The organism is Streptomyces sp. SID10853 (assembly GCF_010548145.1).
GTDB lineage: Bacteria > Actinomycetota > Actinomycetes > Streptomycetales > Streptomycetaceae > Streptomyces.
On sequence record NZ_JAAGLN010000007.1, the window covers coordinates 1 to 57,671 of the forward strand.

52 protein-coding genes and 3 pseudogenes (1 of these 55 running past the window's edge) are annotated in these 57,671 nt (G+C 67.5%); 32 read left to right on the forward strand and 23 right to left on the reverse strand.

All coding sequences use genetic code 11. From position 1 onward, the window contains the following. Positions 1-224, reverse strand: a 224-nt coding sequence (locus G3I19_RS03275; RefSeq protein ID WP_164259271.1) for a PLD nuclease N-terminal domain-containing protein, incomplete at its 3' end; no start/stop codon positions are given. Positions 225-378: 154 nt separating this feature from the next. Here G3I19_RS03275 and G3I19_RS03280 point away from each other — a divergent pair. From G3I19_RS03280 to G3I19_RS03290, 3 genes are all read left to right on the forward strand, one after another. Then, positions 379-1,836 carry a menaquinone biosynthesis decarboxylase gene (locus tag G3I19_RS03280; RefSeq protein WP_164259273.1) on the forward strand — a complete coding sequence of 486 codons (1,458 nt, stop codon included), beginning with the start codon at positions 379-381 and terminating at the stop codon, positions 1,834-1,836. After that, positions 1,833-2,735 carry a menaquinone biosynthesis prenyltransferase MqnP gene (mqnP, locus tag G3I19_RS03285; protein ID WP_164259275.1) on the forward strand — a complete coding sequence of 301 codons (903 nt, stop codon included), beginning with the start codon at positions 1,833-1,835 and terminating at the stop codon, positions 2,733-2,735. Before G3I19_RS03280 ends, mqnP begins: the two co-directional genes overlap by 4 nt. A 79-nt stretch (positions 2,736-2,814) precedes the next feature. Next, a complete protein-coding gene (locus G3I19_RS03290; RefSeq protein WP_343234966.1) occupies positions 2,815-3,603 on the forward strand; it encodes a UbiX family flavin prenyltransferase in 789 nt (262 codons plus the stop codon). Positions 3,604-3,635: 32 nt separating this feature from the next. Here the strand turns inward: G3I19_RS03290 and G3I19_RS03295 are convergent, their stop codons facing one another. Then, positions 3,636-3,773: a hypothetical protein gene (locus G3I19_RS03295; protein ID WP_164259267.1), complete on the reverse strand. Its 138-nt coding sequence runs from the start codon at positions 3,771-3,773 to the stop codon at positions 3,636-3,638. Positions 3,774-3,870: 97 nt separating this feature from the next. Between G3I19_RS03295 and G3I19_RS03300 the strand changes: the two genes are divergently transcribed. The 6 genes from G3I19_RS03300 to G3I19_RS03325 all read left to right on the forward strand — a co-directional run bounded on the left by G3I19_RS03300 (position 3,871) and on the right by G3I19_RS03325 (position 9,289). Further along, positions 3,871-4,326 (forward strand): Lrp/AsnC family transcriptional regulator, encoded by a 456-nt coding sequence (locus G3I19_RS03300; RefSeq protein WP_164259277.1) that lies wholly within the window; start codon positions 3,871-3,873, stop codon positions 4,324-4,326. Positions 4,327-4,448: 122 nt separating this feature from the next. After that, positions 4,449-5,627, forward strand: a complete 1,179-nt coding sequence (mqnE, locus tag G3I19_RS03305) for an aminofutalosine synthase MqnE (RefSeq protein ID WP_343234967.1) — start codon at positions 4,449-4,451, stop codon at positions 5,625-5,627. Between the two features lie 69 nt (positions 5,628-5,696). Continuing rightward, on the forward strand, positions 5,697-6,221 hold the full coding sequence (locus tag G3I19_RS03310; RefSeq protein WP_164259279.1) for a GNAT family N-acetyltransferase: 525 nt from the start codon (positions 5,697-5,699) through the stop codon (positions 6,219-6,221). Between the two features lie 154 nt (positions 6,222-6,375). After that, positions 6,376-6,672, forward strand: coding sequence for a DUF4229 domain-containing protein (locus G3I19_RS03315; protein ID WP_164259281.1), 297 nt, complete (start codon positions 6,376-6,378; stop codon positions 6,670-6,672). Positions 6,673-7,096: 424 nt separating this feature from the next. Further along, the gene (locus G3I19_RS03320; RefSeq protein WP_164259283.1) at positions 7,097-8,491 is read left to right on the forward strand and encodes a dicarboxylate/amino acid:cation symporter; all 1,395 of its coding nucleotides are present in this window, start codon (positions 7,097-7,099) and stop codon (positions 8,489-8,491) included. Positions 8,492-8,665: 174 nt separating this feature from the next. Continuing rightward, positions 8,666-9,289 carry a TetR/AcrR family transcriptional regulator gene (locus G3I19_RS03325; protein ID WP_164259374.1) on the forward strand — a complete coding sequence of 208 codons (624 nt, stop codon included), beginning with the start codon at positions 8,666-8,668 and terminating at the stop codon, positions 9,287-9,289. On the opposite strand, the gene G3I19_RS03330 is transcribed toward G3I19_RS03325, so the two are convergent. Beyond that, on the reverse strand, positions 9,249-10,208 hold the full coding sequence (locus tag G3I19_RS03330) for a MaoC/PaaZ C-terminal domain-containing protein (protein ID WP_164259285.1): 960 nt from the start codon (positions 10,206-10,208) through the stop codon (positions 9,249-9,251). The two genes, G3I19_RS03325 and G3I19_RS03330, sit on opposite strands and share 41 nt — an antisense overlap. A gap of 164 nt (positions 10,209-10,372) precedes the next feature. On the opposite strand from G3I19_RS03330, the gene G3I19_RS03335 reads away from it, so the two are divergent. After that, a complete protein-coding gene (locus G3I19_RS03335; RefSeq protein ID WP_164259287.1) occupies positions 10,373-11,137 on the forward strand; it encodes a hypothetical protein in 765 nt (254 codons plus the stop codon). Between the two features lie 19 nt (positions 11,138-11,156). Here the strand turns inward: G3I19_RS03335 and G3I19_RS03340 are convergent, their stop codons facing one another. Beyond that, entirely contained in the window at positions 11,157-12,488 is a 1,332-nt protein-coding gene (locus G3I19_RS03340; protein ID WP_164259289.1) for a 3-oxoacyl-ACP reductase, read from the reverse strand. A 127-nt stretch (positions 12,489-12,615) separates the two neighbouring features. Here G3I19_RS03340 and G3I19_RS03345 point away from each other — a divergent pair, with 127 nt between their 5' ends. Beyond that, positions 12,616-13,866, forward strand: a complete 1,251-nt coding sequence (locus tag G3I19_RS03345; RefSeq protein WP_164259291.1) for an acetyl-CoA C-acetyltransferase — start codon at positions 12,616-12,618, stop codon at positions 13,864-13,866. Between the two features lie 125 nt (positions 13,867-13,991). Then, a complete protein-coding gene (locus tag G3I19_RS03350; protein WP_164259293.1) occupies positions 13,992-15,911 on the forward strand; it encodes an AMP-dependent synthetase/ligase in 1,920 nt (639 codons plus the stop codon). Positions 15,912-16,072: 161 nt separating this feature from the next. On the opposite strand, the gene G3I19_RS03355 is transcribed toward G3I19_RS03350, so the two are convergent. Continuing rightward, the gene (locus G3I19_RS03355; protein WP_008738468.1) at positions 16,073-16,276 is read right to left on the reverse strand and encodes a cold-shock protein; all 204 of its coding nucleotides are present in this window, start codon (positions 16,274-16,276) and stop codon (positions 16,073-16,075) included. A gap of 376 nt (positions 16,277-16,652) precedes the next feature. Between G3I19_RS03355 and G3I19_RS03360 the strand changes: the two genes are divergently transcribed. The 3 genes from G3I19_RS03360 to G3I19_RS03370 all read left to right on the forward strand — a co-directional run bounded on the left by G3I19_RS03360 (position 16,653) and on the right by G3I19_RS03370 (position 21,173). Beyond that, a complete protein-coding gene (locus G3I19_RS03360) occupies positions 16,653-17,465 on the forward strand; it encodes a menaquinone biosynthesis protein (RefSeq protein ID WP_164259376.1) in 813 nt (270 codons plus the stop codon). Positions 17,466-17,818: 353 nt separating this feature from the next. After that, a complete protein-coding gene (locus G3I19_RS03365; RefSeq protein WP_164259295.1) occupies positions 17,819-18,562 on the forward strand; it encodes a DUF4232 domain-containing protein in 744 nt (247 codons plus the stop codon). A gap of 361 nt (positions 18,563-18,923) precedes the next feature. Continuing rightward, the gene (locus tag G3I19_RS03370) at positions 18,924-21,173 is read left to right on the forward strand and encodes a serine/threonine-protein kinase (protein WP_164259296.1); all 2,250 of its coding nucleotides are present in this window, start codon (positions 18,924-18,926) and stop codon (positions 21,171-21,173) included. Between the two features lie 88 nt (positions 21,174-21,261). Here G3I19_RS03370 and G3I19_RS03375 read toward each other — a convergent pair whose 3' ends face one another. After that, complete coding sequence (locus tag G3I19_RS03375; protein WP_164259298.1) at positions 21,262-25,809, reverse strand: FtsK/SpoIIIE domain-containing protein; 4,548 nt, start codon at positions 25,807-25,809, stop codon at positions 21,262-21,264. Between the two features lie 243 nt (positions 25,810-26,052). Here G3I19_RS03375 and G3I19_RS03380 point away from each other — a divergent pair, with 243 nt between their 5' ends. Then, positions 26,053-26,352: a WXG100 family type VII secretion target gene (locus tag G3I19_RS03380; RefSeq protein ID WP_164259300.1), complete on the forward strand. Its 300-nt coding sequence runs from the start codon at positions 26,053-26,055 to the stop codon at positions 26,350-26,352. Positions 26,353-26,590: 238 nt separating this feature from the next. On the opposite strand, the gene G3I19_RS03385 is transcribed toward G3I19_RS03380, so the two are convergent. From G3I19_RS03385 to G3I19_RS03415, 7 genes are all read right to left on the reverse strand, one after another. Then, positions 26,591-27,481 (reverse strand): hypothetical protein, encoded by an 891-nt coding sequence (locus G3I19_RS03385; protein WP_164259302.1) that lies wholly within the window; start codon positions 27,479-27,481, stop codon positions 26,591-26,593. A gap of 7 nt (positions 27,482-27,488) precedes the next feature. Then, the gene (locus G3I19_RS03390) at positions 27,489-28,178 is read right to left on the reverse strand and encodes a hypothetical protein (protein WP_164259304.1); all 690 of its coding nucleotides are present in this window, start codon (positions 28,176-28,178) and stop codon (positions 27,489-27,491) included. A 19-nt stretch (positions 28,179-28,197) separates the two neighbouring features. Then, positions 28,198-29,106: a hypothetical protein gene (locus G3I19_RS03395; RefSeq protein ID WP_164259306.1), complete on the reverse strand. Its 909-nt coding sequence runs from the start codon at positions 29,104-29,106 to the stop codon at positions 28,198-28,200. 11 nt (positions 29,107-29,117) lie between these two features. Next, positions 29,118-30,386 carry a putative T7SS-secreted protein gene (locus G3I19_RS03400; protein WP_164259308.1) on the reverse strand — a complete coding sequence of 423 codons (1,269 nt, stop codon included), beginning with the start codon at positions 30,384-30,386 and terminating at the stop codon, positions 29,118-29,120. 1 nt (position 30,387) lies between these two features. After that, positions 30,388-30,618: a hypothetical protein gene (locus G3I19_RS03405; RefSeq protein WP_343234974.1), complete on the reverse strand. Its 231-nt coding sequence runs from the start codon at positions 30,616-30,618 to the stop codon at positions 30,388-30,390. Between the two features lie 636 nt (positions 30,619-31,254). Further along, positions 31,255-32,232: a hypothetical protein gene (locus G3I19_RS03410; protein ID WP_343234968.1), complete on the reverse strand. Its 978-nt coding sequence runs from the start codon at positions 32,230-32,232 to the stop codon at positions 31,255-31,257. 50 nt (positions 32,233-32,282) lie between these two features. Next, entirely contained in the window at positions 32,283-32,945 is a 663-nt protein-coding gene (locus tag G3I19_RS03415; protein ID WP_343234969.1) for a hypothetical protein, read from the reverse strand. An 829-nt stretch (positions 32,946-33,774) separates the two neighbouring features. On the opposite strand from G3I19_RS03415, the gene G3I19_RS03420 reads away from it, so the two are divergent. From G3I19_RS03420 to G3I19_RS03475, 12 genes and pseudogenes are all read left to right on the forward strand, one after another. Beyond that, the gene (locus tag G3I19_RS03420) at positions 33,775-34,521 is read left to right on the forward strand and encodes a hypothetical protein (RefSeq protein WP_164259312.1); all 747 of its coding nucleotides are present in this window, start codon (positions 33,775-33,777) and stop codon (positions 34,519-34,521) included. Positions 34,522-34,560: 39 nt separating this feature from the next. Beyond that, a complete protein-coding gene (locus G3I19_RS03425; protein WP_164259314.1) occupies positions 34,561-35,391 on the forward strand; it encodes a hypothetical protein in 831 nt (276 codons plus the stop codon). Further along, entirely contained in the window at positions 35,388-36,698 is a 1,311-nt protein-coding gene (locus G3I19_RS03430) for an ATPase, T2SS/T4P/T4SS family (RefSeq protein ID WP_164259316.1), read from the forward strand. Before G3I19_RS03425 ends, G3I19_RS03430 begins: the two co-directional genes overlap by 4 nt. Positions 36,699-36,708: 10 nt before the next feature. Next, positions 36,709-37,617 (forward strand): annotated as a pseudogene (locus tag G3I19_RS03435) (type II secretion system F family protein); the annotation flags it as partial. A gap of 260 nt (positions 37,618-37,877) precedes the next feature. Further along, entirely contained in the window at positions 37,878-38,807 is a 930-nt protein-coding gene (locus G3I19_RS03440) for a type II secretion system F family protein (protein ID WP_164259319.1), read from the forward strand. 35 nt (positions 38,808-38,842) lie between these two features. Then, on the forward strand, positions 38,843-39,088 hold the full coding sequence (locus G3I19_RS03445; RefSeq protein WP_164259321.1) for a hypothetical protein: 246 nt from the start codon (positions 38,843-38,845) through the stop codon (positions 39,086-39,088). A gap of 105 nt (positions 39,089-39,193) precedes the next feature. Continuing rightward, positions 39,194-39,634 carry a TadE family protein gene (locus G3I19_RS03450; RefSeq protein ID WP_164259381.1) on the forward strand — a complete coding sequence of 147 codons (441 nt, stop codon included), beginning with the start codon at positions 39,194-39,196 and terminating at the stop codon, positions 39,632-39,634. 98 nt (positions 39,635-39,732) lie between these two features. Further along, on the forward strand, positions 39,733-40,137 hold the full coding sequence (locus G3I19_RS03455) for a TadE/TadG family type IV pilus assembly protein (protein ID WP_239073940.1): 405 nt from the start codon (positions 39,733-39,735) through the stop codon (positions 40,135-40,137). Next, positions 40,134-40,592, forward strand: coding sequence for a pilus assembly protein TadG-related protein (locus G3I19_RS03460; protein ID WP_164259325.1), 459 nt, complete (start codon positions 40,134-40,136; stop codon positions 40,590-40,592). Before G3I19_RS03455 ends, G3I19_RS03460 begins: the two co-directional genes overlap by 4 nt. Positions 40,593-40,685: 93 nt before the next feature. After that, positions 40,686-41,363 carry a hypothetical protein gene (locus G3I19_RS03465; RefSeq protein WP_164259327.1) on the forward strand — a complete coding sequence of 226 codons (678 nt, stop codon included), beginning with the start codon at positions 40,686-40,688 and terminating at the stop codon, positions 41,361-41,363. A 53-nt stretch (positions 41,364-41,416) separates the two neighbouring features. Further along, positions 41,417-42,391, forward strand: coding sequence for a hypothetical protein (locus G3I19_RS03470; protein WP_239073935.1), 975 nt, complete (start codon positions 41,417-41,419; stop codon positions 42,389-42,391). A gap of 32 nt (positions 42,392-42,423) precedes the next feature. Then, positions 42,424-43,140, forward strand: coding sequence for a hypothetical protein (locus G3I19_RS03475; protein ID WP_164259329.1), 717 nt, complete (start codon positions 42,424-42,426; stop codon positions 43,138-43,140). A gap of 91 nt (positions 43,141-43,231) precedes the next feature. Here G3I19_RS03475 and G3I19_RS03480 read toward each other — a convergent pair whose 3' ends face one another. Both G3I19_RS03480 and G3I19_RS37970 read right to left on the reverse strand, forming a co-directional pair. Continuing rightward, positions 43,232-43,768 carry an SMI1/KNR4 family protein gene (locus G3I19_RS03480; protein ID WP_164259331.1) on the reverse strand — a complete coding sequence of 179 codons (537 nt, stop codon included), beginning with the start codon at positions 43,766-43,768 and terminating at the stop codon, positions 43,232-43,234. 328 nt (positions 43,769-44,096) lie between these two features. Continuing rightward, positions 44,097-44,822 carry an RHS repeat-associated core domain-containing protein gene (locus tag G3I19_RS37970; RefSeq protein ID WP_343234970.1) on the reverse strand — a complete coding sequence of 242 codons (726 nt, stop codon included), beginning with the start codon at positions 44,820-44,822 and terminating at the stop codon, positions 44,097-44,099. A 39-nt stretch (positions 44,823-44,861) separates the two neighbouring features. Between G3I19_RS37970 and G3I19_RS03490 the strand changes: the two genes are divergently transcribed. Further along, entirely contained in the window at positions 44,862-45,623 is a 762-nt protein-coding gene (locus G3I19_RS03490) for a class I SAM-dependent methyltransferase (RefSeq protein ID WP_164259333.1), read from the forward strand. A gap of 32 nt (positions 45,624-45,655) precedes the next feature. On the opposite strand, the pseudogene G3I19_RS37225 reads toward G3I19_RS03490, so the two are convergent. From G3I19_RS37225 to G3I19_RS03525, 8 genes and pseudogenes are all read right to left on the reverse strand, one after another. Further along, positions 45,656-45,924 (reverse strand): annotated as a pseudogene (locus tag G3I19_RS37225) (IS630 family transposase); the annotation flags it as partial. 34 nt (positions 45,925-45,958) lie between these two features. Continuing rightward, complete coding sequence (locus G3I19_RS03495) at positions 45,959-46,702, reverse strand: IS3 family transposase (RefSeq protein WP_343234971.1); 744 nt, start codon at positions 46,700-46,702, stop codon at positions 45,959-45,961. A 124-nt stretch (positions 46,703-46,826) separates the two neighbouring features. After that, a pseudogene (locus G3I19_RS03500) lies at positions 46,827-47,018 on the reverse strand (IS3 family transposase); the annotation flags it as partial. A 194-nt stretch (positions 47,019-47,212) separates the two neighbouring features. Continuing rightward, positions 47,213-47,695, reverse strand: a complete 483-nt coding sequence (locus G3I19_RS03505; RefSeq protein WP_164259337.1) for a hypothetical protein — start codon at positions 47,693-47,695, stop codon at positions 47,213-47,215. Next, positions 47,692-52,032, reverse strand: a complete 4,341-nt coding sequence (locus G3I19_RS03510; protein ID WP_164259339.1) for a DUF6531 domain-containing protein — start codon at positions 52,030-52,032, stop codon at positions 47,692-47,694. The genes G3I19_RS03505 and G3I19_RS03510 overlap by 4 nt, the downstream gene beginning before the upstream one ends. A gap of 5 nt (positions 52,033-52,037) precedes the next feature. Further along, entirely contained in the window at positions 52,038-52,319 is a 282-nt protein-coding gene (locus G3I19_RS03515; protein ID WP_203599100.1) for a hypothetical protein, read from the reverse strand. A gap of 158 nt (positions 52,320-52,477) precedes the next feature. Then, entirely contained in the window at positions 52,478-53,539 is a 1,062-nt protein-coding gene (locus G3I19_RS03520; protein WP_164259386.1) for a hypothetical protein, read from the reverse strand. Between the two features lie 17 nt (positions 53,540-53,556). Further along, positions 53,557-54,210: a hypothetical protein gene (locus G3I19_RS03525; protein ID WP_164259343.1), complete on the reverse strand. Its 654-nt coding sequence runs from the start codon at positions 54,208-54,210 to the stop codon at positions 53,557-53,559. A 326-nt stretch (positions 54,211-54,536) separates the two neighbouring features. Between G3I19_RS03525 and galE the strand changes: the two genes are divergently transcribed. From galE to G3I19_RS03540, 3 genes are all read left to right on the forward strand, one after another. Then, on the forward strand, positions 54,537-55,541 hold the full coding sequence (galE, locus tag G3I19_RS03530; protein ID WP_164259345.1) for a UDP-glucose 4-epimerase GalE: 1,005 nt from the start codon (positions 54,537-54,539) through the stop codon (positions 55,539-55,541). A 97-nt stretch (positions 55,542-55,638) separates the two neighbouring features. Beyond that, a complete protein-coding gene (locus G3I19_RS03535) occupies positions 55,639-56,676 on the forward strand; it encodes an aldo/keto reductase (RefSeq protein WP_343234972.1) in 1,038 nt (345 codons plus the stop codon). A 447-nt stretch (positions 56,677-57,123) separates the two neighbouring features. Beyond that, positions 57,124-57,671, forward strand: partial view of a BTAD domain-containing putative transcriptional regulator gene (locus G3I19_RS03540; protein ID WP_164259347.1) — the start only. 2,398 nt of this gene lie beyond the right edge of the window; the window shows 548 of its 2,946 coding nt (coding positions 1-548); the start codon lies at positions 57,124-57,126; its stop codon lies off the right edge, out of view.

A 57,671-nucleotide genomic window follows, 5' to 3' on the forward strand; every position in this document is an offset into this window, starting at 1 on the left:
CGCGGGCCGGCGGGGGCGGTCCCGGCGCCGCCCGGCCCGCGGCGGTTCCGGCCCGCCACGATCCAGGCGACCGGGCCGACGAGCACCTCGCCGAAGAGCAGGATGATGAGGACCCACACGACCTTGGGCAGGCCGCGTACCTCCTCCTCAGGGGTGTTCAGGCAGTCGATGAACGCGTAGATCCACACTGCGAGGACCAGCAGAAGGGGCAGATACCTGAGCATGGCCGAACGTTCCCCCCGGGAATGGCTGAGAGACGTCCGCAACGTCCCGATGACGGCCACAGGGTAGCGGCCGGGCACCGTCCCGCGCTGAGCCGAGACCGTCCGGCACATGGCGGACACCGGGTTCACCGCCGGGGATGACAGACTGGACCGCATGGCTTACGACGATCTTCGCTCGCTGCTCAGGGCGCTGGAGCGCGACGGCGACCTCAAGCGCATCAAGGTCGAGGTCGACCCCCATCTGGAGGTCGGGGAGATCGTCGACCGCGTCAACAAGGCGGGCGGCCCGGCCCTGCTCTTCGAGAACGTCAAGGGTGCGTCGATGCCCCTGGCGATGAACGTCTTCGGCACCGACCGGCGGCTGCTCAAGGCCCTCGGCCTCAGCTCGTACGACGAGATCAGCGACCGGATCGGCGGGCTGCTCAGGCCCGAGCTGCCGCAGGGCTTCGTCGGCGTACGGGAAGCCTTCGGCAAGCTGGGCACGATGGTCCACGTACCGCCGAAGAAGGTGAAGCCGGAGGCCGCGCCCGTCCAGGAAGTGGTGCTCACCGGGGACGATGTGGACCTCGACCGGCTCCCTGCGCTGTTCACCTGGCCCGAGGACGGCGGCTCCTTCTTCAACCTGGGGCTCACCCACACCAAGCACCCCGAGACCGGCATCCGCAACCTCGGGCTCTACCGCCTCCAGCGCCACGACAAGCGCACCATCGGGATGCACTGGCAGATCCACAAGGACAGCCGCAACCACTACGCGGTGGCGGCCAGGCGGGGCGAGCGGCTGCCCGTCGCCATCGCCTTCGGTGCGCCGCCCGCGGTGACGTACGCCTCCACGGCCCCGCTCCCCGAGGACATCGACGAGTACCTCTTCGCCGGCTTCGTGCAGGGCAAGCGGATCGAGATGGTCGACTGCAGGACGGTCCCGCTCCAGGTCCCCGCCCAGGCCGAAGTCGTCCTGGAGGGCTGGCTGGAGCCCGGTGAGACGCTGCCCGAGGGCCCCTTCGGCGACCACACCGGCTTCTACACCCCGCAGGAACCGTTCCCCGCACTGACGATCGACTGCGTCACGATGCGCCGCCGTCCGCTGCTCCAGTCGATCGTCGTCGGCCGCCCGCCGACCGAGGACGGCCCGCTGGGCCGCGCGACGGAACGCTTCTTCCTGCCGCTGCTCAAGATCATCATCCCGGACATCGTGGACTACCACCTGCCCGAGTCGGGCGGCTTCCACAACTGCGCGATCGTCTCGATCGACAAGAAGTACCCGAAGCACGCCCAGAAGGTGATGCACGCCGTCTGGGGCGCACACATGATGTCGCTCACCAAACTCATCGTCGTGGTCGACGCCGACTGCGATGTGCACGATCTGCACGAGGTGTCCTGGCGGGCCCTCGGCAACACGGACTACGCACGTGACCTGACCGTCGCCGAAGGCCCGGTCGACCATCTCGACCACGCCTCCTACCAGCAGTTCTGGGGTGGCAAGGCGGGCATCGACGCCACCCGGAAGTGGCCCGAGGAGGGCTACACACGGGACGGCGGCTGGCCCGAGATGGTGCGGTCCGACCCTGCTGTCGCCGACCGGGTGACCAAGCGCTGGAAGGAGTACGGACTGTGAGCGCATCCGCCGCCGCGCTGCCGCAACCGGGCAGGACCAAGGCGTTCCTGCGCCTGGTGATGATCGAGCACTCGGTCTTCGCGCTGCCCTTCGCGTACATCGCCGCGCTGACCGCGATGTACCGGCTTGACGGCAACATCCACTGGGGGCGGCTGCTCCTGGTGACCGTCGCGATGGTCGGTCTGCGTACCTTCGCGATGGCCTGCAACCGCATCATCGACCGGGAGATCGACGCCAGGAACCCGCGCACCGCGTCCCGTGAACTGGTCACCGGCGCGGTCTCGGTGCGGTCGGCCTGGACGGGCGCGCTGGTCGCGGTCGTCGTCTTCCTGGGCGCCGCCGCCGCGCTGAACCCGCTCTGTCTGGCGCTCGCGCCCATCGCGGTCATCCCGATGGTGGTCTATCCGTACGGGAAGCGCTTCACCAACTTCCCGCACGCCATCCTCGGTCTGGCCCAGGCCATCGGCCCGGTCGGCGCCTGGCTGGCGGTCACCGGGCACTGGTCGTGGGACGCGGTCATCCTGGGCCTCGCGGTCGGTATCTGGATCGGAGGCTTCGACCTGATCTTCGGCTGCCAGGACGTCCAGGCGGACCGCGCCCACGGCGTGAAGTCGGTGCCCGCACGCTTCGGGATCCCGGCCGCGCTGTACGGCGCCCGCGCCTGCCACGCGGTGACGACGGCCCTGCTGGTCTGGTACGCGGTGGCGACCGGCGCCGGAGCGTTCTTCTGGGCCGGTCTGGTGATCGTCGCGGTGGCCTTCGTCTACGAGCACAACGTGGTGAAGCCGCACGACCTGTCCCGGCTGAACCGGGCCTTCTTCTCGGTCAACGGCTTCATCGGGATCGCCCTGTTCGTGTGCGCCCTGATAGATCTGCTGGTGCGGGGCCTGACCGTCTGACCGCGGTCCGGGCCGCCGCCCGTCCCCGACCCGCCTCCCCTTTCCGGCGGGCCGGACGGGCCCGGATAGGCTCGGATACGTGGAGCACGTGAATGTACACAGTCAGCAGCCGCGGCGGCCGTGGATCGTCGGAGTCTCCGGGGCGTCGGGTACGCCCTACGCGGCGGCCGTGCTCCGCGGGCTGCTCGACGCGGGCGAGGCCGTGGATCTGGTGGTCAGCCGCTCGTCGCGGCTGACGCTGCTCGACGAGACCGGGATCGCCTTCCGCGACGCGCACTGGCAGGAGGACCTGCGGACCTGGCTGGCCAGGGGCGCGGACGGGAAGCCGGACACGTTCGCGGTGGACCCGGGCCTCTTTGCGGGCGGGACCGGAACCGCGGGCGGGACCGGAACCGCGGACGGGACCGGTGCCGCCGGGGCTGGAGTTGCTCACGCGGCCGGTGCCGCCGGGACCGGAGCCGTACGGCACTGGGCCGCCGGGGATCTGGCCGCCGGGCCGTCCTCCGGCTCGTACCCCGTCAAGGGAATGATCGTCGTCCCGGCGTCCACCGCCTCCGTGGCCGGGATCGCGCTCGGGCTTTCGAAGGATCTGCTCCAGCGGGCGGCGAGCGTGACGCTCAAGGAGCGGCGCCCGCTGGTGGTCGCCGTACGCGAGACCCCGCTGAGCGGTCAGACGCTGCGCCACCTGGTGACCCTGGACGAGGCGGGCGCCGTGGTGCTGCCCGCCTCTCCGGCGTTCTACGCGGGGGCGACGCACATCCAGGATCTGGTCGACTTCGTCGCGGGGCGCGTGCTCGACGCGGCAGGGGTGCCGCACCGGCTCTACCGCCGCTGGGAGGGAGAGCTCGGTGGCTCCCGCAAGGACTAGCTACGTCGCGCCGGGCCGGGCCCGGCGCGCGGTCAGCGCTTCTTGGTGTGCCGCTTCGTACGGCGGGCCGGGGCCGCGGCCGCGATCCGGTGGTCACGCGAACGGTTGGCCTGGTCCTGCAGCTCGCGCATGCGGGCGTAGGCCATCTCGATCGTGTACACGGTGAACATCACTCCTGATGGAAGATTCGCAGGGCGTTTTCCCTGCATGCCTTAGATTCTATACGTAAACTCGCGATATTGCTGAACAATGGAAGGCTTCAACAGTATGGACGCGGTGGACAGGCAGCTCATTCAGGCGCTGCGGGAGAATGGCAGGGCCTCCTACGCCGAGCTCGGGCGGCTCGTCGGGCTCTCCGGGCCCAGCGTCACCGACCGCATCAACCGTCTTGAAGCGGCCGGCGTGATCACCGGTTACCGCGCCACCGTCGACGCCAAGTCCCTCGGGCTCGGGGTGACCGCCCTCATCGGCATCTCGCTCTCGGACGCCGCCGACCACGAGGACGTCGCCCACCGGCTCAAGGACCTGGCCGAGATCGAGGACGCCTGGTTCATCGCGGGCGACGACTCGTACATGCTCAAGGTCAGGGTCGACGACGTGGACGGCCTGGAGCGCACGATCCGCCGGCTCAGCGGCACCCGCGGCGTCTCCCGCACCCGCACCACGATCGTGCTCTCCACCAAGTGGGAGAACCGCGTCGGAGAGCTGCCCGAGCCGAGCTGACCCGCCCCGGAGCCCGGGCGGGCCGGGCCTTGGCCGCGAGTGCCAGCCGGGTCCCGGCGCCGTGCGGGCGGGGGAGTACGGTTGGCTGGTTGTTTACGTACGCATATGGGAGGCGGCCGCACGTGACTGCGTCGATCAATGATGTTGGCCTCAAGCGCGAGATCGAGGCGAAGGTCCGGGCGGGAGAACGGCTGACCCGTGAGGACGGCGTCGCGCTCTACGAGACGGACGACCTGGCCTGGCTCGGCGGCCTCGCCCACGAGGTGCGTACCCGCAAGAACGGCGACGTTGTCCACTTCAACGTCAACCGGCACCTCAACATGACCAATGTCTGCACCGCCTCGTGCGCCTACTGCTCGTTCCAGCGCAAGCCGGGCGAGAAGGACGCGTACACGATGCGTATCGAGGAGGCCGTCCGCCTCGCCAAGGCAATGGAGGGCGAGAACCTCACCGAGCTGCACATCGTCAACGGCCTGCACCCGACGCTGCCCTGGCGGTACTACCCGCGCTCGCTCAGCGCGCTCAAGGAAGCCCTTCCGCAGGTCGCGCTCAAGGCGTTCACCGCCACCGAGATCCACCACTTCGAGACGATCTCCGGGCTCTCCGCGTCGGAGATCCTGGACGAGCTGATCGAGGCCGGCCTCGAATCGCTGACCGGTGGCGGCGCCGAGATCTTCGACTGGGAGGTCCGGCAGCACATCGTCGACCACGCCACCCACTGGGAGGACTGGTCGCGCATCCACCGGCTCGCCCACGAGAAGGGTCTGAAGACCCCGGCGACGATGCTGTACGGCCACATCGAGGAGCCGCGCCACCGTGTGGACCATGTCCTGCGGCTGCGTGAACTCCAGGACGAGACCGGCGGTTTCCAGGTCTTCATCCCGCTGCGCTACCAGCACGACTTCGTGGACATGAAGGACGGCAAGGTCCGCAACAAGCTCCAGGTGCGGACCACGATGGCGACCGGCGCCGAGGCGCTCAAGACCTTCGCGGTCTCCCGGCTGCTCTTCGACAACGTCCCGCACGTGAAGGTCTTCTGGCCCATGCACGGCGTCCAGACCTCGCAGCTCGCGCTGCAGCACGGCGCCGACGACATGGACGGCTCGGTGGTCGAGTACAAGATCACCCACGACGCCGACAACTACGGCACGCCGAACAAGCTCGGCCGTGAGGACCTGCTCGAACTGATCAGGGACGCGGGCTTCCGCCCGGTCGAGCGCAACACGCACTACGAGATCGTCCGCGAGTTCGACGGCCCGGACCCGGCCCGCCGGGACGCCCCGCAGCCGATGCGCTTCTGAACCGGGCGCGCTGTTCGCACACGGAACCCCGGCCGCGGCCGGGGTTCCGTGCTTTCCTACGCTGGACGTATGAGCCTCACGTTTGAACTGGACCCGCGGATGGACGCCAGGCTGCGGGACGAAGTGGTCGCGCTCTGGACGGATGTGTCGAACGCCGGCGGTGCCGTCGGTTTCGTCCCCCCGGTCACCTCCGACGACGTCCGCCCGCAGCTGATCAAGCACCTGACCGCGATGGCCGATGGCCGCGTCCGGCTGCTGGTCGGCCGCGAGGAGAGCGGGCGGGTCGCCGCCACCGCGTTCCTCACGCTCAACACGCACCGTCTGATGCGCCACTGGATCTGGCTCTACACCGTGATGCTCCACCCCTCGCTCCAGGGCAAGGGGTACGGACGCGACCTGATGGCCGCGGCCGCCGACGCCGCCCGCGGCATCGGCGGCATCGAGGGGATCCGGCTCACCTGCCGGGGCGGCACCGGAGTCGACCGGTTCTACGAGTCCTGCGGCTACAAGGAAGTGGGCCGGGCACCGGGCGCGATCCGGGTCGCACCGGGCGACGACCGCGACGACATCATGATGTACCTGCCGCTGCTCTGACCCGGCGCGTCACCGCGGCTCCGCCCCGGCACGCCGGACCCGTACCCCGGCCGGGGTGATCGCAAGTGGGACGTGCTTCACTTGTCGGGCAGGATCGGCAGGACCAGCTGCCACCGGAACGCATTGCAACGGTACGAAGAGAGAGGCCCCAGCCGTGTCTGTAGCCAACCCGGGCGCCACGATCCGCTACACCGCGATGCGGATCGTCATCTTCATGGCATCCCTGGTCTTCTGCGCGATCCTCGTCCACTTCGGCATCGTTCCCAAGGGGCTCGGCGGCTCCAACTTCATCTGGACGATCCTGCTGGCCCTGGTCATCTCCGCGCCGCTCAGCTTCGTCCTGCTGCGCAGGCAGCGCGACAAGATGTCCGAGCAGCTGATCAACAGGGTCGAGCGGACCAAGGCCAAGCTGGAGGCCAACCGCGCGCAGGAGGACGGCCTCACCCAGTAGGCACCGTCCGCCGGCAGCCGCCGTCCGCCGAGTGCGCGGGGGCAGGCCGCACAGCTGTCCCAAGGCGCGGGCAAGCGCCGTAAGTTACGTCACACACGCCGGGAACCCCGGGCCGGAGCGAGCTGCTCCGCCCCGGGGTTCCCGGCGTTTTCGCGTACTACCGCACCCCTGCCCCAAAGAACGGCTTTGAGGCACTCAAAGTTCAAGTGTTAACGTGTTCGACATGAAGACAGCCGTGCGCCCGCATCCCAAGAGCACTGCGCTCGTGGAGCGCCTGCATGTCGATCTCTGCCGCTGCATGTCCGCGGCCTGTCGCCGCGTCTGACCGGCCTCATGCGGCGGCGCCCCTAGTGATGGGCGCCGTGTCCCCGTCCCTCCGTGCTCCGTACCGAGCACACAGCTGCGTCCTCACCGGAGTGTCCTCATGTCCGCAGGTCCCGCGAGCTCAGCGAATTCCGCGAGTTCCCCCGCGAATGCCACCGGCAGTGCCGGCACCGGCCCCGCGAAGAAGTCCCGAATATCCGACAAGTTCCCGTTCTGGGCGCAGATCATCGCCGGTCTGCTCCTGGGTGTCCTGCTCGGCTGGCTGGCCCGCAGCCAGGACATCAGCTGGCTCAAGTCCACGCTGGAGCACGTCGGCGGGATCTTCATCCAGCTGCTGAAGCTGGCGGTCGCCCCGCTCGTCTTCTTCGCGATCCTGGTGTCGATCACCAACCTGCGCAAGGTCAACAACGCCGCCAGGCTGGCCACCCGCACCGTGATGTGGTTCATGATCACCTCGCTGATCGCGGTCGTCATCGGCCTCGCGATCGGCCTGATCACCAACCCCGGCGCGGGCACCGGCCTCACGCCCAAGGACGGCAAGGCGCCCGACGGCTCCGGCTCCTGGATCGACTTCCTGACCGGCATCGTGCCGACGGACGTCGTCACCCCCTTCACCCAGCTGAACGTTCTCCAGATCGTCTTCATGGCCGCCGTCGCCGGTATCGCCGCGCTCCAGCTCGGTGAGAAGGCGGAGCCGATCCTCAAGATCAGCGAGTCCGTCCTCGAACTGCTCCAGAAGGCCCTGTGGTGGGTCATCCGCCTCGCGCCGCTGGGCACCATCGGCCTGATCGGATTCGCCATCGCCGACTACGGCTGGGACCTGATCGGCAAGTACGCGACCTTCACCGCCGACATCTACGTCGGCTGCGCCCTGGTGCTGTTCGTCGTCTACCCGGTGCTGCTCGCGACGGTCGCCAAGGTCAACCCGCTGCAGTTCTTCAAGGGTGCCTGGCCCGCCATCCAGCTGGGCTTCGTCTCCCGCTCGTCGGTCGGCACCATGCCGGTCACCCAGCGGGTCACCGAGCGCCTCGGTGTGCCGAAGGAGTACGCCTCGTTCGCGGTGCCGTTCGGCTCGACCACCAAGATGGACGGCTGCGCCTCGATCTACCCGGCGATCGCCGCGATCTTCATCGCGCAGATCTTCGACGTGCACCTCGGCGTCCAGGACTACCTGCTGATCGCCTTCGTCTCGGTCATCGGCTCGGCGGCCACCGCCGGACTGACCGGTGCGACCGTGATGCTGACGCTGACCCTCTCCACGCTGGGGCTCCCGCTGGAGGGTGTGGGTCTGCTGATGGCGATCGACCCGATCCTGGACATGATGCGCACCGCGACGAACGTCGCCGGCCAGGCGCTGATCCCGGTCATCGTCTCGGCCCGGGAGAAGATCCTGGACCTCGACGCGTTCAACTCCGCTTCGTCGTCCCCGGTCGACGAGCCCGAGGTGCACGCTGCCGACGCCGAGCAGAAGCCGTCGGTTCCGGTCGCTGCCTGACCGTTTTCCGACCGGATTGCGCCTGCTCGGTCGTTGCTTGATCGTTTACTTCACGCCACCCGGCCCCTCCTCCGTACGACGGGGAGGGGCCGGAGCCGTACCCTTGCCAGGTGCGGACCAACTGGCTGGAGGGGCTCTGAGGTGAGTGCGGTCAAGGCGGCCAAGGCCAAGCGGATGCCGAGGGCGGTGCGCGAGCAGCAGATGATGGACGCTGCCGTGCGGACGTTCGGGCAGCGCGGGTACCGGGCCGCCTCGATGGACGAGATCGCAGAGCTGGCCGGGGTCTCCAAGCCGCTGGTCTATCTCTATCTGAACTCCAAGGAAGAGCTCTTCACCGCGTGCATCCGCCGGGAGGCCCAGGCTCTGGTCGCCGCGGTACGGGCCGGGGTGGACCCGGCCGACCCCGCGGACCGGCAGCTCTGGCACGGCGTCGGTGCCTTCTTCGAGCACACTGCCTGCCACCCGGACGGCTGGAACGTCCTGCACCACCAGGCCCGTACGCACGGGGAGCCGTTCGCCGCCGAGGTCACCGCGATGCGCGACGAGATCACCAGCTTCGTGACGGGCCTGATCGGTGCGGCGGCGCGTGAGGCGCACCGCGACCCGGCGCTGCCCGACCGCGATGTGGCGGGCCTCGCCCAGGCGTTGGTGGGCGCGGCGGAATCCCTGGCCGGCTGGGCGAACGCGACGCCCGGAGTCTCCGCCAAGGAGGCGGCGTCGACGCTGATGAACTTCGCGTGGGCGGGCCTGGAGAACCTTATGAACGGGGAACGCTGGGCGCCGTCACCACGCCGGTGAGGTGCACCCGTTCCCCCGCGTCCGGGCCCCGGCCCCGGCTCCGTACCGCGAAGTGACCGTCCCCGGCCGCGAACGTGACGGTTCCCGGCAGCAGCACCGGCGCCCTGAACTCGATCCGCACGTGGACGGCGTCCGGGGTCCCGGCCTCCGCCAGACAGCGGGCGGCCGTCCACATGCCGTGGGCGATGGCGCGCGGAAAGCCGAAGAGCTTCGCGGTCAGCGGGGACAGGTGGATCGGGTTGCGGTCCCCGGAAGCGGCGCCGTAACGACGCCCGAGCCCGGCGGGAAGCTCCCAGGTGGCGGTGGTGGCGGTGATGGCCGTGTCGGTGTCGGCGGCCGCGTCGGTGCCGTTCACGGTGGTCGCGGTGCCGGCGGCCGTGTCGGTGGCGGCGGCCGTGGCGGTGCGGTCGTGACCGTCCGTACGGGCCACGGTTCCGTCCGGCGTCGCCGAATGCCGGGCCAGATACGTACTGCGCGACTCCCAGACCAGCTCACCGGCGAGCCGCGCCTCGGTCACCATGACGACCTCGGTCCCGCGCCGGTGCGGCCGGAGCTCCTGCGCGTACACGGTCAGTTCGGGACGGGAGTCCAGGGGCAGGGCGCGCCACTGGATGATCTCGATGCCGGTGTGGACGAGCCCGAGGACCGGCAGCGGGAAGTTTCGTGCGGTCATCAGCCGCATGGCCAGCGGAAAGCCGAGCACGTGCGGATAGGTGAGGGGAAGCGAGCCGGCCTGCCCGAACCCGCAGACCCGGGCGTACGAGCGCAGCCGCCCGGGCTCGACCCGGGCCCCGGGCCGCACCAGCCGGTCCGCGGGCAGCGGCGCCTCGGCGGACACGGCCCGCTTGAAGGGCGAGGCCAGCGCACCGCGCACCATGGAGGGCAGCAGGCCGGGGGAGTGCGGGGGGCGGTCACTCATGGTCCAGGCTCCCTGATACGTCTGATCCGTACGGTATTTACTCCTGAGTAAGGTTACCTGTGGGTCAGGTTCTGGTCGAGGCGGCGGGCCCGGCGCCCGGTACGGATTACGAGCATGAGTCCTGTACAAGGGTGTTGCTCGTAGGCAACCGATAAGGGGAAGGCATGAAGGCAGTCCGAACCGCCGCGGCCTGCGGCTGTGTGCTGCTCGCCGTGGGCTGCGGCTCCTCCGGGAAACACGATGTCTCCTCGCCGTCCCCCAGTGCGTCGGCGGCGAGCCCGGCGCCGCCGGCCGACAAGGGCCCGGTGTGCGACGGGGATCCGGCGGCGAAGGGGTTCCATGTGCTGCGCGGTGGGTCCGTCGAGCTGCCCGGCGGGGCCGGGGCCGTCTCGTACCAGGAGGCGCGGGCGGACGGCTCGCGCCGTACGGCGGTGCTGGGCACCGGGGCGGGTGCCGGCACCGGTACGGCGGGAGCCGGTTCCCGGGGCTGGACCGTGAAGCCGGGGCAGGCCGTCACCGTGGGCGGTGCCTCGTACACGGTCGCGCAGATCTGCACCTACCGAGTCGTCCTCACACCGAAGGGCCAGAAGAACGTGACCGAGTCACCGCAGCCCAGCTCCGCGGCCACCTGGCCGTCCCTGACCGACGGGCGTTTCCGCCTCAGGTGGCATGTGCCGAACAACGAGTACAGCGGGCAGTACAGCGCCGTCGTGACGGAGATCAACCCCGGCCCGCGCGCCGATATCGGCATCACCGGCCGGGACGGCGGGAGCGCCGCCTACCGGGACGCCCGGGTGGGCGACACCCTGGAGTTCGCCGGCCGGCTGTGGAAGGTGGCGGCCATCGGGACCGGTGACGGCAGCCCCGCCGAGAGCAACCCGCACTCCGGGTATGTGGACCTGGAGCTGGTCGGGCCGGCGGGCGGCTGACGCTCTCCTCCCGGTCCCGTCAGGCTCCCAGCAGGCTCTGGCCGCAGACCCGTACGACCTGGCCGGTCACCCCGTCCGACGCGGGGTGGGCGAACCACGCCGTCGTCTCGGCCACGTCGACCGGGAGGCCGCCCTGGCCCAGGGAGTTCATCCGGCGGCCCGCCTCGCGGATGAAGAGCGGGACCGCCGCGGTCATCTTCGTCTCGATGAAGCCGGGAGCCACCGCGTTCAGCGTGATGCCCTGTTCGGCGAGGCGGGGAGCCAGCGTCCGGACCAGGCCGATGATGCCGGCCTTGCTCGCCGCGTAGTTGGTCTGGCCGGTGTTGCCCGCGATCCCGGCGATCGACGCCGTCGCCACGATCCGGCCGCCCGCCCGCAGCGTGCCCGACTTCAGCAGGGCGTCCGTCGTGCGCAGCACGCTGTCCAGGTTCACGTCGAGCACGCTCGCCCAGCGGTCGGCCGCCATGTTGGCGAGCCGGCGGTCGCGGGTGATGCCCGCGTTGTGGACCAGGATGTCCAGGCCGTCGGGGAGTGCGGCCGCGATCCGGTCGGCCGCGTCGGGGGCGGTGATGTCCAGGGGCAGGGCGGTGCCGCCCAGCGAGTTCGCCGTACGGTCCAAGTCGGCCTGTGACTGCGGGACATCGAGGCAGACGACCTTCGCCCCGTCGCGGGCGAGGGTCGCGGCGACCGAAGCGCCGATGCCGCGCGCGGAGCCGGTGACCAGCGCCGTGCGCCCGGCGAGCGGCAGGTCCCAGCTCTCGGGGGCGGTGCTGCCGGTGTCAGGACCGGAGGCACCGCCGATCTCGATGACCTGCCCGCTCACATACGCGGACTTCGGCGACAGCAGGAACCGCAGCGTCGACTCGGCCGCGGGTGCGGACACCGTCCTGACCAGCTGGACCGTGCGGCCCCTGCCGATCTCCTTGCCCAGCGACCGTACGAAACCCTCCAGCGCCTGCTGCGCCGCCGCCTGGTGGTGGTCGTCGGCGGACAGCGGGGCGCCGGCCACCACGACCCGGCCGCCCGCGGCGAGCGACCGTACGACGGGGTGCAGTGCGCCGTGCACCTCCGCGAGACCCGCCACCGTGGTGACGCCGGTCGCGTCCAGCACCACGCCCGCGAGCCTGCCGCCGTCCGCCGGGGCGCCGACGACCGTGAGGCCGGTGCGCGCGAGGACTCCGGCCAGGCCGGGCAGGGGCGCCCCGCCGGCCGTCAGATGCAGCAAGGAGCCTTCGAGGCCCGGGTGTTCGGCCGACCAGCGGCGCAGCTGCGCCGGCTGCGGCAGCCCGAGCCTGCCTGTCAGGAATCGGCCGGGTGCTGTGCCGGTGAAGTGCAGATAGCGATCGGCCATTGTCCGGACTCCTTGTGGCGTCGTAGATTTACTCTTGAGTAAGGTTACTCAAGAGTCAGGAGTTGGTCGAGATGGTGTGGGTCGGAACAGGGGCCTTCGGTACAGGCCCCGTCGGAACGGGGCCCCGATGACGCCCCTCAAGGTCGCCGTACTCGGCGGCAGCCGCATCCCGTTCGCCCGCTCGGACGGCCCGTACGCCACCGTGTCCAACCAGACCATGCTGACGGCGGCCCTGGACGGACTGGTCGAGCGGTTCGGCCTGGAGGGCGAGCGGATCGGCGAGTTCGTCGGGGGCGCGGTCCTCAAGCACAGCCGCGACTTCAACCTCGCGCGCGAGACCGTGCTCGGCTCGCGCCTCGACCCGCGCACACCCGCGTACGACATCCAGCAGGCGTGCGGTACGGGCCTCCAGGCCGTCATCGCCACCGCCAACAAGATCGCGCTCGGTGCGGTCGACTCGGCCGTCGCGGGCGGCTCCGACACCGCGAGCGACGCCCCGCTCGGCGTCAACGATCAGCTGCGGAAGATCCTCCTCGAAGCGCGCCGGGCCACATCGGTGAGCGGTCGGCTCAGGGCGCTCGCCCGCGTACGCCCCGGCCACCTCGTCCCCGACATCCCGCGCAACGCCGAGCCCCGAACCGGGCTTTCGATGGGGGAGCACGCGGCGCGCACCGCCCGCGAGTGGGACATCGGCCGCGCCGAGCAGGACGCGCTGGCCGCCACCAGCCACCAGCGGCTGGCCGCCGCCTACGAACGCGGCTTCTTCCAGGACCTGGTGACGCCCTTCCACGGGCTGGCCCGGGACCAGAACCTGCGGCCCGGGTCCACCGTGGAGAAACTCGCCACGCTGAAACCGGTGTTCGGCGCCGGAGAGCCCGGCGCGACCATGACGGCGGGCAACTCGACCCCGCTCACCGACGGCGCCGCGACCGTCCTCCTGGCGAGCGAGGAGTGGGCGCGCGAGCGTGGACTCGAACCGCTGGCGTATCTGACGCTGTACGAGACGGCGGCCGTCGACTACGTCAACGGCCCCGACGGGCTGCTGATGGCGCCCGCGTACGCCGTCCCGCGCATGCTGGAGCGCGCCGGCCTCACCCTGGACGACTTCGACCTCTTCGAGGTGCACGAGGCGTTCGCGTCCCAGGTGCTGGCCACGCTCGCCGCCTGGGAGAAGCAGGGCCTCGCCCCGGTCGACCGGGCGAAGCTCAACGTAGCGGGCTCCTCGCTCGCCACGGGACACCCCTTCGCCGCGACCGGCGCCCGCATTGTCGCCACCCTGGCCAAGCTGCTCGCGGAGCGGGAGGCTCCTGGGCGGGGGCTGATCTCCATCTGCGCTGCGGGCGGCCAGGGCGTGACGGCGGTGCTCGAACGCCCCTGACCGGACTGGGGTGCCCGGACCGGGGTGCCCGGACCGGGGCGACCGGTCCGGCGTGACGGGTCCTGTGTGACGGACCCGCCCGGCCGCCCGAACGACCTGATGTACCACGACATGAGGAGCCGCAAGTGTCCGTGTCCGTGTCAGTGCAGCCGCTGGAACCGCACAAACGGCGCGTGGACGGGGTGGTGCGGGAGGTCTCCGTACCACCGCTGGTCCGGCCCGTCGAGCGCGGTTCGCTCGCCGACATCCCCTTCGACAACGCCCACCAGGCACCCGACGATCCGGTCCTCAGCAGAAAGCAGCCGGACGGCCGCTGGGCCGACGTCTCGTCCATGGAGTTCGCCGTCGAGGTGCAGGCCGTCGCCAAGGGGCTGATCGCGGCGGGCCTGGCGGCCGGCGACCGTCTCGCGATCATGGCCAGGACCACCTACGAGTGGACCCTCCTGGACTTCGCCGCCTGGGCGGCCGGCCTGGTCACCGTCCCCGTCTACCCGACGTCCTCCGCCTTCCAGGCCCGCTGGATCCTCCAGGACTCCGGCGCGGTCGCCTGCGCCGTCGAGAACAAGGAGCAGGCCCGGCTGATCAGCGTGGAGCGCCGGCAGCTGCCCGCTCTGGCGCACCTCTGGGAGTTCGACACCGGCGCCATCGGCGTCCTGAAGGACCTGGGCCGGGACGTACCCGACGCCGCGGTCGCCGAACGCCGGGCCGGGCGCTCGCCGTCGTCCGTCGCCACCCTGATCTACACATCGGGCACCACGGGCCGCCCCAAGGGCTGCGTCCTCACCCACGCCAACTTCTTCGCCGAGGTGGACAACGCGGTCGAGCTGCTCCACCCCGTCTTCAAGTCGGTGAGCAAGGACCCGGCGTCGACCCTGCTCTTCCTGCCGCTCTCCCACGTCTTCGGCCGGATGGTGGCGATCGGCTGTCTGCGCGCCCGCGTACGCCTCGGGCACGCGCCCAGCATCAGTACGGAGGACCTGCTGGCGGACCTCGCCGGGTTCCGCCCGACGTTCCTGCTGGCGATCCCGTACGTCCTGGAGAAGGTCTACAACACCGGCCGCGCCACCGCCGAGAAGATGGGCCGGGCCGCGTCCTTCGACCGCGCGGCGCGGATCGCGCAGCGGTACGGGGAGGCGCTGGAGGCCGTCGAGCACGGCACGGGCCCGGGTCCGGGGCTCGGACTGCGCCTGGCGCACGCCGTGTACGACCCGCTGGTCTACCGGCGGATACGGGCGGCGCTCGGCGGCCGGGTGAAGTACGCGATCTGCGGCGGCTCACCGCTCGGCCACCGGCTCGCGGCGTTCTACGCGGGCGCCGGAATCCAGATCTTCGAGGGGTACGGCCTCACGGAGACGACCGCAGCGGCGACGGTCACCCCGCCGCTGCGGCCCCGGCTCGGCACGGTCGGCTGGCCGCTGCCCGGCACGGCGGTCCGGATCGCGGACGACGGCGAGGTGCTGCTCAGCGGCGGCCAGGTATTCGGCGGCTACTGGGACGGGGAGCGAGGCGAGCCCACCGGCGCGGGCCCCGGCTCCGCTGCCGGCTCTTCCCCCGGCTCCGGCCAGTGGTTCGCGACGGGCGACGTGGGCGCGCTGGACGAGGACGGCTACCTCACGATCACCGGCCGCAAGAAGGACCTCATCATCACCTCGGGCGGCAAGAACGTGGCGCCCGCGCCCCTGGAGGACTGGCTGCGGGCGCACCCGCTGGTCGGCCAGTGCATGGTCGTCGGCGACAACCGCAGCTATGTCACGGCCCTGATCACGCTGGAGCCGGACGGCCTCGCGCACTGGCGGCAGATGCGGAAGAAGACGGGCGTCCCGATGCGGGAGCTGGTCCAGGACGAGGAGCTGCGGGGAGCGCTGCAGCGGGCGGTCGACGAGGCGAACCGGCTGGTGTCGCGCGCCGAGTCGATCCGGAAGTTCGCGGTCCTCCCGGTGGACTTCACGGAGGAGAACGGGCATCTCACGCCGTCGCTGAAGCTGAAGCGGGCGGCGATAGCCGAGGACTTCGCCGACGAGATCGAGAAGCTGTACCGGCGGTAGGCAGGCGCCCGGTTCCCGCCTGTTCCGGAAGGGGCGGGTACGGGCTGGAACCGGCGGGAACCGGCCGTGACACAGGCAGGAGCCCCCTTCCGTACGCGAACGTACGGAAGGGGGCTCCTTGGGTGGTGCTATCCCGACCGCGATCCGATCGGCCCGGGCAACTAGGCCGGGGTGACGTTCTCCGCCTGCGGACCCTTCGGGCCCTGCGTGACGTCGAAGTTCACGAGCTGGTTCTCCTCAAGCGAGCGGAAACCAGACGCGTTGATCGCGGAATAGTGGACGAAGACATCCGGGCCGCCGCCGTCCTGGGCGATGAAGCCGAAGCCCTTTTCAGCGTTGAACCACTTGACGGTTCCGGTAGCCATAAGCCCTCCTTGGGCCAAAGGGTTGCCCTGCTCCAGAACCTGCTAAGAAGTCTGAAAACTACAAAAGCCTGCGGGTCACATGCTCCGCAGGCTCTGTACTGCAAGGGAAACCAAACTGCAACTTGCGGCGAGCCTAGCACGCGCCCGCGCGCCCGCGGTAGAGGTGAAGATCACTTCACCCGGAGGTTTGACCGCGGCGCGTCAGGCTGACGGACTACCCTGCCTTCTCCACCGTACAACGCGGGTCTAGCCTCACGATGTGGACAATTCATACGCCGAACAGGCCACCGCACCCGTCACAGGAAACACCCCGGGCCACGCCCCCGGGGGCGCCTCCGAAGCCGACCACCGTCGCAGCAGGCCCCGCGTCGGGCACATCCAGTTCCTGAACTGCCTCCCGCTCTACTGGGGGCTGGCACGCACCGGCACCCTGCTCGACCTGGAGCTGACCAAGGACACCCCCGAGAAGCTCAGCGAGCAGCTGGTCAGGGGGGACCTCGACATCGCGCCCGTCACACTCGTCGAGTTCCTGAAGAACGCCGACGAGCTCGTGGCCTTCCCCGACCTGGCCGTCGGCTGCGACGGCCCCGTGATGTCCTGCGTGATCGTCTCCAAGAAGCCGCTGGAGCAGCTCGACGGGGCACGGGTGGCGCTCGGCTCCACCTCGCGCACCTCCGTACGGCTGGCGCAGCTGCTGCTGGCCGAGCGGTACGAGGTCACGCCCGACTACTACCGCTGCCCGCCCGACCTCGGCGTGATGATGCAGGAGGCCGACGCGGCGGTCCTCATCGGCGACGCCGCGCTGCGGGCCGCACTGCACGACGCACCCAAGCTCGGTCTGCAGGTCCACGACCTGGGCCAGATGTGGAAGGAGTGGACGGGCCTGCCGTTCGTCTTCGCGGTCTGGGCCGCCCGCAAGGACTACGCGGCGCGTGAGCCCGAGGTCGTGAAGGCGGTCCACGAGGCGTTCCTGTCCTCGCGTGACGTCTCGCTGGAGGAGGTCACCAAGGTCGCCGAGCAGGCAGCGCACTGGGAGGTCTTCGACGCGGAGCTGCTGGAGCGCTACTTCACGACGCTGGACTTCCGCTTCGGGCCCGACCAGCTGGAAGGCGTCAAGGAGTTCGCACGACGGGTCGGCGCCACGACGGGCTTCCCGTCGGACGTACACGTCGAACTGCTCGGTTCCTGACGGCGGTTCTCCGGACCGTGGGCGCCGCTCCCGGGCGCCCACGACCGCCCCTGACCGCTTCCGGCTGCGCTCTGCGGCCTTCGACCGCACCCGTCATGTGCCGCCGAGTGTTCAGGTCCGGGCCGCGGTCCCCTGGCGAACGTTCCAGGCGGCCATTCCAGCAATGCGGTGTTCGCGCAGCTCAGGGGCGGTTTCAGCGTTCCAGCGTCCCTCCTTTCCGGTAGATCGTTGCGGGTACGCCCGGCTCCCACGAAGCTCGTTGATGTCGGCAGGGCGCGAGCCTGGCGCCGCGTCCGGCTGAAGCAGTCCGATCCCTGCTGAAGCAGTCTGATCACCTACGGGGGAGTCCACCCATGCGTAAGAACCTCATCCGCACGTCCACCCTGGCCGCCGTGGCGGCAGCCGCCGTCCTGTCGCTGACCGCCTGCCAGGGCGGGTCCGACTCGTCCGGCGCCTCGTCATCGGCCGGCGCGGCACACTCCGCGGACCAGGGCCAGGACACCGCGGGCAAGGCCGGGGCCTCGGGCACCAAGGACGTCACGGCCGAGGCGGAGAAGGGCAAGTCCACGGACGGTGCCACGTCCGGCAGCGGCAGCAGCGCGTCCGGCAAGGGCGGCACCTCGTCGAACGGCGCCGCAGCCAAGAGCAAGAGCGGCGGCAGCGGAGGCAAGGGCGGCTACGGGCAGACCTGCGGCGCCAACGACCTCAAGTGGAGCGCCAAGTCCGAGACACAGGCCGGCGGCTACATCCTCATCTCGGTGCGGGCGAACCCCGGGATCACCTGCACGCTCCCTTCCGCGCTCCCGATGGTGGCGTTCGGCTCCGACGGTACGGAAGCGGGACCGGCCGAGCAGTCCGTCGGCGACCAGGTGAAGCTGAGCGGCGCCACCACCGCCTACGCCGGGGTGAACCCCAAGACCACCAACACCAACGACGGCAGGGAACTGACCGAGATCATCACCGCGGTGAGCCAGGACGACCACACCGACCCGGTCAGCCTGCCCACCGGCAAGATCACCGTCGACAAGCCGATCGTCACCAACTGGCACCTGTCCCCCCAGAACGCCGTCCCCGGCAGCGGCCTGGACAGCAACTGACGACCGGACGGCGCCTCCGAGCGGCGGAAGGCGGCCGCGCCCGCTGCGACCCGCCCGCTGCGATCCGCCTGCTGCGATCCGCCCGCCGCGCCCCGCCCCCTACGATCCGCCTGCCACACCCCGCCCATCGGGGCCGACGACGTGGCGATGTCCCGTAATCGCTGATGTCCCGTAATCCCTGAGCCTCAGGGATTACGGGACAATTGCGTTATGCGCCCACGGCCTTGGCGGGAATCCCAGGAATCCCTCCCGTTGACCGATTCACCGATTCACCGGCCCTTCGGCGTACGACGTCGCGCCGCACTCTCTATGGTGTCGGAGGCATCGCGCTTGACGAGCAGACACCCTAAGGATCGCTGACATGGACCCGTTGCAGCCGGATGACCCCCGAATACTGGGCAACTACCGGCTGCTGGGCCGGCTCGGTGCGGGCGGCATGGGCCGGGTGTATCTGGCCCGCTCACCCGGCGGGCGCACCGTCGCGGTGAAGGTGGTGCGTCAGGACCTCGCCGCGGACCCGGCGTTCAGGCAGCGCTTCCGCCACGAAGTCGACGTGGCCCAGCGGGTCTCGGGCCGGTACACCGCACCCGTGGTGGACGCCGCCCCCGACGAGCCGCTGCCCTGGCTGGCAACGGCGTACGTCCTCGGCCCGGACCTCACGGACGTCGTGGAGGCCCACGGGGCCCTGCCGGAGCACACCGTACGGGCCCTGGGCACCGGCCTCGCCGCTGCGCTGCAGGAGATCCACGCGGCCGGCCTGATACACCGTGACCTCAAGCCGTCCAACGTGCTGCTCGCCGCCGACGGCCCGCGTGTCATCGACTTCGGCATCGCGCGCGCGGTGGACGGAAACCGTATGACCCAGACCGGAGTTGTGGTCGGCTCGCCCGGCTTCATGCCGCCGGAGCAGGCGCTGGGACAGGACGTGGGCACGGCCGGGGACGTGTTCTCGCTGGGTGTGGTCCTCGCCTTCGCGGCGACCGGGCGCAATGTGTTCGGCGACGCGATCGCTCCGGCCGCGATGCTCTACCAGGTGGTGCACGCCCAGCCGGATCTGACGGGCGTCCCCAGGATGCTGACCGGCCTGATCCGCGCCTGCCTGTCCAAGGAACCGGCGCAGCGCCCCACCCCGGCGGAAATCCTCCAGTCGCTCGACCCGGGAAACACGGGCGAGGTCTTCACGGACTGGCTCCCCTCGGCGGTCTCATCGACGATCGCCACCCACGCCTCACACATCCTGGACCTCGAAACCCCGGCGGGGGGAAGCACGCCGCTTCCTGCGTCCCCGGTGCCGCCTCCGGCCTCATCGGTGCCCGGTACCTATGGGCCCGCGCCGACTGCCCTGAACTCCCCGGGCGCCGCACCTTCGGGGACTCCCACGAGCGCGGTGGCGAAGCCGTCCCGCCGCCGGTTCCTGGGCATCGCTGCGGGGGGTGTCGCAGGAGTCGCGGTCGTGGGGGGTGGCGCCGCCTGGCTGCTTGCCAGGGAAGACGGCGATACGGCGGCGGTATCCGACTCGAAGACGAAGAGACAGCCGGAGCCGGAGGTCTTCACGACCCCGCCGAACGGCATGGCGCCACGGCCGCTCTGGCACGTGAAGGCGGCTCACCTCAGCCGCAACTACGGGGAGCCGCCTACCGCGTTCGGCGAGGTCTTCGTGGTCGTAGGAAGCACGACGGCCGGCTACGACGTCAGGACAGGCAAGCAGAGGTGGGCCAGGAAGGGCCTGGCCGGAGCCGGTGACAAGGCGACGGTATCGGGCCACACGCTGTACCTCCCGGGCCAGCAGTACGACGGCACGATCGTCGGCTACGACATCCGTACCGGCAAGGAGAACTGGCGCACCAGGCTCGGCGGGAAGATGCGCTCGAGCCTCTATGTGGCAGCAGTCGACGCCACCCGGATCTACGCCATCGCCGACCTGGTGGAAGGCGACGCGGCCCAGCAGCTCAACAACATCGTCGCCATCGACATCCGCACGCGCAAGGTCATCTGGAGCGAGCAACGGGACGCGGGTACGCAGCAGTACGTCGATCTGAACGTCGGCGGCGGATGCCTGGCGTACACCCACGGTTCGACGAGTGACGCCAAGTACAACCTCACAGTCCGGGACGCCAAGGGCGGCCACCAGCTGTGGAACCGGAAGATCGCCGACGACCAGGTCAAGCCCACGGTCTTCGGAGGCATGGTCTACGTAGGAGGCCCCGGTGATCTGCGTGCCGTGGAGCTGAGGACCGGCGACGACAAGTGGACACTCCCTGCCGAGGGCCGCCGGGGATTCCGCAGGCCATCGGTGCTCGGCGGGGTCCTGTACGTCATGGACTACGACGGGGGCGTCTGGGCGGCAGACCCGAGGACGGGCAAGAAGCGCTGGATGGAGGATCTGGGCAGCCGCCCCTTCGGCGACCAGATGGTGCGCGCCGGAGACTCGCTGTACATCGCCTCTGTCTTCGACAAGGGCGGGATCTACGCGCTGAACGCCAAGACCGGCAAGTACCGCTGGGACTACAACGACGGTGTCTCGGACAATGGCGAGTGGGAGATCACGCAGACGGGCAACCGGCTGTTGGTGGCGCATTCGGACGAGCTGTACGCCCTGCCCGCCGTGTGACTGGACCCGCCGTGTGACGGGTGAGTACCCCGTCCAAGCGGTGGAAGCGGGACGGGGGACACGGTCCTCCCGTCCCGCTCACACCAGCTCACATGGGCGTGACCACCGTCCACGCCTCGCCGTCCCCGAGGTGCATGAGGCCCTTTCCAGGGGCGATCGGCCCGCCGACCATGCTGCGCGTTGTGCGAATGCCGATCAGCTCGCCACTGGAGGAGTCCTGGGGCGAGAGCAGGACGCCCCGGCGCCCCTTCTTCGCGTCGACCTGCCAGCCGCTGAACCCGCTGCAGACCTCCTCCTCGTCCCCCGCGATGACCAGTGCCAAGCCCTGCTCGGCGCCTCGCTGGATGATCCGCTTGAAGACGGAGGAGGCGTCGCAGTCCTCCAGGGACTCGCCGTCGTCCACCAGGACCGCCACCGGAGCCTCGAGCGTGGCCGTCGAGATGGCCTCGGTGAGATCGTCGCTGTCGATGTCGTCGTCCGTGAAGACGTTCAAGACACCTTCCTGGCCTTCGAGTTGGCGCATCGGTGACTGGCGGGGTGCCGCGATCACCAGGCGAACGCCCTTGCTCAGGAACGAGCGAGCCAAGTTCAGCAGCACCGTGCTACGGCCCGACTTGGCGGGGCCTGCGATGACGAATGTCGGCACCCCCTGGGCCAGATCGGGGCCGAACGCGATCAGGTCGTCGCCACCTACGCCCACCAGGCCCCAGAGAGGGGACTGCGACACGTCCGGGTCGCGCATCTCCCACGCGGATGCGAAGGAGATACGGCTCGGCAGGCTGTCGACCCGGAACGGCCTCCGGCTCCGGGGCACCGCCTCGTCCCGCGCGCTCGCGAACTCGCCGATGGCGCTCAGAGCGGCCGCCTGCCCCTGACCGGTGGAGTCCTCGGCAAGCAGAGCGAACTGCGTCTCCGTGGCCGACTCGTTCTTGAAGGCACGACCGGGCGGGATCTCGTCCGGCACCTTCCTGGCATTGATGCCCAGCATGGAGAAGTCCGAACGGTCGGCCAGCCGCAGGCCGTACTTGTCCTCGGTCAGTGAGGCGATCCGTCCGATGAGCAGCTGACGGTCGCCGGCGATCACCATGTGCACGCCGAGGCTTGAGCCTTCCCGCATGACCAGAGCTACCTGGTCCGTCAGCTCACCGTGATCGACCTCTCCCAGCGTGGGCAGCCACCCCTCCCAGCGGTCGAGGAGCACCACGATGTGCGGCAGCCTCTCCTCTTCGGGAACGACCGATCGCTGTTCGCCGATATCGGCGAAGCCCTTCTCCGCGAGAAGTTCCTGTCGCCGGGTGATCTCGCCCTTCAGCCGGTTGACCAGCCGAACGGCACGCTCCGTCTGTGCACGACCGACGACTGCGCCGCAGTGGGGCAGGCGAGTCAGGGCGTTGAGAGCTCCGTTACCGCAGTCGATCCCGTACAGATGGACATCGGCGACCGAGTGGGTACGTGCGAGCGAGCCCGCGATGGTACGCAGCACCTGTGAGCGGCCACTGCGGGGCGCACCACCGAGCAGCAGGTGCCCGAAGGTCGTGAAGTCGATGGAGACCGGGCGTCGCGCTTGGTCGCTCGGGATGTCCTCGACACCGTACGGAGCGGGCGCCAGCGCACCGGTGCTACTGGCCGCCGGTACCTCGTCGAGCAGAAGTGTCTCGGAGAGTGCGGGCAGCCACGGGCTGTGCTGGGGTGGAATCCGCAGGCGTTCGTTGGCCTCCCGGACCGCGTCCACCAGGACCTTGAGGTCGGTGATCTCCTCTTCTTCACGCGCTTCGGACTTGGGCTTCCGCAGCGCGGCGCGTCCCAGTTCCTGCCAGTCGAGCAGGCCCGCCCACGGGGCTATCGCCGCAGGGTCGGCGGCCCCCGGCCGCCGGCCGCCCACACGTCCCGACTGGAACGGTACGAGGGACGACGCACCGAGACGTACGTAGGCACGACCCGGGGTGTTCTTGGAGATGTTCCCGGCTTCGGGGGAGTCGATGACGTCCGTGGACTCGGCGGCGTCCGTCACTCGCAGCGCTATACGGAGGTTGGTGTTGGCGCGGATCTCGGGCGAGACGACACCACTGGGGCGCTGAGTTGCGAGCAGAAGGTGAATGCCGAGCGAACGCCCACGCTGGGCGATGTTCACGAGGCCGGTCACGAAGTCCGGCAGGTCACGCACCATGGAGGCGAACTCGTCGATGACGATGAGGAGTCGGGGCACCGGTGCGTGTGAGGGATCACGGCGTACCAGGTCCTGGTAGTCCTCGATGTCCTTGGCGTCGGACGCGGCGAGGATGTGTTCGCGCCGTTTGAGTTCGGCGCCCAATGATTCCAGGGCCCGCTCGACCAGGTGAGCGTCGAGGTCGGTGACCATTCCCACCGTGTGCGGCAGCTTCACACAGTCCTTGAACGCCGAACCGCCCTTGTAGTCGACCAGGACGAACGTCATGGACTCGGGTGTATTGGCGACCGCGAGCGCGGCGACGATCGTCTGCAGCAGCTCCGACTTACCGGAACCGGTGGTGCCGGCGATCAGCCCGTGCGGACCGTCGCGGCGGAGGTCGATACCGAAGGGTCCGTCGTACGACTCTCCGACAACGGCCATGGTCGACTGGCCGCCCGTACGCCAGCGTCCCGCGACTGCTTCGCCCGTCGGCGGCTCCAGCTGGAGCACATCGAGCAGCCGGCTGGCGCCCGGGAGCGCCGAGTCCTCGGCCTCCCCGCTGATGTCCCGCAGGGGCGAAAGCGAACGGGCGAGCCTCGCGCTCCAGGCCGACGACACGAAGTCCGGACGGACATCGGCAACCCGTGCCGAGTCGGTCTGCTCGACGCGCAGCCGCAGCCGTGGAGCGCTCTGCGCAGCCTCGGTGGCGGTGGCTTCGGTGGCATGCCATGCCTGGAATGAGGGAAACCCCCCCGGCGTCCGGGGGGCAGCCACTCCGGCCGGTGCCGGTGTGGTGCGGAGCTCCTCGGAGCGCGGCTCGGCCACCACGATGGCCTGGCACTCGCCCGGCAGGAACCGGTCCTCGGAATCGAGGCACACGGCGTACATCGCCACTGCGGGGCCTTCGCGGAGCAGCCTGACCACACCCGGCATCGACCGCAGCCGACGCGACCCGTCCCAGATGACGACGATATCGGGATCAGAGAACGATGCCCCCTTGTTCCCTGTCTCCTTGGCCGCTTTGCGCCGTGCGTCCAGGAGCTGTGTGAGTTCACCGATGCGGGCGCCGACGGTCTCGGCATCCGTACCGATCAGCACGTTGGTGTCATGCGCACCCGAGGGCCGCGCATGCGGCAGCCAGCGGACCCAGTCCCAGCTCTCCTGCGCTGTGCCCTCGGTCAGCACGTAGACCTGTACGTCCACAGGGCTGTGCAGGACCGCGGCCTGGGCCACGGCCCATCGGGCGAGTGCGCGCGCCGAATCCCCGGGCCCCGCAAATCCGATCACCCCGAGTTCGGCCAGCGGCAGAGTGACGGGGGCGTCCTCGATCTCCCAGGTGACCTGTCGGCGGTGGTCGTCCTGCTCGGGGTCGTCGAGTACCACCTCGGACGGCAGCCGTCCGGTTCCCACGCGGAGCAGCAGGTGGTCACGGTCGGTGCGCCGCCGTTCCCAGAGCCGGGTGCGGGGGCCGGTGCTGAGGGAAAGCACCAGGGCCGGATCGGGGTTGAAGCGACGGCGGTCGAGCCGCTCGGCCACCAGAGCGTCCTGCGCCTCGCCGTCGATCCTGGCCTTGTGTTCCTTGTACTCCTTGACCTGCTTCGCGTGGGACTTCCGCCCCTGCTTCTTGTCCATCAGGTAATTGCCGACGAGCATGATCGGGCTCATCACGGCCATGACCAGGTAGTACCAGCGTCCGAAGAGCAACGCCATGACCACGGCGGAAACCAGGGGGAAGATCGCCATCAACCAGGGAAGTGGACGGGTCTCACGGTCGCGGGGTGGTGTCGGCAGCCGGAAACGGGTCTCCCGCTCTGGTGGGCGTAGTCGCGGCGGACGGTTGTAGTCGAGACCGGCGCCGTCCTCGGACCACTTGAGCGCGGCGTCCGGAGGCGAGTACCGACCGATCTCCAGCAGCGAGTTCCCGACGGCCAGCTGGCTGCCGAGCGGCCAGTTGTCCCCCTCCGGTTTCTCGCCGTCGAGGCGGATGCCTTCCTTGTCCGTGTGGAACACGACCTGGCAGGTGCCATCGGTTGCAATCGACAAGGTGGCGGCCCGCGGGGGAAGCTCGGGGTCATCGATACGGATGTACGAAGCCGGGCCATTGCCGATCTCGTAGCGTCCGACCCCGAGCCGGTGTACGGCGCCGGCCGCGGGTCCGCCGGCAACACGAAGCTCGACGAGGCCCGTGGGTTCGCCGGGCAGGCATCCTGCCGGGTCGTGAAGACTCACGACCGCGCCTTCTCGCAGGGGTGAGGTGACGACCGTGGCCATGGGATCGAGGGCGTACCCGTCCACATAGACCAGAGGCGACCCGTCAGCGGTGCCACGCGGACCGCCCAGGGGGATGATCTGCGCGCCACCGCCATGCCCGACATGGTGGGCCAATTCGCGCGATATGTCCCCGACCGAGGACTCGGGATCGATATCGAGGACCACGTCGGCGCTGGCACCGCCGAGCGGATCGACGACGGTCAGAGTCAGGCGCACCTTTTGTCCTCCCCATGGACCTGAGGCTGCTCCGGAACGCAGGCAACAGTGCCAGTGACGATAGCTGCTGGACCCTTCCCGTCGGCAACGGGCTGTGCACCGGTTCACGGATCCAGTGGGCCCAACGAGGGTGTGCTCCGACTGGGCCCACCCGTAAGCTTCCACTCGAGCGGACAATCCGATGATCCGTGTCAGGAGCCACGGGGGTTGGCCCTGCGGCGAGTTAGAAAGTGAGTGTGCCTCATGGGCAAAGACGCCGATATCACTTATGACGAGATGCACAAGGCCGCCGGCCACTTGACCAAGTCGAAGACGAAGCTCGACGAAACGCTGGACCACCTCGAGAAGTACATCGAAGGTCTGGTCAAGGACGGCTACACCACCCGCAAGGGCTCGCAGGCGTTCGAGGACTCCTTCAAGGAGTTCACGAAGGGCGCGAAGGACACGATCGACGGCCTGACCGGCATGTCCAAGTTCCTCACGAACGCCGCGAAGGCGTACGGAGACCTGGACGACGAGCTGGCCAAGGGCTCCAAGGGCTAACAGCGGCCCTTAACCGGTCGCTCGGCGTCCCCGGTGCGACGGCCCGCCCGTCGCACCGGGGAACCCCTACCGCCCGTGGTTCGCGTACCGCCCGTGGTTCGCGCCGATGGCCCGGGTTTTCGTCCCGGTCGCGGCACGTTCCCCCGGTGAGCGCGCGCGGTGATGAAGGCCGGATGTTGCGGCCGTAAGGGGCCCCAAGTGTGTGGGGGAGAGAAGCGGAGATGGAGAGGCCGCCGCTCTACAGATCGCCCGGCTTGGGCTTGGCCGGACCGCCCGAGGGACTCATGAGGATCGAGTGCGTCTCGAAGAGCCCCTGTCCGGCTTTCGCCGGTACGCGGCAGTCGACCTGGACGATGCCGCTTTTGAGCAGAGTAAAGGTGGGCGGCTCGGCGTTCTTCGGGAGCTCTTGACGGAAATCCCGTACGCGGTACCGCTGGCCCTCGGTGAGATCGGCTTCGGTGAGTGCGTGGATCGAGCCGTTGATCAGCTGGGCCAGATGCCCGGCGCTGTCCGGGGAGCCCGTGAACAGGCGGATCCAGGACCCGTCCCGGAAAACGATGCGGATGTCCGCACTGATCTCACTGAACTTCATCTGCCGGGCCTCCGAGATGTCCTCCCTGGAAACTTCCCAGAGCTCGTCGGCCTTGCTCAAGGTTCCTTGCTGGTTGCCGAGGAAGACGAGCCGGCGATCAGTGAGCACAGCGTCCGTGGTGTAACCGTCCGGGCGACGCGAGGGATCCAACTGCCAAGGGACGGTACGCGCGAGCGTCCCGGATGCGGCCCACATGACAGGGAAGTCCTCGACCTCGTTCTCGGGCTCCTCCGGATTGCCTCGTACAGGCACGTCCCCGAACGGCGAACCCAGCGCCCCACCGAAGCCGGCGACAAGGTTCGCGATGAGCGGGATACCGACGAGGAAAGCACGACCGGTACGGCGTGCGGCTCGGTCTGCTGTCGACCGCGGGGCGAAGGTCGGACCGGCCGGCCACCGGGGCAGTTCCCTCTGGATGTCGGCGCGGTCGAGGTTCCGGAACCAGCGCAGGCCGGAAACTGTGGGTGCGAGCCCAGTCGCGAAACTGGCCGGCGAGCGAAGCAGAATGCTCTCCTGCGGAGCGGCGTACCAGTCCATCGTTATATCAGCCTCGGAGCTCGGGCGATTCTGTTTCCGTCGAAACTTCAGACTGGGCGGACTCTTCGGGCGGGGCGAAGGAGATCGTCTGGAGGATGGCTGCCACCATGTCGCAGAACTCGCCCCAGTAGTCCACGGAGGCTGTATCGAGGGTAAAGACTGCCGTATATGGTCCTGTCGGGAACGGGATGTAGACCTGTATCTGCCCCGTCATGAGTTTGGTCTCTTCGCCAGAGGCGGTGACTTCTGGGCTGAGGGTGACTTCATGCATTCTGACGCACGTAACCGCCGGACCACAGGGGAGGTCCAGCCACCGGGCGTCATTATGAGGATCGGTGGACAGGATGGCCAGAGTCCCTGTGGCTGCGACGTCAGGGTCGCTTTGGTCAGTTTCTACTGCAGCCACGGTGAAGGAACATTGGGCGACGTTGCCTTCTTCGGTAGAGAAGAGGCCCATCGCGGAATATGCGAGACCGCTGTCTCCCATGTACTCCGCGATGGCGGAATAGTAGGGGGCAGCAGGTTCCCAGATGGACTCATCGCCGCCCGAGTAGAGTTCTCTGACGAATTGATGGGAAAGAGCGGCGCGCTCTTCTGGGGTGGGGGCGATGGGTAGGCTATGAAGGCCTAGCGGAGCGATGAAAGAGAAGGGTGGAACTATGCCGACGCCGTCGATTACCGAGGTAAGAGTGACCATGGTACTTCCGGTTTAGAGATCAGACGTCGATGGGGTTGAAGCCCCCGCGCCTGCCTGCCTTGCTCATGAGTGAATAGACCTTGAAGATCCCGACGTCTGGATTGATCGGTTCCGTGGTGGTGACCTCGATCAGGAAATTCCCGCTTGGTCGGCGTGTGATCACAGGGCTCAGCGTAGCGTCCCGGTCGGTGACTGAATCAACGTAAGACTGAACGTAGCCACGTTGGCGTGCTGTCAAAGTATTAACCGGTACCAAGTCAGTCGGATGAGCCAGGTGCCGCAGGACGGGCCAGTTTATGCGGCGACTTGGCGGGGCGAGTCTGCACCATGAACCGTCGGCGAAGCAGATCTTTGCCTCTTGGCCTACGTTGCTGTACCGCATGCGCTGCACGTTTTTGATGGTTACGCGCTCGACTTCCCAGAGGAATTCATCCTGTGAAGGATCGTCGTCACCAAAACCGACGATTACCAATCGCCGATCCGTAATGATGGCGTGTGTGCGGTATCCCTCGGGGCGTCGGCCGGGGTCGAGCTGCCAAGGAAGTCCCTGGGCGATACTGTCGGAGTCGCCCAGAACGACCGGGAAGTCCTCGATCTCATTCGGAGGGTCCTGTGGGTGTCCGGGGCCCTCGCCTGCCCCCGGAAAGAAGCTGCCCGTTCCGCCGAGACCTTCAAGGGCACCTGCGATGAAGACATACAGCGCGCGTAGCCCAAACAGCCCCGCTTTACGAACGGGGTGCGGCTCCTCCGGTGGGCGGGCCGTGAAAGAGGGGCCAGCAGGCCACCCGGCCAGCTGTTGCTGAATGTCGTTTCCCTGTATGTCTCGGAACCACCTCATACCGGCTACGGCCTTGGCTGTTCCCGTAGCGAAGACGATCGAGTCACGTGCGAGGAGGGTCTCTCGCGAGTCGGGTTTCCAGGTGGCCATCGTGAGTGCTCTCAGTGTGAGGAGGTGGCTTGGTGGAGGCGGTCCCCGGGGTGTATCGCTGCGCCGATGTGCTGGGGAATATGTAGTGCCTTGGGGCCAATTTTGAAGGTGGCATCGAGTGCGCGCCCGCCCATGCTCAAGGGGTCGATGGCGATTTTTCCTCCCGTGATGAGTTTCAGACCCTTAGTTCCGACCATCTGACCTTGGTGGTAGCCCGCCTCTGAAAGCCCTGCGAGCTTACTCATCGCACCGCTTTCGTGGCTAATGATGCCAATATTGCCGAACTTCCCACCCAAAGCCACCTTTTTGCCGAACAGTGTCAGGCCACCCTCGACCTTCCCGGCTAGTTCACCGGTAGCAAAGACATTTCGGACGCCTGCAGCGAGTTTCGCCCCTTTGAACCCCTTGCCGAACTCGCTCGCGGCGCGAGCCGCTGCCACGGTCTCGTCCGCGACCTTGACACCCTTGCCGAATGCTCCCACGCCTGGCAGTAGGCCGAGTGCGTCCATGCCCATGTCTTTCCAGCTGACGTCGGCGCCCCCGGCCTTGGCGATGGAGTGCGAGAGCAGGGCGAGTCCGCTGGTGATGAGAGCTGCTGCGCCGAAGATGGCGCCGAGCGGCTCGAAGGGAAGGGTGATGATCGCCAGCATCCCGAGAATGCCGCTGAGGTCGCTGAGCAGGTCCCCGATCGCTTTGATCAGGTCGGCGTGATCCTTGATCCATTTCCCGGTGGCGTTCCAGGCGTCCTCGACGCCGTGTACGAGTTTGTCCCAGAAGCCGGGCTCGTTGGGTGCGATGTCGCCGGCTTTATCCAGTTCCTTGCTAATGGCCCCGGCGGCCTTGTGATAGCGGGACTGCAGGTCGTCGACGTCGCCTTCGGCATCGTTGACAGCTTGGCCTGCTTTTCCGTCCTTGTCGGGATGCTTCTCGTCGACTTTGGAGAGGTCGTCGAGTGCCTTTCCCGCGGCCTTCTCCAGGCGATCTGCTTCGTCTTGGAAGTCCTGGAGTTCGCCGGCCCACCGGTGAAGCGCCCGGGATGCCTTGTCGAAGGAGTCGTGGCTCTTCTTGATCAGTGGTGTGACGTCGGTCGAGATGTGCTCAGTGAAAGCAACGGCAGTCTTGCCCTTCCAGGCGCCGCACTCGATGCGCTGCAGTTCGTTCAGTGACGTACCCAGTTCGCTTGCCAGCTTGCCGAGTTGCTTGGCGAGGTCCCTGGTCTGCTCCACGTCGCCCGGAGTGGGATCCCAGCCGATGTGGGGGAAGGCAGGCCGCTTGGTCACGTCACTTGCCCTTCGGCTTCTGAGGCTTCATCGACTCCGCGAGATCCAGGTCCAGCTTGTCGAAGGACTTACCGATTTTGTCGATCATCTTGACCGCGTTATGCGTGTGCTTCCCGAGCTGCTTGACGCCGTAGCCCCATTCGTCGGCGAAGTCATGCACGTCGTCCACGAGCTGGTGCGCGCCGACGACGGAACCGTCGGTACCTCGCAAGGTTTTGCGCACATCGGACATTCGGCCTGAGACGGTTGAGAACGTCTTCCTGAGGTCATCGAAGATCGTGCCGTCGAGTCGTAGGTCAGTCATGCCGTTTCCCGGTTCGCGTCATCGATTGATGCTCTGGAATCTCTTGAGTGATGGAGCTATGGGCGTGACGAACAATGGTAGGTCACGGAGAGAGTACTGATTAGAGGTCGTGGGCTGCTGGTGGATCCTTGCCCAGGAGGTGCTGACACTGGCCGAGTTGACAGATGCTTCTCTCTCCCTGTCGTCGATTCTTAATGTGGAAACCTAGGAGGTTCCGTAAGGGCCTATCGCGCCTCCTCCCGTAGTTTTCGGGAGAGCGCCGGCCATCGATGTTCTGGACCTCCCTTGGTTCTCGGCGTCCCGTTCGCTCGTGGGGCAGTTCGCTGGGGCGCTCTGAGCCCGGCTGGGCTGCCGTGTCGGCCGTCCGGAGACCTGCGTGGTCACATAGCCTTGTCACCCTCTATCTGCCCGAGACCCTGTTCCTGGGTGGAAGGCCGGATCGGTACTCGAAGGTGTGAAATCTCCAGTATAAGAGGACAGTTGCTCCCCACTGCCAAGTAGTGGTATTGCCCGTCGACTCCGTCGTGAACCGTGGCAAGCCGCACGGTGCTGTCGAGGAGCAGGTCAGCGGTTGATGGCCTGGATCTCGTCGACTGTGACGTCCTGAGTGGTGCCGAACGAGCCGTCAGGAAGCTTTCCGCCGGTATTTCCCGTGCCGGTCCAGCTGATCGACCAAGTGATGGTCGCCTTGAGTTGGAATGGCCCGTTGCTACCCGAGGCGCGGAGGTAAGTAACACCGCAGGGCGGTGTCTTGTTGGCGTCCCCCTTGACGTAGGGCGTGCCGATGGAGTCATTCGCGAATGAGCATTCGCCGGATGCGGGGTAGGTCTCGGCATCCGCAGTGCCTGGCTCAAGTTTCAGGGACTTCGGTGTAGCGGTAGTGGTTGCGCTCATACCTGTGAGTGGCACATACGCCGTGACCGATACTGGCTTGAAATTCGTTTTGTCGAGCCACGCCCAGGTAGGAAGGTTGACCTTGGTCGCACCTGCCGGTGCAAGGGTTACCTTTGTGTCCGGGACCCGAATCTTCGCGTAAGCGATGTGAGAGAGGATCTCTGTCGTTATTGCCCGTCCCGCGTCCACGGGGGGTGGGTCACCCTTGTCCACCCAGAAGGTCTCCTTGTCGCAGGAGTCCCAGCCCGGTGGGAAGTTCTCGTTGACTCCCGCAGTCCACCAATACCCCTTGTCGGCCTTGGCCATGTTGAAGTCTTTGTAAGGGTGGCCATCCGCGTAGTGGTGGCGCTGCTTGGCATCCCACTCGGGCCCGGTGGATTCGAGAGACCAGGTGTGCTCCTGATCCTTCTTGAACTCCGAGGCGGTGTAAGTGGGGGCGTACCAGCACGGAGGCGGTGTCCAGTTGGAGACAGGGGTGAGTGGACCTGTGGATGGCCCTTGACCGTTGTTGTCCGTTTTGGTCAGGACCCCTCCGCCTTCTACTCTTGCTTCGAGGTCCTGCCCGTGCGCATCGCCGGAAGGCGTGGGATTCTGGGCAGTTCCGTCGAAGGTGTCGTCGGCGAATCCTGTGCCGGAGGCCGAAGCCACAAGGGACACCCCCAGTGCCCCTGCGACTATGTACCGCTTGCAGGTTCTTTTCAGGGCTGGCACTTGTCGCTCCCCACCTGTGAGTACATCTTCTCGATCACCCAGATGCCCTTGCCGTTCTTGCGTAGAGCAGTGTTGTAACCGACGTAGCTCTTCGAGGTCACCGGGGTTTTCGCAACCCTCCCGTCCTTGAGATATTTGATGTACGCCTTGCCCTGGTCCTCGCAGTAGCTGAACGAAGCGGTTCCGTCCTTGTTCAGCGTCACGGAATCATCGTAAAAGCGGTAGTGACCGGTGGTCCGAGCCTTGTGGGCCACGTACTTCTTGATGAAGACTTCCGTGCCTGCCGCGGCTTCCCCCTCGTAGTAGAAGACGTAAGCAGGGTCTACGGGCTTCTGCTTGGCGATCGCCATGTCGACGGCTTTGATGGACTGTTCGCCATCGGACAGGATTGCGTCTTTGTTCTTATCGCCGGTCTTCTGCCAGTCGAAGGTGTAGGAGATGTCCGCAGGCAATTCGATCTTCGGCCGTCCGGGAGATGGAGGCGCCGATGCCGACGCGCTGGGCGAAGCCGACTTGGATGTCCCCTCGCCGGCACCGGCGATCTTGTCCGGCTTCTTCGACTTGTTGTCGTCACCTCCGCCGCACGCGGTCAGCAGAAGTGCGGCCGCCGTCACTAGGGCGGCGGCAGCGGGCAGGGTGCGGCGGTTCACGGGCGACTCCCGGTCGGGTGGGTGTGGGCGTGCGGTCGTCGACGCTAGCCGGGCGGCCCTTGGTTTCACCAGAGCGAATTCGCCACATCGCCGGGATAGTTGGGGTGTTCCGGCCTTAATCGTCCAATCGCGCCGGGATTCCTGAGATCTCGGTGGCCTGAGAAGTTTCCGGGGACGGTGAGGGCTGCGGGGGTTGCGGGGTCTGCGGGCGTGGGCTCTCAGGATCTGCGGGCAGCGCAGCGGGCAACGGGCAGCGGCATCGGCATCGGGCTTCGGCCCCGGTCGTCATCCCCTGGATCCCCGGCCGTCGCCCCCCGGATCCTCGCCCGAACCGCCGCCCCCGGCGGAACATACCGGCCCCGCTTCATCGTCCTCCCCGGCCCCGAATGTGATGGCCGTGCACACATCCGTAACCGTCCCCGTTTGCTGTCGCACTCGTCGCGTGCGCGCCCTTCGCGGCCTGGAGGGCCCCGATCCCGCGTGCGCCCCGAAACCTTGGCGGATGCAACCGCCGCCCCCCGGCTCCCCAGCCCCGAAGGGGAAATCTCGTGAAGCTTTGACCCGCCCGCGAGGTCAGCCCTTTCTGACCGGTTTGGACCGATCCTGGTGAAGCGCGTGAAGTTCGCGATCCTTATCTCGTCTTGAGGCGCTTATGTGCTGCTGCTACGGTGCGATGACTTGACAGCCTCCGGTGGCCTGGGGATCGGAACCGGATAAATGGCGGCGAAGTCGACTCGCTTATGGCGTGCACGTCATGGCGTACCTGGCGTCGTAGAGATCCAGACGCAACAGTCGCAGAGAAACATTCGGGGATTCGGGGAGAAGCGGCGTGAAGGTCCAGGAGCGCACGGGTGCAGGCAACCACAGGGTTCCCTCACCCGCCCAGTCGGCCGGAGAGCGGCTTCCCACGGTCGCCCGTGAACGCAAACCCGCTCTCGCCGCGCTCGCCGTTCTGCTGATCCTCGTCGGTGCGCTGGGAGCCACCGTGCTGGTGCTGCGCGCGGGCGACCGGGTCGAGGTCGCCAAGCTGACGCGCAACGTCGAGGCCGGCGCGCCGATCACGAACAGCGACGTCACCTCGGTGATGGTCGCCGACGACGACTCGATCCACTACATCAAGTGGGACCAGCTCGGCACGGTCGAGAAGACCCTCACCGCCAAGAGCGCCCTCTACTCCGGGTCACTCCTCGTAGGCGAGATGTTCACCGGCGAGAAGGGCACCCCCGCGGGCAAGGCCGTCGTCGGACTCTCCCTCAAGGACGGTCAGTACCCCGTCGGGATCAAGGACGGCGACACCGTCGCCATCTACCGGGTGGGCGACCGCAGCGGCTCCAGCAGCTCAAGCTCCAGCAGCGGCAGTCAGTCCGGCACTTCGGGCTCGTCCGGTTCGTCCGGCGGCAGCGTCATCGTCGCGCGGGCCACCGTCAGCCACGCCGCCACGCCCAACGCCTCCACCATCAGCAGCGGCAATCTCGCCGTCACCGTCCTGGTCGACGCCGACGAGGCCGCAGCCCTCTCGCAGGCCGCATCCGCAGGGGAAGCCGCCATCGTCGCGGTGCCCTCCCACAACGGCTGACCGACGGACCCCAGAGGAACGCAGAGGAACGCAGAAAACATGGCGCTCATCGCCCTCGCCGCAGACAAGGGTTCGCCCGGAGTCACCACGGCCGCCCTCGCTCTCGCCGCTGTCTGGCCCCGGCGGGCGCTGCTCGCCGAGGCCGACCCGGCCGGCGGGGACCTCGTCTACCGCACCACCGCATCCAACGGCGGCCCCCTCAACCCGAACACCGGTCTGCTCTCCATCGCCGCGGCCGCCCGCCGCGGGCTCGCAGCCGATCAGCTCTGGGACCACGCCCAGCCCATGGCCGGCGGCCTCGAACTCCTCGTCGGGATCGGCTCGGCCGAGCAGGCCGCCGGGCTCGCCGGTGTCTGGCCCACCCTCGGGCACGCCTTCTCCACCCTCGGCGACTCACCGCACGCACCCGCCGACGTCATAGCCGACTGCGGGCGGATCGCCGGGGGTTCACCCGCGATCGACCTGCTGCCGCACGCCAGTCTCGTCCTGCTCGTCGCCCGTACGGAACCGGAGCACATCGCCCGCGTACGGGACCGGGCCGCCGCACTCGCCGCCCAGCTCCACGGCGGCGGGCAGCGGGGTATGTCGCAGCTCGCGACCCCGCTCATCGGGGTTCTCCTCGTCGTCGAGTCGAGCGCGTCGGGGAAGATCGCCCACCAGGTCAACGACATGCTCGTCGCCGCGCAGACCGGTGCCCGCGTCATCGGCACCCTCGCACACGACACGTCGGGCGCGGCGCTGCTCTCCGGGCGCGGCCGCGGCCGGCTCGACAAGTCGCTGCTGATCCGCAGCGCCCGCAAGGTCGCCGCCGACGTCCACCAGCAGTTCGGCGCGGCCTGGTCGCAGCCGGGCGCCGGGGCCGGTCGATGAGCGACGTCGTCGACCACAGCCTGGTCAAGCGGTACCGGCAGGAGGCCGGCGACCGGATCGCGGAACAGCGCCGTATCGACCAGGTCAGCAACACACCGCCGATGTCGGGGGAGGACGAGCGGCAGTACGCGCGCGCCGTCATCGCCCAGATACTCGAGGAGTACGCGCGCGCGGAGATCAACGCCGGGCGTACCCCCTTCGACGCGGAGACCGAGGAGCAGTACGCGGCGGCCGTGCACGCGGCGCTCTTCGGAGTCGGGCGCCTCCAGCCGCTGCTCGACGACCCCGAGGTCGAGAACATCGACATCAACGGCTGCGACCAGGTCTTCGTCGGATACGCCGATGGGCGCGAGGCCCGTGTCGACCCGGTGGCCGACACCGACGAGGAACTCGTCGAACTGATCCAGGTGCTCGGCGCCTACTCGGGGCTCTCGTCCCGCCCCTTCGACTCCGCCAACCCCCAGCTCGACCTGCGGCTCCCCGACGGCTCCCGACTCTCCGCCGTGATGGAGGTCGCCCGCAGGCCCGCCCTCTCCATCCGTCGCGCGCGGATGGGGAAGGTCTTCATGGCGGACCTCGTCGGCAATGGCACGCTCACCCCCGAACTGGCCCACTTCCTCGCCTGCGCGGTCCGCGCCCGTAAGAACATCATGATCGCGGGCGCCACCAACGCCGGCAAGACCACGCTCCTGCGGGCCCTCGCCAACGAGATCCCGCCGGTCGAGCGCCTCGTCACGGTGGAACGCGCGCTTGAGCTGGGGCTCGACCAGTTCCCCGAACTCCACCCCAACGTCGTGGCGTTCGAGGAGCGGCTGCCCAACTCCGAGGGCCTCGGCCAGATCTCGATGGGGGAGCTGGTGCGCAGGTCGCTCCGTATGAACCCCTCGCGCGTCATCGTCGGTGAGGTGCTCGGCGACGAGATCGTCACCATGCTCAACGCGATGTCGCAGGGCAACGACGGCTCGCTCTCCACGATCCACGCCAACAGCTCCAGCGAAGTCTTCAACCGTATTTCCACCTACGCGCTCCAGGCCAACGAACGGCTGCCCATCGAGGCCAGCCAGATGCTGATCGCCGGAGCCGTCAACTTCGTCGTCTTCGTACAGCGCCGCAATAACTTCGAGAGCGGCGGCCGCCTGCAGCGTGCCGTCACCTCGGTCCGTGAGGTCAACGGCGTCGACGGCCGCGTCCTCTCCAGTGAGGTCTTCGCGGAGACGCCCGACGGGCGGGTTCTGCCGCACGCCCCCGTGGCGTGCCTCGACGACCTCGCCGTACACGGCTACCGCCCCTCAGGGGCCTGGGGGTGAAGGAGACCGTATGAATGGCATCTCCTCGTTGGGCGGGTTCTTCGATCCGCAGCTGCTGTACGCACTGGGGTGCGGGATCGCGGCGGGCGGCGGTCTCGCGCTGCTGATCCTCGCGATCCGCGGCTTCGAGCCCAAGCCCGGCCATGTACAGGCCGAGCGCGGCGAACGCGCCCGCGAACTCGTGCAGTTCATCGGCCGGCGCGGCTCCATCGCCGTCGGCGTCGGACTCGTCGTGCTGCTGCTGACCCGCTGGACCGTGGCCGGTGTCGCCGCCGGGCTGCTCGTCTTCTTCTGGGACCGTCTCTTCGGCGGCGCCGCCCAGGAGAAGGCCGCCATGCGCCGGGTGGAGGCGCTCGCCGGCTGGACCGAATCGCTCCGTGACACCATCGCGGGCGCGGTCGGCCTCGAACAGGCCATCCCGGCCTCCGCACGTGCCGCGGCCCCCGCCCTGCGCCCGCACCTGGACGCGCTGGTCGACCGGCTCCGTGCCCGGATGCCGCTGCCCGAGGCCCTCCAGTATCTCGCCGACGAGATCAACGACGCGTCCGCCGACATCATCGTGGCCGCGCTCATCCTCAACGCCAAGCTGCGCGGCCCCGGCCTGCGCCAGGTGCTCGGCGCGCTGTCGAAGTCGGCGCGTGAGGAGATCGACATGCGGCACCGCGTGATGGCGCAGCGCTCGTCGACCCGGCGCAGTGTGCAGATCGTGGTCGTGGTCTCGGTGGCGTTCGTGCTCGGACTCGCGGTGTTCAACCGGGACTTCGTCTCGCCGTACGGTTCGCCGATGGGCCAGCTGGTGCTGGCCGGGGTGTGCGGTCTGTTCGCGCTCGGCTTCTGGTGGCTGCGGAAGCTGTCGGTGATCGAGACGCCCGAACGGTTCCTGGTACGTGCCGAGCCCGAGGTCCGGTTCGTACGCCCGGACGCGGCTCAGCAGCAGGGCGGGCAGCAGGCACCGGTCGGCCACCAGCAGGCGCCTATTGGTCAGCAGGGCGGTGGCCCGTACGCGGGTGGCCAGCAGGGCGGCGGTCAGCAGGGCGGCGGTCAGCAGGGCGTCGGTCAGCAGGGTGGTGGTCCGTACGCGGGGGGCCCGCAGCCCGGGGGCCAGCATCCCGGGGGCCACCCCGGGGGCCAGCAGCCTCCGCAGGGTTTGCCGTTCAACCATGGCCAGGGGGCGCCGCGATGATCGACATTCTCACCGCACCGGTACTGATCGGCGCCGTACTCGGCCTCGGCGTCTTCGTCCTCGTACGGGCCCTGTCGCGCACGAAGCGCTCGGCGGTCTCGCAGGTGCAGCGCATCGACGCGCTGCGGGCGGCCGGTTCCGGGTACGAGCGGCCGGGCGACCACGAGTCCCACGACGGCCGGCTCGGCTCGCTGCGGGCCCGGGTGGGGGTGCGGATCGCCGATCTCTACCTCCAGCAGGGCTGGGAGCAGCGCTCGCTCCGCTCCGACCTGGCGGTGCTCGACCGCGGCTGGGAGGGGTTCCTGGCGACCAAGGTGCTGCTCGGTGTGGTCGGCCTGATCTTCGGGCCGATGCTCTTCGCCATCGTCGTGGTGATCGGCTTCAGCAAGAGCCCGATCATCCCGGTCTGGCTCGCGCTGGTCTGCGGTCTGCTCTTCTTCTTCCTGCCGGATCTGGAAGTGCGCCGCGACGCGGCGGACAAGCGCAAGGACCTGCGCCGCGTCATCGGGGCGTATCTGGACCTCGTCTCGATGAACCTGGCCGGCGGGCGCGGTCTGCCCGAGGCGCTGATGGCCGCCGCCGAGGTGAGCGACGGCTGGGCGCTGCGCCGGATCCGTAACGCGCTCGCCGACGCCCGGATCACCGGCACCAGCCAGTGGCTCGCGCTCGGCAGGCTCGGCGAGGATCTGGGTATTGAGGAACTGAAGGACTTGTCGTCGTCGCTGGCGCTCGTCGCCGACGACGGGGCGAAGGTACGAGAGTCGCTGGCCTCGAGGGCCGAGACGATGCGCCACCGCGAAATGGCCGAGATCGAGGGGGCGGCGGGTGAGAAGTCGCAGTCGATGCTTGTCGCCCAGCTGCTCCTCTGCGCCGGCTTCCTGGTCTTCCTCATCTACCCGGCCGCGATGCGCGTCTTCCAGGTCTGATCCCGCTTCCCCTTCTCTTGAGAGGATTTCATCCCATGTTCGGACGCCGCTTCAGTCACCCGACTGTCGACTTCCTGATCACGTTTCTGCAGGCACGCGTCGAGCGCGCCCGCTCCGAGGACACCGACCGCGGCGCGTCCGCCGTGGAGTGGGTCATCATCTCGGCGGTCGTCGTGGCGATCGTCGGTGTGGTCGCCGCGATCATCAACTCCGCGCTGAGTGACGGCGCCAACAAGGTCGGCAACTGCATCAAGGGAGCCAGCGCGAGCGGCACCTGCTGAGGGCTGGGCCCACGGGGACCTTCCGCTGGGCCGACCGTTTCATTCCGTTCCATTCCGATCAATTCCGAGCCCAATCGTTCGAGTCGAGTCACTGAGTCGGTGCTGGTGCGTCAGAGGATCAGAGCGTTCGTACGCCGCAGGGTGGAGGCAGCCTCCACCCGCGGCGACTCCGGCATGACCGCGATCGAGTTCGTCTTCCTGACCCCGGTCCTGTTCTTCATGATCTTCGCGACCGTGCAGTTCGCGCTGTACTTCTTCGCCGACCACGTGGCCCAGGCGGCCGCGCAGGCGGGGGCGCGCAAGGCACGTGCCGAGGCGGACGAGAACCCCGGGGGCTGGCGGGGCGACGCCGGTGACGTCGTACAGAGCTATATCCAGCAGCTCGGCTCGAAGCTGGTGCTGGGCCCGAACGTGACGATGCTCCAGCCGGACCAGGACACGGTCGGTGTGGAGATCACGGCCAGGGTCCCGAATGTCTTCCCCGGCCTGGGCCTCACGGTGCACGCGCAGTCGCGGGGGCCGGTCGAGCGGTTCGTGCGGGACTGATGAGAGGCCAACGGGTGGCGGGGCGCAGGGTGTTCGCGGGTGCATTCGCCCGTGTGGGTGCGGGTGTGAGGCGTGGGACGGGGGCTGTACGAACGCGGCTGGACCGCGCGGGCGCAGGGGCCGACCGTGGCCTGTCCACCATCGAAGTGGTCATCCTCGCTCCCATCATGATCCTTTTTATTCTGGTATTGGTCGGTTTCGGGCAACTGGTCGAAGGGCGCGGGGCGGTGGACAGCGCCGCGCGTGACGCGGCCCGCGCGGGCTCGATCCAGAAGGACGGCGGTGTCGCGATGGCCGAGGCCCGCAGGGCCGCCGAGGCGGATCTGACCGACGTCTGTTCCGGCCCGGTGTCCGTCACGGCCAAGGGGTTCGTCAGGGGCGGCTTCTTCACCGTCGACGTGAGCTGCCAGATCCGCGGCCTCGCCATGCTCGGCCTGGACATCCCCACCACTCTCAGCGGGCACTCGACCTCGCCGATCGACCCGTACCGGAGGACGCAGTGAACGCGCTCACCGGATGGATCGAGTCCCGCAGGTCCCGGCTGGACGACCGGGGATCGGGCGCCGCGGCGGTCATCATCTTCGCGTTCCTGTTCCTGGCGCTGGCCGCGTTCGTGGTGGACGGCGGGCTGTCCATCTCACAGCGGGAACGGGCGGCGGACATCGCCGAGCAGGCCGCACGGTACGCGGCGCAGGACATAGACCGGGAGTCCCTGTACGGCAACCAGGGCGGGCCCGCGCCCATCAACTACCAGAACTGCAACGCCCGGGTGCACGCCTTCGCGGTCGAGATGGGGATGTCCGGCCAGGACATCGCGGCATCGCACTGCACGGCGGCCAACACGCGACGGGTCGAGGTGACGGTGCAGCTGACGTATCAGCCGGTGCTGACGGGGCTGTTCTACAGCCACTCGATCACGGTCCACGGTTCATCGGTCGCCGAGTCCGTTACGGGCTGAGGCCCTCGTACGTCGGTGTATCCCCGGGCACGCAGGGCAGCATGTGCGCGCGCTGCTGCGGACCCCGTTTCAGATGGAAAGGCACACACCCTCATGCATGACACATTCCTCTCACGTCCCGTGGGCCGGGGTGCCGGCGCGGCAGCGCTGGTGGTCGCGGCGGCGCTGCTCCTCTCGGCGTGCGGCGGCGGTGACTCGGCGTCCTCCGACAAGGCGGAGAAGGTACCGGGAGCGGACACCGGTAAGCAGTCGGCGAGCCCTTCCGCTTCGAATGCCGGGGACGGGATCAAGCGGCCGAAGGTCGTGCTGCCTAAGGGCGTGAGCGACGTCTTCGAGGGCGGGAAGACGGGGGACCCGAAGAAGGACGCGGTCCTTGCCGACAACGCGCGGAACCTCGACGCGATCAACGCCGCGATCACCACGGATGCCAAGAAGTTGACACCGGCGCTGCGGTTCTACAACAAGGATGATGCGCTGACCTCGGCGCTTTCGTACATCCAGGGTTTCTATGACGACGGCAGGTCGTACGTGGGGGCCGCTCGGTACTACAACCGCAAGGTCACCCCGCTCAAGGGCGGGGCTGTGGCGTTGACCTACTGCCAGGACGCGACGAAGACGTATCCGAAGGACCGCAGGACGGGGAAGGTGACCCACCCTGCCGCCTCGTCGGGGGACTACACCTTCTTCAACGAGCGTCTGGAGAAGAACGACAAGGGCGTCTGGCAGTCGGCCAGCGTGATTTCGGGTGCGGGGGATCAGAAGTGCACCTGATGAGCCGGGGCCGTTCGAGATACCTGTCGGTCTCGGGGCTGGTACTGACCCTCTTGGCCGTACCCACTTCCGCGTTCGCCAGCGGCGGGTTCGGAGGCAGAAGCGACCAGCGCGCCGACTCCAGCGGCGGATCGGGCAACGGCCGGATCACCGTGCATACCCGTATCCAGACCACCACCAACGGCAACCCGTCCACCGCGAAGACCGGTTCGCTCTCCTCCACGGACAGCAACTGGACTCCGCCCGCCTGCTGGTACGAGCCGGCCTTCTCGCCGAAGGAGATCCAGGCCACGGTGAAGAACTGGCGAAAGGTGGGCATCTTCGGTATCGGCGACATCGTGGGCGGCCTCCTCGACGGCTACTACAAGGACGGCAAGTACAAGAACTACAACCTTGACCAGCAGGGCAAGGGAATGTTCTGGGCGGCTGCCATCAACCCGAAGCGCAAGGACGACCCCCAGGCGAACTCCTGTGACAAGCCGCCGTTCTGGGTGCCGAACAACACCACCCCGGACGAGCCCCTCGCCGTCAGTCCGAAGGTCCTGGCCGAGTACGCCTACGACGAACTCCCCGTCCCCGACACGCAGATCGAAGCAGCCCCGGCAGGCGACTCCACGGTCAACCTGCCCACTTGGGTCTGGCTGGACAAGGCCCGCTTCAAGCCGGTCTCGGTGACCGCTTCGCTGCCCGGCACGGGACTCTCCGCGACGACGACCGCCACGCCCGTCGCCCTCCATCTGGACCCCGGTACGGACGACGCGGAGGTCTATCCGGCGAGCGGGGGCTGCCCGCTCAATGCGGACAAGTCGATCGGCACCCCGTACACCAAGGGCTCCGCCGACCGGTCGCCGTCCTGCGGGGTGACGTACGAGCGTTCGTCCGGCGGGGGTACTTATCCGCTGCGCGCGACGCTGACTTGGGAGATCAGCTGGACAAGCACCACGGGCGAGGGCGACCGCCTGCCCAACGGAACCTACGGGGACACGAAGGACGTCGCCGTTCAGGAGATCCAGTCGGTCAACCGCTGAACGTCGGCGCCACCTGAGGAGAGAAGCGAGCGATGCCATTCGGAAGACAGCGGCGCGCCCCGGAGCCGCCGGTCGAGCCGGTGCCCTGGGAGGGCATCGAAAAGTTCGTGGTCAGTGATGTGGAGCAGCCGGCCACGTTCCGGCGCAAAGCTGTGACCGGGCCACGAGCGATCCGTGTGCCGTTGCCCGGTCCGAAGGGCCAGCGATTCATCCCCGCCGCCCTGGTCGTCCAGGCCGACGTGGAAGTCAAGGCGTACGAGATCCACGATGCCCGGTCTCCCGGAGCCCTGATCTGCGCACTGGCGCCCCTGACCGGTAGGCGGGGCGGTGAGCGGTACGGGGTGACGGACGGGCAGGGCCAAGAGATCGGCACAGTCCACAGGACCGGTGCCACGAAGCGAACCGTCCAGCACACTTGGTGGTTCCGGCAACCGGACTACCCGGATATCGTCGCCCGCTACCACTGGGCGAAAGGCAGCGCCAAGGACGTCGCGGCCCGGGGCAAGGCGGCCGCAGCGCGGCAGGCGGAAAGCCTCGTCGACAGCGTCGTGGACTCCCTGCTCCTCGGCGGCGATGACAGTGGGGGCGGTGGCAACTACGTCCACAAGCCGGTGACGTGGCGGGCCGGCGAGGAAGAAGTGGCGCTGGAGTCGGGCCACACGGATCAAGGGGTAAGAACCTATATGCCGAAAGCGGATTGGCTCGATCTGAGGCTGGTGTTCGCGCTGGCGGTACTCAGGGCGGGCTGACCGACGGAATAAGCCTGGGACCCACCCCGGGCCCGGCCGAATCGATGAATGATTCCTCGACGAGGGCCTGCAAGGTTTGATGCCGTGACGCTCAACTGCTTTCGACGGGGCGAAACTCGTGTGCCGCGGCAGGGAGCCGAGATGACATGATTTTGGAGCGCATGCGGCCCGAAAGGACGGCGGAGAGAAAATCTGTACAGTTCATTTCGAGGTGCTCCCAGCGCGGCCCACGGGACCCGTTGATCATGACCGTCCAGGTATCGGGATCCTGATGCGGCCGCACGAGCCAGAATAGGACCTCGCCGCTGGGCGTACCACCCCAGGAGATAAGTTTGCTCCCGAGCTCATCCAACTCGGCTGGCTTCTCTTCACCCATCTCCCAGAAGTCTTCGAGGTCATCCATACGGCCGTCATTGTCGAATTCGAGGTCATGCGACTGAGTCTCGCAATGGGGTTCCAGGAGCCAGATGTGCGAGTCGAAGAGGCCAGCGCCAAAGGCCTCGACCAAGTCCTTGTAATCGCGGGGCAAATCGGTGCCGAGCCGTCGTTCGACGGCGTTCCAGTCTTTCCCGGCCGCCTCCCGAGTGGGAGCGTACAAGTCGACCAGTTCCCTAAGCGATGCATTCATCGATCATTCCTCCACGAGATGGCGCAGATCTCATCCTGACGTCGCAACAATACAACTACGACCAGCTTGGCAGGGTTTCAAGATCAGGAACGCTTGGGGGCATTGAGGGTCGTAACCGCATTCAAGGTCCCGCCCTGAGCCCTGTTGGCGCGTCTTTCCTTCGGATCCCTGGAATATGCATGGAACTTGAAGCCATTTTCGCTGTGTGCTTCAAGAGTGAACCCGACGGGAATCGTGTCGCTGTCGCTGTGGTAATGCGGAGTTACGTGGAGGTGGACGGTGTCGCCGTGCCGTACGGCTTGCTGGATCTGCAGTTCGTAGTGACGCATTACGGTGAGTTCGCGAACTCGTGCATAGGGACGAAGTTTCTAGGGTCCTCATTAGATCCGCCAAGCAGGACGCCGAGCAGGTGGCCTCTGTTGTATTTTTTCTCCGAATCCCAACCAGCTGCTTCGTCCCCCCAGCCCGGGGGGTCCACTTGGGCGTCTGTATGTCCTCCGAGCATGTCTCCTTGAATCTTGGCATGCACTCCGGTGGCTCGATTACCGCGGTCCGGATCAAGGGGGCCGTACTTTACACGGCCACCCCACGTGATGTCCGGTGGCTCCCAATCCGCCTTGAGACCCAGGGGGTCTGCCGATGTGTGCGGATGGGAGACGTAGGCTGACGGATTCGGGGAAGGGGAGAGGCCGAGTGGATCGGGCGTGACGTATCGGGCGGTCTCAGGGTCGTAGTGGCGCAGGTAGTTGAAGTGCCATCCGGTTTCGGAATCGGCGTACTGGCCCGGGAATCGCAGGGGGCAGCTTGTGCTGTCCGCAGTGGGATCTGTGGCCGGCACTCCCCAGAGGGTGGTGCGTTGTTGCCACGCGATCTCACCTTCGGGAGTGATGAGTTCGGTAGGTGTGCCTACGAGATCCGTGATGATCGCGTAAAACTGTCTGTCGGTCTCCGCTGTCGTGGAGTCATGGTCGACCTGGGCGACGGGACGATGGCCTCCGGGCGTGTACTCCCATGTTGTCGTGCGAACGCTAGTGCTCTGACCGGAAACGATCACCGGGGCGGGCAGTCAGCGGGGCAGGCAGATGATGTGGGGATGACTACCAGCTCACGCGCCCATTCGTTTAACGCGGCGGCTGACCAGTACGCGGCCAGCCGGCCTTCGTATCCTCCCGCGCTCTTCGACTGCATCGAACAGCTCACGAGCCGTTCCCTGGCCGGTGCCCGCGTCGCCGATATCGGCGCGGGCACCGGAATCGCCACCGCTCTGCTGCGTGAGCGCGGAACTGACGTGATCGCCGTTGAGCCCGGCGACGCCATGGCCGCCAAGTTCCACACCGTGCTCCCAGATGTGCCGGTCATCAGAGGTGACGGCAACGCCCTCCCCCTCGCGGACGCCTCCCACGACCTCCTCACCTATGCACAGTCCTGGCAGTGGACCGACACCACCCGCTCGGTCCCGGAGGCACTGCGGGTTCTGCTGCCGGGCGGTGCCCTCGCGATCTGGTGGAACACCACCGCCTTCGACGTGCCCTGGATCCGGGAACAGCACCAGCGGATCGCGCACCACTGCGGAGTGAAGCCGACTTCTCGGGTGCGTCCCGACGACGGCAACGCCATCCGGCTCGCGGGCCTGTCGGGGCTCAGGGTCGCGCGCCGCCAGGTGCGGTGGAGCCGTGTGGTCTCCCTCGACATGCACCTTGCCAATATCAGTAGCCGCTCGGCGTTCCTTGTGCTTGCCGAGGACGACAAGCGTGCCTTTCTCTCCGGGGAGCGCAGGCGACTGCGTGGGTTCTTCCCCGACGAGGTGGTGGAAGAGACCTACGTGGTTGACCTGCTGGTGGCCACGCGTCCGTGACCTGGATGGTGTCCTGGGATCCGGAAGGGCAATCAGGCCGCGGCGGCGGTGGGCCGGCCACCGAACCGGATGCCTTTCTCGCTGCGGACACGGGTGCGTTCACGCCGTTGGGCGGCCAGGACGTCGGGTGCCGGGCGTTCTGGTTGCGCCAGCGCAGATAGCGGTGCAACTCGCGTGTCTGGACAGGGTGGTTGGGGTGGTGGGAGTTGGCGAGGGTGAACTGCCGCAGCGGCCCGAGGGGGGCCTCGATCGGGTTCGCCCACGATGCGTTCGTCGGTGTGAAGCACAGCTCGACTGAGCTTGCTCCGCTTTGACGGACACCATTGGTGTGGTGGTCAGGCTGCGAGTGCGGTCTCGTACTCGGCGGGGCTGAGGTAGCCGAGGCTGCTGTGCAGTCGGTGCAAGTTGTACCAGCCCTCGATGAAATCGAAAATCGCGGTGCGGGCGGCTGCCCGGCTGGGCCAGGCGGAGGTGCCCAGCAGTTCGCGTTTGATGGTCGAGAAGAACGACTCGGCGAGCGCGTTGTCCCAGCACTGACCGGTGCGGCCGACCGACAGCCGGACCCCGAACTCGACTGCCAGGGAGGCGAATTGCTGACTGGTGTATTGACAGCCGCGATCCGAATGGAAGATCACGGGATGGGCGGGGCGACGCTGCCGGCAGGCGAATATCAGCGCCTCGGCCACCAGCTCGGTCCGCAGGTGATCGGCGGTTGCCCAGCCGACCACGCGCCGGGAGGCGATGTCGATGACCGTGGCCAGATAGAGCCAGCTCTCCTCGGTCGGAACATATGTGATGTCGCCGCACCAGCGGGCATCGAGCCCGGCGCGGTCGGGCTGGAAGTTCCGGACGATGAGGTCGGGACGGAAAGCGGCCCCGGGGTCGGCGACCGTCGTCGCATGCCGTCGTCTGCGGTGTCGGCCCTGCAACCCGGCGGCCTGCATGAGTCGTGCGACACGACGGCGGCCGCACCCGGCGCCCTCGCGCTTGAGCACGGCATGCACGCGTGGGGCCCCGTAGGTTCCGCGTGATTTCGCATGAACCTTGGTGATCTGCTCGGTCAGCTCGGCATCCCGCACCGCACGAGGACCGGGCAGGCCGGAGCGACGGGCATAGAAGGCGGTCGGGAGACCATCATCAGCTCACACGCCCGTTTGACGCTGTGACCTGCGCGCTTCTCCGCCTCGATGAACGGGTGCACCGTCACCGGGTCTCCTTCGCGACGAAAGCTGTGGCCCGCTTGAGGACGTCGACGTCCTCGCGCAGCCGGCGGTTCTCCCGCCGCAACGCAGCCAGTTCCTCGCGCTCACTGCTGGTCAGCCCGTTGCGCTCGCCCCCGTCGACCTCGGCCTGCTTCACCCAGTCCCGCACCGCGGTCTCGGTCAGTTCGAAGTCTCTGGCGACCTGCCCACCGAGCGGTCACCTCGTCGGCACAGCCCGACGATCTCGGCCTTGAACTCCGGCGTGAACGAACGACGAGGGCGGCGAGGTTTCTTCTTCCCCATGCTCTTCATGATGGACATCCTCCCGGGGCTGAACTCCTGATCTCGAATGTCCGTCAAAGCGGATCAAGCCCACCAGGAGCTTGGTCACCCCAGGGATACACTCCAGACGTCTCCCTGCCCGGGCCACTCGTCCCGCTGCTCGTCATTGTTGACCACGTGTACCGACACCTTCGTTCCAGGTGCCCGATATTCGAGGAACTCGCCGTGCGAAGAGATCTCCAGCGTGGGGGCACCGGCCGTTTTCTCCAGTTCCTGGACGAGTTCGGTCCAGCGTGTGTACTCGGGGAAGTCGACGTTCAGCTCCGAGCGGGCTTCCGTCCTGATGCCGGCGTCACCTGAGAGGCGATGCACCTCGACCACGCCACCGGTCACGACATCATGATCACCCCCGGAAAAGTGCATCTCAAGGGGGCCGTAGTCCCTCCGGCGCGGATCACCTTCCTCGTCAGCCTCCTCGATGAAGCCGCTGCCGAGGGCCTCGTCGACTTCGAAGACGGACGAGCCGATACCCACGCCATGCATCCTTCCCGTGGCGACGAGCAGGGCAAGGAAGCGAAGTCCTGTCACGGCATGCTCTCCAGTTTGTCGATGAGCTTCTTCATCTCGTCCGCACGGTTCTTTTTGTTTCCCCAGTTGTGGTCGAGCATGTGCTCCCTCGCCGAGGTCGCCTTGGCTATGAGGTCCGCACGAAGCTTGGGGTCATTTGATACTGCGTCGACAGCCTGCTTTACGCTCTTGTTGGTGGCGAGACCCCCCTTGAGACGGATCGGGGTGCCGACGAGCTCGCCCTCCTTACTGACGGCAATGCTGACTTCATCCTTCCCCACATGGATATGAGCCCCCTTTGTCGCCCAGTCGGATGCAACGGGTGAGACCCGAATCTTGCATGGTTTAAGACCGAGAGGGTCGGACGCAGTGTGCGGGTTGTCAACGTACGTCCGGGGATTGGGATCCGGCTCCAGGCCCAGGGGGTCCGGTGTCACATAGCGGGCAGACTCCGGGTCGTAGTATCGGAAGAGGTTGTAATGGAATCCGGTCTCGGGATCGAAGTACTGACCGGGAAAACGGAGAGGCGTGTACGCCGAGGAATCGGCACGCCACGTCGCAGAGCCCCACAGCGTTGCTCTGGTGTGCCAGACTACTTCGCCTGCTTCGTCGACGAGTTCGGTCGGTGTTCCCACCAAGTCGGTAACGATGGCGAAGAACCTCTGGTCTACCTCCTCTTGAGGCGTGGTCAGGGAGGTGATCCGTTCGGTCTGCGAGATCGGGTGAAGGCCTGCGTAGTCCCATGTCAGTGTCACGCAGTGGGCAAGATCCGCAGAGTGTGAGGTCTGTTCACACAACATGGCACCGTCCCAGGTGAAGTCGACCCGTTCGAGAACGTGCTTACCACAGCCCGAAATGCGGGACTTGGAAATCCGTCGCCCCAAGGGGTCGTATAGATATTTCCACACAGTTCCGTCGGGAGTGATCACTTCGGAGAGCTGATCCTCTGCATTCCAGGCATACCGCCAGGTCTCCGGTTTCCGGCTAAGCCTGATCCTCTGACGGAGAGTGATCCGGCCGGCGGCATCGTATTCGAAACGAACGTTTCCCGCGCGAGTGATACATGTTCCCAAGTAGGACCGGGGGCCGCGCGCCTCTTTCCCTGGATGGGTATCGGGCCAGTGGGCGTCTGCCTGGTTTCCAGCAGCATCATAGGCATAAGTCTCGGTCCAGTCCCTGGCATGAACAGCGGTGATTCTGCCTGTCGCCCCGAGGTCGAAGCTCCGCTCACCACGCAAATAGTCGTCGATGCCCACCACTTCGCCGTGTCGGCTGTAGGAGTAGGCCCGACGCTGCACAAGTCTGCTGCCCCCGGCCAGTACCGAGAGCGACGCGAGACGACCCGCCGCGTCGAACTGCTGGGACAGTTTGAGGCCGGTTCCGAAACCGCGTTCGACCTCGCGGCCGGCAGCGTCGTAGGAGAAGAACACGTCATGGCCGGAGGCGGTCAGAACATCGCGATGCCCCGCGGCATCGTGCGTCCACTCGCTAGTTGCACTTGTAGGTGTGGTGCGGCTGTTGCGCCGGCCCAACCCATCGTAGGAGTGATGCAGGGTCCGCTCACCGACCGTCTCCGACAGGACTCGCCCACGTCGGTCGCGTTCGAGAGTGACGATCACCTGAGAGTTGGCCGCTTGCACGAGGCGGTCGGCCTGATCGTAGAGATAGGACGTGACGTGCCCCGCCGCGTCCTTGCGGGTCACCTGACCATTTTCGTTGCGCTGGTAGCTGGTCGTCTGACCCAGCGGATTGGTGCGGGACTTCAGCTCCCCCACAGGATCGTGTTCGTATGTCACCACTCTGCCGTCGAAGTCCGTCTCAGAGACCAGACGCCCGACGGCGTCGTACGCGTACCGCCATTGCTGCCCCAGTGGATTGACGACCTCGGTGACGCGCAATTCAGTGTCGTGCCTGAACTCGTAGCGGGCTCCTCCGGGATCGATACGCACTGACATCAGATCAAACCCGGTGTACGCGAAACGAGTAATGGCCCCGGACGCGTCCGTGTGGCTGGTGCAATTGCCTTCCGGGTCGTATTTCCATGTCTCAGCTGCCCCCTCAGGTGTGGTCTGCTGCACGAGCTTGCCCTCGGGGGTCCATACCAAGTATGTGACGGCGCCCAGCGGATCCGTGACATCGACTGGCCTGCCGAAGGCGTCGAGTGTGTAGCGGGTAGCTGCTCCCAAGGGGTCGATCACTTCAATCGGGACACCGGCCGCGTCGCACTTCACAGCGGTCACATGGCCCAGGGCGTCAGTGACCGAGTTGATGCGTCCGTCAGACTCGTAGCCGAACAAGGTGGTCTTTCCCATCGGGTCAATGACCGCGATGCAGTTGCCATGCTCGTCGTACTCCTGTCGCCAACAGCTGCCATCCTCCGCAGAGACCAGCCTGGGGAGTCCGGATTCGTCGTATTCGGTGCTGATGCGCCTTCCGTCGGGACGGTCAATATGGACTGGGCGTCCCTCAGCGTCGTAGCTGTAGCGGGTTGTGTGCCCCAACGCGTCGGTGATCGCTGTGAGCTGATGTTCCTCGTCCCACTCGTAGGACGTCACATGGCCGAGGGGGTCAGTGATCCGGTTGATCCGCAGTGCGTCGTTGAGTTCGTATGCTGTGGCGTGGCCCAGTGAATCCGTGACTGTCGTAGTGCAGGAATCCGAGTCGTAGTCGAGGGAACCGGTGAGGAATCGGCCACTGCCCTCGGTACGTACAACCCGGCCGAATTCGTCGTAGGTGTAGGCGTAGTACGTCTCATTGCGGTCGGTCCAGGAGGTGATCCGGCCCTCCGAGTCATAGCGGTAGCGCAGCGGAAGGCCCGAGGAGTTGATCTCCTCGACGAGGTGGCCTGCGTCGTCGTAGCCGAAGGTAACGACGGTGACGCCGGGATCGCTGGGACGGTTGGGGTCCAGGAGGCGTATTCCGGTGATGCGCGGGAAATGGGAATGGTGATCGAGGGCGATGCGGTAGCCCCCGGAATGTGTAACCTCAACAGGGACGCCGAGGTCGTTATAATTCAGGGTGATGCGGTTGCGATTGCGGTCGACAAGGAACTGCAGGGGCAGGTCCACAGCACTCCCGGCGTCCGTGGGCTGCGGCGAGTGGAAGACCAGCGAGCAGCCTGCGTCGGGGTCGGTCAGGCGGAGAGCGCCGTCGATCTCGTCGTCGTACTTGAGGGAGAGACGGGAACCGGTCTCCGGGTATACGGGTAGGTCGCTTTCGGGGTCGGGCCAGGGGAAAAGGAGGCGCGCGCCATCAGGTGCGGCATAGATCAGCCCTTCGTCGTCAGCCTGGATCCGCTGGTCCAGGGTCGAGGCCCAACTGGTCCCGAACCAACCGCCGTGCCGGTAGGAGGAGACGTGGGTCCGTTCCAGGACCAGCGGTAGTACTCCGGGCAACGCGATGTCCGTGAGAGGCAGGAGCATGTCGCCGGTGGCGACGTCGATCGGGTCGAGTTTGCATTCTTTGAAGATGCCGCGGATCGAGGCGGGGAGTTTCTCCCATTCCGAGGGGCGGAGTTTGAGGCGAGACAGGCCGGAGCCGTTGAGTTTCAGGGCTTTGGCGAGGTCGGCTATCTCTCCGGGTTTGAGGGCTTTGAGGCCTTTTCCGAGGGCTTTGCCGAGGAAGCCGAGGCCGACGCCGGCGATGGCGCCCTCGGTGAGGAGTTTCGCGAGTTTCCCGGGGTCCTTGAACGCGCCGGGGTCTTCGAGGGCGGTGGTGAACGCGGTGAATTTCAGCCCCTCACCGGCCAGCTTCCCCACCTTCGCGACGGTCTTGATCTCTTTGAGTGCTTTCAGAGCGCGCTCGACGTTGCGGATGGCTTCCAGCGCGGTCCGCACGGTGGCACCCAGGGCGCTCCCGGATTCCTCGATCCGGGTGATCAGGGCCATCACCTTCAGTGCGCGCTCACCCGCGACGAGAGTCGAGGCGACCTCGGACATGCCCGCGGTCAGGACGGACAAGGCGAGGCCGGCGATCTCGAACTCGGCGATCTCCGCGACCATCACACCGATCTGCGTGATGAGTTCGTGGGCCTCGTCGGCGAACTTGTCGAGTGCGGTGGCGCCGTCGCGCACCGAGTGCGCGGTATCGGTGGCGTGCTTGCGCATCGTCCGAGCCCGCTTGGAGAACGCCTTCGCGGTCTCCCCTTCCCACGTCACATCCGACATGGCCACCTCGGCACCGTGGGCCGCGTCCTCGAGGCCCTTGGCCAGAGTCCGCCAGTGCTTCGCGATCTCCCGGACCCCGTCAGGATCAACCGCCGGATCAGTGATGCCCAGGAACTCCAGGCCACTGGCCATGGTGTCGCCGAAGGCATGGTTGGCCTTGCTGATCCAGTGCAGCGGATTCAAGTCGACCACCGCACTCAGCCCTTCTTCGCGCGGGCGGCCGCACCCAGCAGGACATCCAGGAGGTCGAACGCGTCCGATACCTCACCCAGCAGCTTCGCCTCCTGACCCCACTCCTCATGCAGCGACGCCGTCAGACCCGACAGGGTATGCATCCCCTCCCGGATATCACCCGTCGCCTTCAGCAAAGACCCCAACGCCCCCAACGCCGAAAGATCATGCGACGCCGCCTTGAAATCCTGCAACGGCTTCACCGTGTGATGCCGCGCCCCACGCAGCCCCGACGCCGCCTTCGCCATCGACACAGCGTCCTTCGCCAAATCCGACATGGCCCCAACCCCCGTTAACAACCGCGTATATGCCAACCAACACACGATACGCAGATGTACCCGCGCGTAGGCGTGGTGTATGTCAAGGACGGGTCAAGCCTTGTGTGCCGTGGTCGCTCTGTGCGTTGTCAGCGGTTGATCGTCTGGATCTCCTGGACGTTCATGTCCTGGGTGGTCTGGAAGGTTCCGTCGGGCAGGTCGCCGCCTGCGCCGCCGGTGCCCTTCCAGCTGATCTTCCAGGTGATCGATGCCTTGAGCTGGTACGGATTTCCGTCGGTGGCGTGGAGATAGTTGATGCCACAGGGTGGGTTCTGGCTGGCATCGCCCGACTTGTACGGGGTGCCGATGGAGCCGTCCTTGTTGAAGGTGCAGGTGCCGGAGGCGGGGAAGGTGTCCGCGTCATCCGTGCCCGGGTCCAGGTGCAGGCTCACGGGCTTCGCGGTGGTCTCTGCCCAGAGCCCGGTGTTGGGGAGTTCGGCGCGGACGGCGACGTCCTTGAAGGTGCCCTTGTCCAGCCAGACCCAGGTGGGCAGGTTCACGGTGGACTTGGTCTGCGGTTTCAGCTCGATCTTGGTCTCGGGGACCTTGACCTTGTTGTACGCGTACTCGGCGAGCATCTTCGGAGTGGGCGCGTGCGGAATCTTGGGGACCTGGCCGGCCGGCTGCCAGAACATGATGCGGCCGCACTGCCAGGAGTCGGGATCCGATTCGTCCGGCGCTACGCTCCGCCAGAAATATCCGCCCTTGCCGATGTTGTAGTTCTTGTAGCCATCGGCAACACTGTCGGAGTTCGCATTCAAGTCGAAGTTATCTTCTGGCTCGCCCTTGTCGTAATGGTCGATGAAGATCGAGTCCGACCACGATTCGTGAATGCCGACATAATCTACATTTCCCGCTTCCGAGGCTTTCTTCAATTGCTCAGGCGTGTAGACCGGCTCGTACCAGCAGGCGGGTGGTTTCCAATTGGAATCGATTGGAGCGAGGGTGCCTCCTTTTCCTCCTCCGCTGCCTTTCACCTGGGTGATTTTGATTCGGGAGGTGCCGACAGAGGCGTTCACGCTCTGGTCTCCGGTTCCGCCGTGGGGGCCGGTCGGGGCCGTGGCTGTGCTGCTTCCCGGGGTGCCATCGGCGTATGCGGGACCAGCGCACCACATTGCTACTGTCAGGGTGAATGCTGACGAGACGAGCATGCGCCGACGGCGGTTCGTCATCCCTTGCATTCCTTCACCCTCCCCAGGACGTCAATCTTCCGGGCTTGCCAGACGTTCGATGAGTGTGCGGACGGACTCATCAGGAGTGTGAACTTCTGGTAGCTGTCGAGACTCTCCTTGGTGTATTTGATCTTCCCTGTCTTGATCTCCTTGCTGTAGAATTCGGATTGGTTTCTGCAGAACGACACCAGTACGGACTTATTTTCAAGGGGGGAGACGTCCGCGTCGAAGTACTGGTCCTTCCCAGTCGTGACCCAACCGCCTTTCGTCCACGCCTGGATCTGCGCTTTGGCGTACTTCGCGGCGCCACCTGTCGAATAGAACTGGTAAGAGTGGTCGTTCGCGTCTTGCTTCGCGATTCCATGGTCCAGCGCTCGGATGTAGTTCTCCGCGTCGGCGAGTGCAGCGGCGTGCTTCGGATCGGTCGGCTTATCGAAGTTGAAGTCGAGAGTCAGGTCTTTCGGTGTGCTGACATCGGGCCTGCCGTCGCCGGTCGCCGCTGATGCCGAAGCAGACGGGCTCTTCGTGCCCTCGTCGGCGCCCTTGATCTTGTCCTTGGAGGCGTCGTTGCTGCTGCCTCCGCAAGCGGTCAGTAGCAGGGCCGCACTGACAGTCAGTGCGGCGGCGATGGCTGGAGTGTGGCGGGCCACGAGTGTTCTCCCCCGGTTGGCGGCAGCGGTCCGGCAGAAGCGGACTGCAAACGTTCAGGGCATTCGAAGCTACCAGCCGCGTGTAAAGGGCAGCAGAGGGCCGTCGGGGGATTCCGTGCCATGTGCGGGAGGTGTGACCTGGTCGTGACGAATCCGTCGCGGGCGGGGGTGTTTTACGCGCCGCCCGGTGGCCGTGTGCACGTGCGATGTGGCGGCAGCAGCGCACCTTTGATGTCCGGGACGAGCGGCTTCGCCGGGGCCGCCCGGGAACGGCGTTCCGGCCCGGGGCCCCGGGCCGGGGTTGGGCCTGGGGGAGACTTCTGGGTATGACCAAGGTTCTGATCACCGGCGGTGCCGGGTTCATCGGCAGTACCGTCGCTTCCGCCCTCATCGATCAGGGGATCACCCCGGTCATCCTCGATGATCTCTCCAAGGGGCGGCGCGAATTCGTCCGCGACCGGATCTTCTACCAGGGCGACATCGCCGACCAGGCGCTGCTGGACCGGGTGTTCGCCGAGCATCCCGATATCTACGCGGTCCTGCACTGCGCTGCCAAGATCGTCGTGCCCGAGTCGGTCAGCCGGCCGTTGCACTACTACCGGGAGAACGTCGCCAAGACCGTCGACCTCCTCGAATCCCTCCAGCGCAACGGGTGCGAGCGCGTCGTCTTCAGCAGCTCCGCCTCCATCTACGCGCCGACCGCCGACGCCCGTGCCGACGAGACCTCCCCGGTGGCCGCCGAAAGCCCGTACGCGCGTACCAAGCAGATGATGGAGCAGGTCCTCCAGGACTGGACCGTCGCGGCGCCCGTCCGTGTCATCGTCCTGCGTTACTTCAACCCGATCGGGGCCGATCCCCAGCTGCGTACGGGGCTGCAGGACCCGAACCCGAGCCATGCGCTGGGCAAGCTCATCGAGGCGCACACCGAGGGCACGCCGTTCACCATCACCGGGGTGGACTGGGCGACCCGCGACGGCAGCGGTATCCGGGACTACATCCATGTCTGGGATCTCGCCCGTGCGCATGTCGCGGCCCTCACACGCTTCGACGCGGTTGTCGAACCCGCGGCCGACGACCGGTACCGGGTCATCAACGTCGGCACCGGACAGGGCACCACCGTGCGTGAACTCGTCACGGCCTTCGAGGCTGCCGTGGGCGAGAGCCTCGATGTCCGCGAGGCCGGACAGCGCCCGGGGGATGTGATCGGGTGTTACGCCTCCGGTGACCTGGCGGGCGAACTCCTGGGCTGGAGCGCACAGAAGAGCCTGGTGGACGGCGTACGCGACGCACTGGCCTGGCGTGAGAAATGGACCGCGCAGTTGGCCGGTTGAGGGAGGCTGCGCAGCGCAGTGCTGTGGGGTGCATTGCTGCGCAGGCGTGTTGTGCGGCGCAGGGGTGGACCGACGTGCGATTCAGGGGAGCAGAGACGTGAGGGACACCGGCATCGTGGCGACAGCCGACGCATCGGACGCAGGTACCTGGACACTCGGCGACCGGAGCGTGCACCGGATCGGCTTCGGAGCGATGCGCCTGACCGGCAGCGCCGCGTTCGACCTCGGCGAGCCGGGTGACCGGGACACACCGGTCAGGGTTCTCCGCCGTGCCGTCGAGCTCGGCGTCAATCACATCGACACCGCTTCCTTCTACTTCTCCCGGCTCCGCTCGGCCAACGAGCTGATCAACACGGCGCTCGCCCCGTACCCGGAAGACCTCGTCATCGTCACCAAGGTCGGTCCCGGCCGGGACCCTTCGGGCGACTGGTACACGGCCACGCCCGAACAGCTGCGTGGCCAGGTGGAGGAGAACCTGCGCCAGCTGGGCCGCGACCACCTCGATGTGGTGAACCTCCGCCGGATGTCCGAGGACTCGGTCTCCGAGCACTTCGGCGCTCTCGCCGACCTCCGCGACGCCGGGCTTATCCGGCACCTGGGCGTGTCCAACGTCAGGGCGGAGCATGTGGCCCAGGCGCAGGCCATCGCGCCGGTGGTCTGTGTGCAGAACCAGTTCAGCCTCGACGTCCGGGGGAGCGGCGAACTGCTGACGTACTGCGGGGAGCAGGGCATCGCCTTCGTGCCGTTCTTCGCGATCGCCGGTGAGGGCCGTGACGGGGGCGCCGGGGCCGGTGGAGGGGAAAGCGCGCGCGTACGGGCCGTCGCCGAGTCCCACGGGGTGTCTCCGGCCCAGGTCCGCCTGGCCTGGACGCTGCACCAGGGACGGCACGTCCTGGCGATCCCGAGGACCGGCAACCCCGCCCACCTGGAGGAGAACGTGGCGGCCGGGGCGCTGCATCTCACCGGCGCGGACATGGAGCTGCTGCACGTCACCGAAGGCGTCGCCGAGCGCGTCACCGAAGGCGTCGCCGAGCGTGTCAGTGAACGTGGCACCGAGCGTGGCACCGAGCGTGTCAGTGCACATGTCACCGAAGGCCGCAGTGCACGTGTCACCGAAGGCGTCACCGACAGCTGAGTGGCCGGCCGCGGCTCACCCTCCGGCTGATTCCTCGATGGCGGGCACCGGCCCGCCATTGGGCTGCCACCGGCTGAGGAATCCCGCCTGCCGGGCGTTCAGGCGCGGATCGCGTGACCCGGTCGTGACGAATCCGTCGTGGGTGCGCGGGATTCCCGTGGGCCGGGGGCCGTTCCGTCGCCGTGGCACCGTCCGGCTTCCGGTGCGTAATCCGGGCAAGCATCAACAGCCCCGTCATATCGGACGCGTTGTGTCCGTCCGCCCCTGTCTGTCTTTCGAAACCGTCCGTACCATCTCGGTAGGCTCAGTCCACCCCCGTATTTCCTACCCGCCCCGACGACCGGCCCCGGCGGTCGGCGACCGTTGACCGACGGTCCCGCTGCTCCGACGGCCCCACCGCCCCGACGATCCCGAACCCGCTCCCTCTCCCTCCACAGGACACCCGCCATGGCGCGCAATACTCCCGGTTCGACGGGCCCGACCAACCGGACGCCTCAGCCCCTGCCCCGGCAACGGACCGCGGGGGACTTCGCCAAGGCGTTCTTCGCGTTTCTCGCGCTCGCGGGGCTGCTGCTCGCCGTGCCGCTCGCCCTCTCCACTCAGGGCTGGCCGCTGCCGCACGGCATGCCGTCCTTCGACATGGTGCAGCAGCAGATCACCGTCGACACGTTCGTGAACATCCTGATCTGCGTCGTCTGGCTGGCCTGGGCGCAGTTCGCCGCCTGCGTCATCGTGGAGATCAAGGCCGCCGTCTCCGGTGTCGGGATGCCCTCGCACATTCCCGGTGCGGGGCCGAGCCAGATGCTGGCCCGGCAGCTCATCGCCGCACTGCTCCTGGTCAGCGCCACCGCGGCGAGCTTCGCGCCCGGGATCGCGCAGTTCGGGCAGTCCCTTGAGTCGACGCACAAGCCGACGGTCGCCGCCGCGCAGCAGGCCCCCGGAATCGGCGTCGCGCAGCAGGCGCAGGCGGCCGTCGCCTCGCAGGCCGACGCGCA

Coding starts and splice junctions, on each gene's coding strand:
- G3I19_RS03365 (WP_164259295.1), top strand. CDS start 17,819: ATGCGTAAGAACCTCATCCGCACGTCCACCCTGGCCGCCGTGGCGGCA.
- G3I19_RS03465 (WP_164259327.1), top strand. CDS start 40,686: ATGCATGACACATTCCTCTCACGTCCCGTGGGCCGGGGTGCCGGCGCG.
- G3I19_RS03340 (WP_164259289.1), bottom strand. CDS start 12,488: ATGGCCGATCGCTATCTGCACTTCACCGGCACAGCACCCGGCCGATTC.
- G3I19_RS03490 (WP_164259333.1), top strand. CDS start 44,862: ATGACTACCAGCTCACGCGCCCATTCGTTTAACGCGGCGGCTGACCAG.
- G3I19_RS03390 (WP_164259304.1), bottom strand. CDS start 28,178: ATGGTCACTCTTACCTCGGTAATCGACGGCGTCGGCATAGTTCCACCC.
- G3I19_RS03430 (WP_164259316.1), top strand. CDS start 35,388: ATGAGCGACGTCGTCGACCACAGCCTGGTCAAGCGGTACCGGCAGGAG.
- G3I19_RS03405 (WP_343234974.1), bottom strand. CDS start 30,618: ATGTCCGATGTGCGCAAAACCTTGCGAGGTACCGACGGTTCCGTCGTC.
- G3I19_RS03295 (WP_164259267.1), bottom strand. CDS start 3,773: ATGTTCACCGTGTACACGATCGAGATGGCCTACGCCCGCATGCGCGAG.
- G3I19_RS03480 (WP_164259331.1), bottom strand. CDS start 43,768: ATGAATGCATCGCTTAGGGAACTGGTCGACTTGTACGCTCCCACTCGG.
- G3I19_RS03325 (WP_164259374.1), top strand. CDS start 8,666: ATGCCGAGGGCGGTGCGCGAGCAGCAGATGATGGACGCTGCCGTGCGG.
- galE (WP_164259345.1), top strand. CDS start 54,537: ATGACCAAGGTTCTGATCACCGGCGGTGCCGGGTTCATCGGCAGTACC.
- G3I19_RS03310 (WP_164259279.1), top strand. CDS start 5,697: ATGAGCCTCACGTTTGAACTGGACCCGCGGATGGACGCCAGGCTGCGG.
- G3I19_RS03520 (WP_164259386.1), bottom strand. CDS start 53,539: ATGCTCGTCTCGTCAGCATTCACCCTGACAGTAGCAATGTGGTGCGCT.
- G3I19_RS03475 (WP_164259329.1), top strand. CDS start 42,424: ATGCCATTCGGAAGACAGCGGCGCGCCCCGGAGCCGCCGGTCGAGCCG.
- G3I19_RS03345 (WP_164259291.1), top strand. CDS start 12,616: ATGACGCCCCTCAAGGTCGCCGTACTCGGCGGCAGCCGCATCCCGTTC.
- G3I19_RS03425 (WP_164259314.1), top strand. CDS start 34,561: ATGGCGCTCATCGCCCTCGCCGCAGACAAGGGTTCGCCCGGAGTCACC.
- G3I19_RS03440 (WP_164259319.1), top strand. CDS start 37,878: ATGATCGACATTCTCACCGCACCGGTACTGATCGGCGCCGTACTCGGC.
- G3I19_RS03335 (WP_164259287.1), top strand. CDS start 10,373: ATGAAGGCAGTCCGAACCGCCGCGGCCTGCGGCTGTGTGCTGCTCGCC.
- G3I19_RS03330 (WP_164259285.1), bottom strand. CDS start 10,208: ATGAGTGACCGCCCCCCGCACTCCCCCGGCCTGCTGCCCTCCATGGTG.
- G3I19_RS03300 (WP_164259277.1), top strand. CDS start 3,871: ATGGACGCGGTGGACAGGCAGCTCATTCAGGCGCTGCGGGAGAATGGC.
- G3I19_RS03370 (WP_164259296.1), top strand. CDS start 18,924: ATGGACCCGTTGCAGCCGGATGACCCCCGAATACTGGGCAACTACCGG.
- G3I19_RS03515 (WP_203599100.1), bottom strand. CDS start 52,319: ATGGCGAAGGCGGCGTCGGGGCTGCGTGGGGCGCGGCATCACACGGTG.
- G3I19_RS03445 (WP_164259321.1), top strand. CDS start 38,843: ATGTTCGGACGCCGCTTCAGTCACCCGACTGTCGACTTCCTGATCACG.
- G3I19_RS03395 (WP_164259306.1), bottom strand. CDS start 29,106: ATGGCCACCTGGAAACCCGACTCGCGAGAGACCCTCCTCGCACGTGAC.
- G3I19_RS03280 (WP_164259273.1), top strand. CDS start 379: ATGGCTTACGACGATCTTCGCTCGCTGCTCAGGGCGCTGGAGCGCGAC.
- G3I19_RS03320 (WP_164259283.1), top strand. CDS start 7,097: ATGTCCGCAGGTCCCGCGAGCTCAGCGAATTCCGCGAGTTCCCCCGCG.
- G3I19_RS03380 (WP_164259300.1), top strand. CDS start 26,053: ATGGGCAAAGACGCCGATATCACTTATGACGAGATGCACAAGGCCGCC.
- G3I19_RS03385 (WP_164259302.1), bottom strand. CDS start 27,481: ATGGACTGGTACGCCGCTCCGCAGGAGAGCATTCTGCTTCGCTCGCCG.
- G3I19_RS03355 (WP_008738468.1), bottom strand. CDS start 16,276: ATGGCTACCGGAACCGTCAAGTGGTTCAACGCTGAAAAGGGCTTCGGC.